Origin of the sequence: Chroococcidiopsis cubana SAG 39.79 (genome assembly GCF_003991895.1) — a bacterium.
Classification (GTDB): Bacteria; Cyanobacteriota; Cyanobacteriia; order Cyanobacteriales; family Chroococcidiopsidaceae; genus Chroococcidiopsis; species Chroococcidiopsis thermalis.
On record NZ_RSCK01000017.1, the window covers coordinates 56,945 to 110,303 of the forward strand.

A 53,359-nucleotide genomic window follows, 5' to 3' on the forward strand; every position below is an offset into this window, starting at 1 on the left:
CGTAGGTGCAAACTTGCGGCTCTTTTTTGTCGGCCGATTTCCTCCGGAATTGTATTGGCGGGTGTGGACGGCGCTGGGACTGATTATCGGTTTAGCAGGGCTTTGTTGGGGTTATATTGTTAGAAATTCTCCCATATTTAGCCGGACAATTTTATTTGTTTTAGGGGTAATGATTGCAGCTATTGTACTGCTACCTTTAGAACTGAGTGCGCGTCTATGGATATTAGCGATCGCCATTATTGCTATAGTTGGCTACGCAGTTGGACGCAAATTACCTGCTAGTATTAGCCCTTGGCTAACACCAGCTTGGGGATTAGTATTTATCGTCAATATTTGGTTAATTGGAGGTGGTTTAGGTTTAGCTTCAGTCCCAACAAATGTATGGTCGGGGCTATTACTAACCCTACTCACAGCAATTTGCGGGATCGTACTGTCGTTTCCCTTTGGCGTTTTACTCGCCCTCGGTCGCCAAAGTCCATTACCTATAGTCCGGATCTTATCGATTCTCTACATTGAAGTCGTGCGCGGGTTGCCATTAATTGGCATTTTATTCTTAGCTCAGGTAATGTTACCGTTATTTCTCCCGCCTAACTTCCGCAATTTAGATCGCGTACTACGGGCGATCGCTGGACTAGTATTATTTAGTGCAGCGTATTTAGCAGAAAATATCCGTGGTGGATTACAAGCTATACCTAGAGGACAATACGAAGCCGCTAAAGCCTTGGGTTTAAGTTCGCCTTTAGTTGTGTTACTGATCGTATTACCCCAGGCACTTAAAGCCGTAATTCCCGCGATCGTCGGTCAATTTATTGGTTTATTTAAAGATACATCTCTACTAGCTCTATTTGGTTTACTAGAATTAACCGGAATCTCTCGCTCGATTTTGGCACAACCCCAATTTCTCGGACGTTATGCCGAAGTTTATTTATTCATTGGCTTACTCTACTGGCTCTTTTGTTATGGAATGTCTACTGCAAGTCGCTATTTAGAACGGAAATTAAATGTTAGTAACTAACAGGTAATGGGTAATGGGTAAAGTCAAAAGTCAAAAGCTAACAGTCAAAAATTACCAACTACCAACTACCAATTACCAACTATCAATTACCAACTACCAATGACAAATGACAATTCACAACCAATGATTATTGCTGAGAACGTCCATAAGTGGTATAGCAGCAATAAATTTTACGTCCTGCGTGGGGTTAGCCTTACCGTGAATCGGGGGGAGGTGGTGGTGGTGATGGGTCCCTCTGGTTCGGGTAAATCTACGTTTATTCGCACGTTTAATGCTTTAGAAGATTACCAACAAGGGCGAATTGAAGTTGATGGAATTGCCCTAACTCACGATTTGCGTAACATAGATGCAATTCGTAAAGAAGTGGGAATGGTGTTTCAGCAATTTAATTTGTTTCCTCACCTTACCGTACTACAAAACGTAACTCTTTCGCCGATTTGGGTACGCCGCTGGAAAAAGCAAAAAGCGGAAGAAGTCGCCATGCAACTGTTGGAAAGGGTAGGAATTTTAGAACAAGCGCAAAAGTACCCAGGACAACTTTCTGGCGGACAACAACAACGGGTAGCGATCGCCCGGGCATTAGCAATGCAGCCTAAAATTATGTTATTTGACGAACCTACATCAGCCCTCGATCCAGAAATGGTACGGGAAGTGTTAGATGTGATGAGGAGTCTGGCGCGATCGGGGATGACAATGGTAGTCGTGACGCACGAAGTTGGGTTTGCCCGCGAAGTTGCCGATCGCATCGTTTTAATGGATAGTGGAATGTTAGTCGAACAAGCCCCACCCCAAGAATTTTTTCAAAACCCCAAAGAAGAACGGACGCGCAAGTTTTTATCGCAAATTTTGTAAGCGTAAATTTTGTAAAAGAGGGAATCGTAGGGGCGGGTTTACCGAAGGGTTGATACTGACAGATATTTCGGATAAACTTGCCCGTACAGGAGTAGGGAGTCGTTATCGGATTCGATTAAACTCGTTGTTTCAATTCAAGATCGGCTGTTTGAAATAAGTTTTTTGTTTCTACTTTGGTAGTCATTGCTGACAACAGAGTGAAGTTATTTAACTGTTGTAAATCCAAAGCGATCGCTAAATTGTTATAGCCTGCTTCAATTAGATTGTCTATGGCTTTTTGAAGCAGTTCTACACTTCCTTCTGCTAAAACAGCTTTGAAGTAGGCACTAGCCTCAGATGGTTCTTTTAAAGACTCAATTAGGTAACTGTGGTAGCTAATATTTTTCGGCATTTTATCTGTTTCCATAGTCCGTCCAATATTGAATAGCTTGGGGGATGTCTTTTTCTTGAGTACTCTTATCTCCTTCACATAAAAGTAGAATCAACGTCGTTCCTACTTGTCCAAAATAAACTCTATAACCAGAACCATAATCTATTTTCAACTCACACACGCCTTTCCCAACTGCTTTATAGTCCCCAAGATTAGCAGTTTCAACGCGATCGAGCCTTGCTTTAATTTTAGCTCTAGCGTTACTGTCTCGTAGAGACTCTAACCATTCTATGAAAGGATATTTCCCATCTGGAGTTGCATAAACTTGAATTTCTCTAGGAGAGGCTTCTGGCATTATTATCTGTAAAAAAGCTATTTTCTTCGATTGAGACGTAATATGAACTCTATTATCGTATTCGGTAGTATCAATATCGATCTAGTTAGTAAAACACCCAGATTACCTTTACCTGGAGAAACTCTGACGGGACATAGTTTTGTCACCGCGCCAGGGGGAAAAGGCGCAAATCAAGCAGTTGCGATCGCCAAATTGGGCGTTCCCTCATACATGATAGGGCGTGTTGGCGGAGATAATTTCGGTCGGGAATTATTAGCAAGTCTGCAAGCGGCGGGAGTACGAACTGAAAATGTATTGGTGGATGAAAGTATCAGTTCTGGAGTCGCTGCGATCGCGGTTGATGACAATGGTGAAAACCAAATTATCATAACTCCTGGTGCAAATGGACGAGTCGATGAGACAGATGTAGAACGTCTCCAGAGTGTATTAAAGATCCTTTCTCGCCCCCCTTCCCAAGGGGAGGGAACAAGTAGCCCCCCTTCCCAAAGGGAGGGAACAAATAGCCCCCCTTCCCAAGGGGAGTTAGAAAAATCTATTAGCCCCCCTTCCCAAGGGGGGTTGGAGGGATCGATCCTACTCCTCCAACTAGAAATTCCCCTCAGCGCCGTTATTGCAGCCGCCCAAGTTGCAAAAGCAGCCGGAATTCAAGTCATTCTCGATCCTGCACCAGCCCAAAATTTACCAGATGAACTTTATCCCTTGGTCGATATCATCACCCCAAACGAAACAGAAGCAGGGCGATTAGTTGGCTTTACTGTAGATGGACGAGAAACTGCAACCGCAGCAGCACGGGCTTTGTTACAAAAAGGTGTGGGTAATGCGATCGTCAAACTTGGTGCTAGGGGTGTCATCTGTGCGACTCAAGCAGAAACATTTTTTACTCCCGCCTTCTCCGTCACGGCTGTAGATACGGTAGCCGCAGGAGATGCCTTCAATGGTGGTTTAGCTGCGGCACTAGTAGAAGGACTACCCTTGAGACAAGCAGTAGTATGGGGTGCAGCGGCGGGCGCTTTAGCTGCAACCAAGCCAGGGGCGCAGTCTGCAATGTGCGATCGCCCTACTTTGGAGGCATTAATGGCAACTGGATCGTAAACGTTGCTCCTTGTCCCACGCCAAGACTGGCAGCGTGAATTGTACCACCATGCAATTCTACGATGTGACGGGCGATCGCCAATCCCAGTCCCAATCCTCCTTGCTTATTAGGACTCTGGGCTTGACGGAAGCGATCGAAGACGTGGGGCAAAAACTCAGGACTGATACCATTGCCCGTATCGATAACTTGAATTTGGGCGTAGTTGGTAGTTGATAATTGGTAATTGGTAGTTGGTAATTGGTGGTTGTGACTACTAGTTAATAACGATAACTGGACTTCGATTTTGCCACCTTCTGGGGTAAATTTAATTGCGTTTGAGAGTAAATTACCCAAGACTTGTTGCAAGCGATCGCGATCGCCAGAGATTGGAATTCGGAATTTAGAATTCGGGATTCGGAATTCTAAATGAATCTGCTTGGCGCTAGCAGCAAGAAAAGTAGTTTCAACCGACTCTTCTACAAGGGAAACTAAATCGAACTGACTCTCTTGGAGTTCTAGTTTGCCGCGAATCATGCGCGACACGTCTAACAGATTTTCGAGCAATTTTGCTTGAGATTGGGCGTTACGCTCGATCGCGTCTAAGGCGCGGGCAGTGGTTTCAGCATTCACCTGACGAGTCCTCAGCAGTTTTGCCCAACCCAGAATCGCATTCAGGGGAGAGCGCAAATCGTGAGATACCATTGCCACAAACTCATCTTTAGCACGGTTAGCGGCTTCAGCTTCTCTCTGTGCTTGTTGAGCTAGTTCCAGCATACGAGCGTTTTCTACTTCCCTGTGTTTGCGATCGGTAATATCTAAATCAACTCCTGTCATACGGACGGCTTTACCCGTTCGATCGTAGAAAATCTGTCCTTTGCTCTGCGCCCAACGAACTGTACCATTAGGAAAAACAACTCGAAATTCGATGTTGTAGTCTGCTCCCGTATTGACGGCGCTGTCAATTGCCTCTAGCACGCGATCGCGATCTTCTGGGTGCAGTCGCGATTCAAACATTTCGTAAGAACCGTCAAACTCCCCTGGAGTTAAGCCAAACATGGCTTCCATGTTGTCAGACCAAGTGATGCTACCAGTTGAAATGTCCCAATCCCAACTTCCCATCTGAGTTGCGGCAAAAGCCAGCCGCAATCGTTCTTCACTGTTGCGCAGGGCAATCTCGGCTCGTTTGCGATCGCTGAGATCTACGATAAAGGCAATATGTTCTTCTACCTCACCTTGCAAGCGCGTAGCACTAATTAAAATTGGTAGGCGCGTCCCATCTTTGCGAATAACTTCTTTCTCTATTGCTTTGATGCTGCCAGTCAATTCTAGCTGCTCCATTGCCTGCCGATCTATCTCGGCATACTCTGGCGGACTCATATCCCGCCAACTCAGTTTAGAATTGCGAAACTCGTCGCGGGTATAACCCAGGATCGACAACAGCGTATCGTTCATCTCTAAAACATCACCATTAGATGAACCAAAGCCAATGCCAATTTGAGATGTTTCTAGCGTGCGTTGGATACGTTCTTGACTGCGACGTAGTTCTATCTCTACCTGCTTGCGTGCGGTAATGTCTTGAGCCGTACCGAGAATTTGCTGAACCGAACCATCGCTGTTTCTGGTAAACACGCTTTCTCGGCTGCACAGCCACCGCCATTCACCGTTAGCGTGCTGCATTCGGTACTCGAATTCCAGAACTTCACGATCTCCAACTCCATCGAATCTTCGTAAGTGTGCGGGCAATAAAGCAAGATCTTCAGGGTGCATCAGGCTTTGCAATCCCACCGTTCCGAGTTGGCAAATTGCTTCTGGCGTATACCCAAGCACTTCAGTAACTTGTCGATTTATATAGACATTTCGCCGCTCTTTTAAATCGTGAATATATAAAATGTCAGGGATAGTCACGGCAATTTGCTCGATCAAATGCCGAGTCTCTCGCAATATCATTTCTGCTTGCTTGCGATCGCTTATGTTGCGTTGAATGGCGACAAAATGAGTGTACTGCCCTGCGGCATCCGCTATGGGTGTAATGCTAATCTCTACCCAAAATTCCGAGCCATCCTTACAATAATTGATCAGTTCTTCTTGTACTGGCTTTTTGGCTTGTAAGGCATCCCGAATACGCTTGAGTGCTGCTTTATCGGTTTTAGCACCTTGGAGAAAACGCGGCGATCTGCCTACAACTTCTTCACAGGTATAGCTAGTTAAGTCAGTGAATGCTTGATTCACATATACGATTCGCGGTCCTGGCTCCTCTAAAGGAGCGATCGCGGTTATGATGACGGCATCGTTAGCATTGACAACGACAGATTCTAGTAATCGCAAACGTTCTTCAGAGCGTTTGCGATCGGTGATATCTCGCCAGGAAGCCACAAAACCATCGCCCAATTTATTTGCTCGGATATCAAAGGCTCTGGTTAAATATTCTTGGTTAAATCTATCTGAGTAAATTAAGTCTTCTTTTGTCAGAGGTGCGCCTGTCTCTACCACCCGACAATATTCATTAAATAATCCAGTCTCTCGATGAAAAGGCAAAATTTCACAGAGATGTTTACCAATTTGTTCTGCTGCTGTCATGCGGTTATTAGTACAAGCTGCCGCATTCACGTACTCGACAATAAAATCTACAATTTTACCCGATTCATCACGCAAGCATTTGTAGATGCCAAAGCAATCGAGCATGTTTTCAATTGAAGTGCGAAATCTGTCTTCGCTTTGTTCTAATTGCTGTTGTAGGCGATCGCGTTCTAAAATATTATGAATTGCTAAACGAAGATTTTCTGACGTAGTTTTTCCTTTTACCAAATAGTCAGATGCACCGCTTTTCATTGCTTGCACGGCAACATCTTCATTTCCTCGTCCCGTCAACATAATTACAGGTAATTGCATTTTACCAAATTGAGTTTTTAACTCGCATAAAAACTCAATACCGTCAATATCAGGGAGGTGAAAGTCTAACAAAATAGCATCTGGCTGTACTAGTTTGCATACTTCTAGTCCATTCTCACCATAATCTGTTTCTAAAAATATGTAATGGTAGCGATCGTCAGTAAGTAAGAAGCGACGGTATGTTTCTCGATCTTCAGGAGAATCATCAACGATGAGAACTGTTCTCTCAAAACTCATCAATACCTCCTCCTATGAGGTAGAATCACGACTTCAAACCAATATTGAATGAGAATTTGAATCGTATGCATTAATTTTTTCACATCCATTGGTTTAATGATGTAGCCATTCACGCCATAGCGATAACAGACCTCCACGTCTTTTGGATTAGAAGATGTTGTAAATACTACAATAGGAATTATTTTTAACTCCTCGTCTTGCTTGATCTGTTCTAGTACTTCCCGTCCATCTGTACCTGGTAGATTTAAATCAAGGACGATAATTGCTGGACGAAGTACTCGCTCTAGATCGGCGTACTCGCCATCATGATATAAATAGTCTAATGCATCGTCACCATCAATACAGCGATGAATAGGATTGATAACGGATAACTGCCGCATTATCCGCCCGAAAGCTTCAAAATCTTCATCGCTATCTTCAATTAACAGCAATGGTTGGGTCGATTTACTAGTCATACGTTCAACTTGAGTTGCTAATTTGAAAGAAGTGACCATTATTTCGTACCATTTTTGTCATTTGTCACTGGAAGCTAATAACTGATAACTGATAACTGAAATACGTAGTATTAACCGTGCAATGTAAAATAAAACGTACTACCTTCTCCATAAGTTGATTCCACCCAAATTTTCCCGCCATGACGCTCTACAATTTTCTTGGCAATGGTTAAACCAGCGCCTGTTCCACCTCCATACCGATTCGGTGCATGTAATCGCTTAAATATGCGAAAAATAGTCTCTAAATGCTTTTCTCTAATTCCAATACCGTTATCTCTAACATAGAAAACAAAGGAATTACTTTGGCTATCGTTAGAGCTATTTTCAGACTCTAAATAGCCGATTTCTACAGATTTATCTTCTTTGTTGTTGTATTTAATTGCATTGCTAATTAAATTGCTAAAAACTTCACTAACTTGGACGCGATCGCATTCAACAATTGGTAAAGTCTGAGAAATGCGAATATTAGCTCTCTCTTCTTTCAAACTAATATTTAGTACATCAACGACGTTACTAACCAATTCATTCAAATTCGTTTTCTGGAACGAAAGTTCTATCCTTCCTAACCGCGAGAAGTGAAGTAGAGATTCAATCAAATCCTCCATTCGCTGCGTCAAACGTACCAAAGTTTGCAGTTTAAATGCGCCGTCTTCATTCAGAATATCTGCATAATCTTCAAGCAGAAAGCTAGAGTAGTTATGAATTCCTCGTAACGGCTCTTTCAAATCGTGGGAAGCAATATATGCAAAGGCATCAAGCTCGCTATTAGTCCGTTCTAACTCACTATTAATTCGTGCTAATTCCGCTGCTTTACGCAGCACAATACCTACAATTGCACTTCTCAGTTCTACTGCTACATCAATTTCGCATTGTTGCCAAGGTAGAGATTTTAATTTTACTGTTTCTTGCCACAATTCAAAAGATTGACGCGGGGATAAGCGTAAACTTCCATCTTGTTGTGTCTCAACTGGTTTATGAGGATTACCACCCCAATTCACAGTTTGAATCACTTCAGGACGAAACCAAAGAATGTAATCATTTTGACTTTTGGAGATAGCCGTTGCTAACAAACCACTCGCACTATCTTTAAATTTTGTCGCTGGTTGATAAACTTTTGGCAGCGAGTCCGTGCAGTATACGTCATTATGAATTTGAGGTTCAAGCCATTGAATTAATTCTTGAATTTCTGTTTCACTGGGTGTTTTACCAACTAGCCATACCTGACTGTCTGCACAAATAGCAGCTCCCTCGCTAGCAGTCAACTCTAATAAATTGATTCGATTTTGGAGTAAACTCTCAACAAAATTTTCGTCTTGAGGAATAATTTCAACAAATTTTGATAAAATTGAATTGAGTTTAATCTTGTAGTCCATGCCTTCATTATCTTCTTTGGTAGCCAGTTCCAAAGACATGACTTGACCCAAAAACTCGCAAGCAGTACGGACTTCACAAGTGAGATAATTAGCTGCGGAATGATGGCAGGCAATCAATCCCCATAATTTTTTATTTTTCACCAAAGAAATAGACATAGAAGCGCCGACCCCCATATTTTTTAAATACTCAATATGGATCGGAGAAACGCTACGTAAAATACTAAGACTCAAATCCAAAGTCTTATTGTTATCTGAATCGGTAGAAATAATTTCTACAGGTTCGTAATTGACATCGGGAACGAGTCGGAGGAGATTCAAGGTATAAAGATGCTTGGCTTGCTTAGGAATATCGGAAGCAGGATAGTTTAAGCCAAGATAAGAAGTCAAATCTTCGCGTTTATCTTCCGCTATAACCGTGCCAGCACCTTCAGAATTAAAACGATAAACCATGACGCGATCAAAGTTCGTCAGTTTTCTGACTTCTTTCACAGCAATTTGGCACATCTCTGCTAAAGTATCTACCTTTTGCATCCGATCGATCGGGTTTTTGACTAAATGATAAAAATCAAAAAAGTCTCTACTTTTATTCGTTCTTCTTGATTCTATTTCTAGAACCAGTAAATTATCTATATTGCGATGAATAATTCCATCAAAAACTAGAGTTTTGTTTTGAGATTTTATGGCTATTTTTAAGGGATTTACACTATCAAGTTCCTGCGATAAACATTGTTTTATCGAATTAATATGCTTTAAATTAAGTAGATTATTTAATGGTTTATCTAGTAATTCTTGAGCTGAAACTTGAATAATATCGGAAACATTCTTACTAACTTGTACAACGATTAAGTCAGGTTCTTGTAGGACAAAAAGTACACCGTGAGGTTGGATAGATCCAGGAATATGAATTGGTTCGCGATCGCAATTCGTCAAATCAACCGTTTCGGCGATCGTCAACTCCTCCGACTGTGAAGCACTGGCGTTGTCTCGATCTAGCGATTGTAATGACCAATCCATACAATTCAACCTGATAGTTAGGCTGCTACAATCCCATACTATAGGATTATTTCTATAAGCATAGAGTAATAGCTCCGCTTATTGTATCATCCTCTATACAATGGTCATTTAGGATACAAAATTAAGATATTCTTAATTCTTTGAACTATAGATAAATCGTTATTGTTCTTGAAGATTGAACGCAATACATAGTCTGTTAGAGTGTGCGATCGATCCACCCTAACAAGAGTGCAATTTTAGTTCGGCAAAGCTACTAATTGAGATTCAATTGTAGTAGAATTGAGACTGCGACCGATAAAAACCAATCGAGTTTGCGGCATTTCTTCAGGTTGCCACAAGCGATCGTAAAATTGGTCAAATCGGGTTCCCACGCCTTGTAAAACCAGACGCATCGGTTTATTTGCAACAGCGACAAAACCTTTAATCCGATAAATATCTTGTTCTTTTGCTAATACTTGCAACTGGTTTTGTAAAGCATTAGGTTCAAATGTGCGATTTAACACAACATGGGTTGAAGTAATTTCTTCTTCGTGTTCGTGGTCTTCTTCCGTGTCGTGATGGCTAGGACGATTGGACAAATCATCTTCAGCCGCAGCTTGAAAACCCAACAAAATTGTAGGATCGATTTGACCGCGATCGCTTGTTACCATTTTTACCTGTCGCGGTAGTTCTTGTTGCACCAACTTTAAAACTTCGGCTTGCGTTGTTGCATCAATCAAGTCAGTTTTATTCAATACAACTAAATCTGCACAAGCCAACTGGTCTTCAAATAATTCCTGTAATGGGGTTTCGTGTTCTAAACTCTCATCTGCCTGTCTTTGTACCTCAATCGCCTGCGGATTGCTAGCAAACGTTCCGGCGGCAACAGCAGCACAATCTACCACCGTCACCACTGCATCCACCGTAGCAGCATTGCGGATCTCGTGCCAGCGAAAAGCTTTCACCAATGGTTTTGGTAAAGCTAACCCAGAAGTTTCGATCGCAATGCAATCTATACTATCTCGGCGTTTTAATAACTCCAGCATTGTCGGCAAGAATTCTTCTTGTACCGTACAGCACAGACAACCATTTGTTAATTCCACAATCTGAGGTAAGCTATCTTCACCTTTCGCCTCTTCTGGACAAACCTGGCAAGATTTCAGTAATTCCCCATCTATCCCCAACTCACCAAACTCATTGACTAAAATAGCAATGCGCCGTCCCTGATTATTTTGCAACAAATGACGGATGAGAGTCGTTTTGCCGCTGCCTAAGAAACCAGTAACGACTGTAACGGGAATTTTTGTAGCCATTGGATTCTAATTGAAATTAGCCTGCGATCGACAAACAGCATTGTCTCACAAGTATTGAGGGAGTGGGGAGCAGTTATCACTGACCAGTGACCAGTGAGCATTCTCAATTAGTATTCAGACCCGCCTCGAACTTAAGTCTGAGGCTAACAGCAAAAGTCTACTTCAGTAGACTAGAAATCAATCGTAGTCGGCTTTATCCGACTTGAGCTATAAGCCAGTGAATTAATTCACTGGCGGCGATTGCCACAGGTGACTACTTAACTTTTAACCCATCACCGAGGAAGTCAAGAACACTACCCCAATTGCACAGATTGCTAAACCAGATAATCTTAACCAAGCAGGACTAGAATTAGCAGATTTCTGCAATGCTAAATTTCCTACTAAAAAGGCAACTAAAGCAACACCATATTGGATTAGAGTAAAACCCAACAAGTAGGCAAATAGAGGAAACATTTGCGCCCCGATAATAGCTTCTCCGTAAGCGTAACCGTGAAACAATCCCGCGATCGCACCCAACCCCAATGTTATCAACCAATGAGGACGATCTCGCCACACCAGCATTGCCCCAAAGATGATAACAGAAACTGCGATCGCGACCTCAGCCGCAGGTAAATCGATTTGGAAGACGTGAATAACTGTCCCCAACATCGCCGCCACGACAAACCCAGCCGGAATTAAAGCACCGCGCCGCTGTCCGACTGCAAGTAATCCAATTGCCACAACAAAAGCGAAATGATCTAAGCCAATAACAGGGTGAGCCAGTCCTGACAAGAAACCTTCAAATAAATTTACTGGAGTCTTGCCACCAATCGCGTGATGGGCATAAGCTGGTTGAGGTAGGGCAAAAAATGCGATCGTCAAAGCGGTTGCAATTAACCCTAAGTAGCGCCAAAATAGTTGCAAAATTTGAGACATCAAAACTTTAGACATCATCCGTACCTCGCGAAGGATGTGAGTTAAACAATTTCTATCGGTGGGTATTCTGACTCATGCGGGAGTCGGGAATCGGGAGTCGGGAAATTCTGAGCAAAAATTACCAACTACCAATTACTAACTACCAACTACCAATTACAGTTGCGGGACAGCGCCGGACTTACACCGAACTTTCCCCATTACCTCTAGCAGCTGCTCCCTGCTAGAACCGATTTGACTGAGGGCTTCATCATACCATCAGATCGCATCCTGAGAGAGAGGCGAAACTGTTCTTAATTTTGCTCAACTAAAAAATTGGGTAGAAAGGCAAAATTATCTAGCTATGACCGAGCGTTGGAAAAAGCTACCAGAAATGGAGATACTATACTGTTGCTATCAGCATAAAACTTGCACTAAACAGCAATTAAATTGAAAGAAATGGAAGACTCTCAATTTATTATTTTTATCGTCTTTGGTTGTATCTGGGTTCTGATGGGAACTGCGGGTGTAATTGCACTGCTAAAATCTGACGGTCAAGAAATTCGTTTTGGTAAATGGGGATTGATAGTTGCTCTACCAATTATTATCCCCATCGTCATTGCACTTGCTTTTGGCGCGTTCTACTACAACTAGTTCCGGTTTACTGCAAAATCTCTTGTAATTGGTGCTGGTTCCACAAATTTTGATATAACCCTGGTTGTTGAACTAGTTCTTCATGCGTGCCAGATTGAACGATCGCACCCCGATCCATTACCAAAATCCGATCGGTAGTAGCCGCAGCTGATAGTTGATGAGAGATAAATATCACAGTTTTGCGATCGGTTCCTGTGGAAAGATTATCTAAAATCGCTGTTGCAGTCTGATTGTCAACGCTAGATAAGGCATCGTCTAAAATTAGTACCGGAGCATCTACAAGCAAAGCTCTAGCAAGCGCTGTACGCTGTCTTTGTCCACCGGAAAGGGTAATCCCTCGTTCGCCCACAATTGTTTCGTATTGCTGTGGAAAATTGAGAATTTCAGGATGAATTTGAGCTTGCTTGGCGCAGTATTCTACATCAGATTGTTCTGCGAGCGGATCGCCATATCGAATATTATTTTTAATTGTGGTACTGAAGAGAAAACTATCTTGTGGTACGTAGGCGATCGCGCGACGTAAATCTTTCAATGTAATTTGAGTAATATCTTGCCCATCTAAAAATAATTGTCCTGGGTCAATTTCTAAGAGATGAGGTAGAGCATTTGCTAAAGTTGATTTTCCCGAACCAATTGGTCCTACAATTGCGACTGTCTCCCCTGGCTGAATAGAAAAGCTGACATTTTGTAATGATGGTGTACCAGAACCAGCATATGTATAGCTCAAATTGCGTGCTGTTAACTTTCCTTTTATTTCTTCTTTTGCTAATGAAATCGCGTCGGGTTTATCGTAAATCTGAGGTTTGACTGCCAGAACAGATTCTACGCGATCGATACTGACTTCTCCTCTTTGATAAGCTGTAATGGTAAACCCAAGTAAAGCGGTGGGAAAAACGAGTCTTTCGACATAAAGTATGAGTGCTATAAAATCACCAACACTTAAACTGTTATTTGCAATTTTTCCCGCTCCAAACCACAATAATAAGAGCAGACTAACGTAAGAAAAACCTCCAACTAGGGGAAACAAAGTATTACGAGTTTTGGCGAGTTTTAAATTTGCCCCTAATAACCTAGAATTATTTTGCCGAAAAGCTAGGCGTTCGTTTGTTTCTTGAGCGTAGATTTTAATTAATGCCATCCCGCTCATATCTTCTTGAATTAATTCGCTAATGTCAGATAGTTCTTCTTGGACTTCTGCTTGTTCGTTACGGAGGCGATCGCTAAATAACTGTACCACCACCAACATCACTGGATAAATTGCTACAGCAGCAAGAGTCAGTTCGACATTAATTTGTAACATGAAAGGTAGCGTCAACGCATAAGCAAAGATCGTGTTGACAATACTCAGTACTGCAAAACCTACCAATCGCCGAATATTTTCGACATCACTTGTAGCGCGGTTGATCAAATCTCCCGCTGTATTTGTGTTGAAATAGGTAGGTTCCAGCTTCAAAAGATGTTGAAATAGCTTTTGTTTCAAGTCAAATTCGACTTGTCGTCCTGCACCAAACAGGGCAATCCGCGATACCATGCGGATTACCCACATGACAGAACTCAAAACAATTATCAATCCGACAAACTGTAAGACTTGGTCGAACCTAAATTCTCCCTGAAGGCGCTCGATAATGTCGCGAATTAATAGTGGAATGTATACTCCGACGGCGTTAACTACAAATAAAGCCACAACCCCTATGAGAACTTGTTTCCAGTGGGGACGCAGGTAATTGAGGAGTTTAGAAAAGCGAGAACGTTGAGCCATGACCGCCGCATGAAGGACTTTGCTGATTCTAGAATTATTGCAGTTATAGTTGTCTTCTGGCTGTTGGGGGAAGTTGGACTAAGCAAGCGGCTTCACAGTGTAAAATCCCTAGAAGCAATCTGTCAGCCAGTATAAAATCATAGTGGAACCTACTGAAGCCCAATATCTCATTCTGAACGCCCTGGAAACGCTAGAGCTACTACAAAGAAGGGTTTACGATCCAGAACAAGGCTTTTGGATAATTGAAACGCCTAATTCCGTGTTACCAATCGCTTTTTTGCTACCAAATGGTGAAATCGTTCCTATTACATGGTTTTTAGAGTCATGAAATCTACAGAAACAGAAAAACAGCAGTACGCACGAGTTAAAGAACTGCTGGACATATCTCATCAGCGTTATTTAGCAGCAGGAGGCGAACCAAAAGGCACTCATAGCGGTCTTCCTGGTGAAGATTTTCTCACGGCAACAGAAAGGGAAGAGTTAGTAAAATTAATGCGACTGCTAGCTGGTACTCGTGTAATTGCTGATGAAGTTCACTGTCAAGGACGGGTTTGGAAAGTACCTGTACTTGAAGCAAAAAATGAAAATCTGCCATGAATAATCAACAGATTGAGCGTTTTTCAGCACTAAGGCGATTTCGATCGCAACCGATATGGGACTTCCTGCCAGAATAGCTTAATTGCGATCGCGCCGCTAATCAACTGAATGCCACCAAATACAGCCAGCGATACTCCAAATCCAAACCGTAACAATTCTCCGAATATTAAGCTGCCAATACCAAATCCCGTAAACAAGACAAATACTTTCAGTCCCATTGTTTGACCTAAACTATTGCTATCTCCCAAGTCAGTCACGATACCCACAAATAAAGGTTGCGTCAGGTCGTACCCTAAAGATAAAACGAGAACCGCGATCGTCGTTCCAATCGGGGGAATCTCAAAAATCATTGCAATTCCCGCTAAGGCTGCCATAATTAATCCTGCTGGAACCAACCAACGCCGTCCCCAACGATCCACGGCTCGACCAATTAGAGAACTCAGCAGCAACCCAGGAATACCATAGCCGAGAATAGTCAGACCAATGCTCAATGCATCCATGTTGTAGCGTTGCGACAAGTACAACCCCAGCCAGGTATACACGCCAGAGTGGTAGATGCCGTTCCATAAAACATAGGCATAAGTCCGTTTGCCGCGAAAACTGCTTAAGATCTGGCTATAGCCTCTAAATATCTGGCGAATCGTCGGTAATTTTTCTACTTTAGCTGTATCGAATAAAGCGCCGTAAAGATGCAGCCGCCAAAGGACGAAAGCAGCGACAACAGCCGTTCCGATAAATAGCGATCGCCACCCAATAAACGGTTCGAGAATCGCGCCACCCGCAGAACCCGCTGCCATTCCCCCTTCCATAGCTGCGAAAACCAGCCCTAATTTGCTACCTCGCTGGTCGAATGGAAACAAATCGCCAATCAAAGCAAACGTGAGTGGAATTACTCCACTAGCTCCCAGTCCTGTCAGCAGTCGCCAAATTACCATTTGCGAAGCTGTTTGAGCTGTTGCAGTCAAAGCCGTGCAGATGACAAAAATGATGAGCGAGATGCGAATCACCGACCATCTGCCAAATCGATCTGACAGCACGCCGTAGAACAATGCCATCAGCGCGTAAGCCAGCATATAGGCTGGAACGATAATGCCAATTTCTTGAACTGGAACGTTAAAGACTTCCGCCAAACGCGGAATCAGGGGAGCGATCGTATATCCTTGCAGAAAAATTAGACCCGCCGCCAGCGAGAGTAAGGCAAATAGGCGGTTATGCTGCTTTAAACGAATCGTGCGATCGACTGCTTCAGCGTGAGGTAAATGCTCAAGATGTTCTTTGCGGTTTGACATGGGTTTTGAGTATTTCAACTCACTGCCCACTCTAAATGTCTAGATGCTAAAAACTTAGTATCTAGCTTGGAGAGCCAAAGCCAAAAATTGGCAGAGCAATGATTGTCACAAAAGTTAAAGTTTCATGACAATTATGTTACCATCACTTGCTTTTCTACCTTGAGAATTTCAGTCTTTAGGTATACCCTCAACGGTTCCACCACCAGCAATAACCTCTCCAATTGCAAACGCTTCGACATCTTGAGAGTCAAACCACCGCAGCGTCTCTTCTACAGCTTGGGGAGGAACGATCGCCACGTAGCCAATCCCCATATTAAAAGTATTGAACATCTCCTTCTGACTGACTCCACCAACTTTCGCCAGCCACTGAAATACTGGGGGAATTGTCCAACTGTTCGCATCCACGCGAATCGATTGTCCCTTATCCAAGCAACGGGGTAAATTTTCCGGTATTCCCCCACCCGTAATATGTGCCATTGCATGAATTTCGATCCCAGATGCGATCGCGCCCAATACGGGCTTGACATAAATCCGCGTTGGTGTTAAGAAAACTTCTCCCAAACTTTGACCGGAAAACTCTTCTGGGCGATCGCTCCAAGCATATCCCCCCACCTCAACAATTTTCCGCACCAAGCTGTAACCGTTACTGTGGACACCTTGACTGGCAAGCGCGATCGCCACATCGCCTATTTGTACCCTAGAACCATCGAGTAACTTGCTCTTGTCCACAATTCCAACACAAAAACCCGCCAGATCGTACTCTCCTACCTGATAAAAACCAGGCATTTCAGCGGTTTCACCTCCCAACAGCGCACACCCCGCCTTTTGACATCCCAAACTGATGCCGCTAACTACCTGTGTCAGTTGCTCCGAGTTGAGCTTTCCCGTTGCTAAATAATCCAAGAAAAACAGCGGTTCTGCCCCAGAAGTCAGTACATCATTCACGCACATCGCCACTAAATCAATTCCTACCGTGTCGTGACGGTTGAGCGCGTGAGAAAGTTTCAATTTTGTGCCGACTCCATCTGTCCCAGAGACTAAAACTGGCTCCGTGTAACCGCTAGGGAGTTGAAAATAACCTCCGAAACCTCCCAATCCCCCAATCACTTCTGGGCGATGGGTGCGATGCACGAGCTGGCGAATGCCTTCAACAAATGCTCTACCAGCTTCAACATTAACCCCTGCTGCTCGATAATCCATGCTGCCAGTTTCCTCAATGCGGCAGATAGCTCCGCTTCACGCATCAGCATTTTATCTTAATTTTGCTGCGCGACAGCATTAGCATTCTACGTGTTGCTTGAGGGCGATCGCCTGTTTAAATATCACTTTATAGCTAAAAAGTTAAGTTTTAAACCAATATTTATTTACTTTTACTCTTTTTTAAGTATATTAAGTAATATTAATTTTATTAAAAAATAATTTATTTGGTTAGAGAGACAGAAAAGCTGATTTTGCCTCTCTGTAAAGGTTTTATGCTTTGCTTTACAAAAACTTTTTATTAAAATTAACAATTTCCCCTTGACATTACCGATCCTCAATGCAAAAACTTCGTGGTAGTCTGTTGCAGTTGAAACTTCAACATAAAAGCGTAATGAGTACGAGTTAGTGGGTCAGTTTGAGACCATTCAGTGGTGTCCCCGCGTAACTCTTGCCGAAATCGAGGAGTGCAATTCACAACGGAAGCATGAAAAAGCAAATTTTATTAACAACCGTTGCTCTGCTTACTACTGCCGTAGGCGTACCCCTGTCATGTTATGCAGAATCGCTGAATGCAGATTCTTCAAGAGATAACAGACAGGAGATCTCCTCAGCAGTGCAGGCTCAACCGCAGAATGTTGAGAAAGTAGGCGAAACCCAGTCCAGAGGCGAATCTAAAGCTAAAGAAGCCACGGTCGCCAGAATCCAACCCCACGAAAGGGGCGATCGCCAAGCAGTGACGCTGTACGTGCGTAACATACCCGTACTGACGTTTTTAGGCGACAAACAAGCAGCAAAAACTACCAAAGTCGGACAAACCCAGAGTGCCGAAAATGCTGCTGACAAAACAACCCAAGTAGCAACAACAGGCAAGTTACCCAGCATCGAACCAACTTCAGCGAATAATGCCCCCATTTGGCAGGCAGCAGCAGTAGCAGCTAGACTCAACCAAATAAGTGCAGATGGTGTCGATGCCAGCAAAATTACAGTCAAATGGAAAGACACTGGCAAATCTAATGCTCAAAAAGCATCAGAACGCTATGAGATTGCCATCGACGGCAGAAAACTAGTAGCAGTTGATGCGGATACCAGACTACCAGAGCAGAATAAGAAAAAACTATCAGACGAGGCATTACAAGCCACTAACCGCTTGCGGCGACTCTTAGGGAATGCTCCGCCCCTCAAAGAAGTGGCAGGAATGCCAGAACCCAAGCGATCGCAGCCACAAAATATTGCTTTCGCACCAGTGCGTGCCGTCCTGAATGGAGTTGCCTCTTGGTACGGTCCTGGTTTCCACGGCAATCGCACGGCTAACGGCGAAACTTACAACCAAAATGCCCTTACTGCTGCCCACAAAAGCTTACCCTTCGGGACGCGGGTACGAGTCACCCACACGGGAACGGGTCGCTCAATTGTAGTCCGCATCAACGATCGCGGTCCCTACATTGGCGGTCGCATTATCGACCTCTCCGCCGCCGCCGCCCGCGTCCTCGGCATGGCTGGTTCGGGTGTTGCCCCCGTGCGAGTTGAAATCTTGGGAAGATAGGAGCGAGGAGGAGCCAGCGCGCTGGCTCCTTCTCACCCCACACCCCTCTTCCGATCTGCTCTACAATAGAGTCGGGTTGAGACTAAAACAGAGGGGGTATTGGTGCGTCTGTTTGCAACAGTTGCAGCATTACGCTGTTACTTAAGCGTGTTGAAAGCAGAAGCTAAGCGAAATCTAGCCGCTTCAGCTGAGATTACCGTCGGTTTAGTTCCGACGATGGGTGCTTTACACGCCGGACATTTAAGCTTGATGCAACGGGCGCGGCAGGAAAATGACATTGTGGCGGTCAGCATTTTTGTCAACCCGCTGCAATTCGGTCCCACAGAAGATTATCAACAATACCCGCGTCAGCTAGAAAGCGATCGCCAACTCTGCGAGCAAGCAGGCGTTGACATTATCTTTGCTCCCACTGCCGAGGATCTGGGGATTGGGGAGAGAGTAAAGGGAGACAAGGGAGAGGGGGGAGACAAGGGAGACAAGGGAGACAAGGGAGTAATTACCACTTACCAACTACCAACTACCAACTACCAACTCACCCAAATTATTCCACCCCCAGAAATGACCTCAGTATTGTGCGGTGAATCGCGTCCAGGGCATTTTCAGGGTGTGGCGACGATCGTGACTAAATTGTTAAATATTGTCCAGCCGAGCCGAGCGTATTTTGGTCAGAAAGACGGACAGCAGTTAGCCATTATTCGGCGGTTAGTGCGAGATTTAAGTTTACCAGTCGAGATTGTCGGCTGTCCTACAGTGCGGGAAGCATCGGGGTTGGCAATGAGTTCTCGCAATCAGTATTTAACCCCAGAACAAAGAGAACGAGCATCATATATATATCGCGGTTTGCAGCACGCTCAAGCAGCTTTTATTGCTGGAAAGCGCGATCGCCAAACTTTATTAACAACTGTAGAGCAAGTACTTGCGCTGGCTAAGGGAGTGGCAGTAGAGTATCTGGAGTTAGTACATCCTGATACGTTACGACCAGTGAACAGAGTAGAGGAAGCAGGCACGATCGCGGTTGCCGCACGAGTAGGAACGACGCGGTTAATCGACAATATAATTTTGCGCGATCGCCAGCCGATTGTCGCCATTGATGGTCCGGCAGGAGTCGGCAAATCAACTGTATCGCGGTCGGTAGCGCGGGAGTTGGGGTTAGTCTACCTCGATACGGGAGCTATGTACCGCGCCTTAACGTGGTTGGTTTTAGAGTCGGGAATTTCAGTTACGGATCGGTGTGCGATCGCGGAATTAGCAAATCGGTGCGAAATTCAACTGGCTGCTAGCCTAGATGCAGCGCAACCCGTAAGAGTTTGGATTAACAATCGCGAAGTGACTTCAGCGATTCGCAGTTTGGAAGTAACGGCAAATGTATCTGCGATCGCGGCAATTCCAGAAGTGCGGCACGTTTTAGTCAAGCAACAGCAGCAGTGGGGACAAAAAGGCGGCTTGGTGGCGGAAGGACGAGACATCGGCACGCAGGTTTTTCCCGATGCCGACCTGAAAATTTTCTTGACGGCTTCCGTGCAAGAAAGAGCTAAACGGCGGCAGCAAGACTTTTTAGCTCAGGGACAGCCACAGGTGAGCTTGGAACAACTAGAACGGGATATTGCCGCGCGAGATTGGCAGGATAGCAATCGCGAGGTTGCGCCATTAAAAAAAGCTGCTGGGGCAGTTGAGATTATTACTGATGGCAAGAGTATTACTCAAGTCATTGCAGAAATTGTCTCGCAGTACGACCAAGTTTTTGCGAGAACCGATCAACGCGGCTGAAATTCCACTACATCTCGCCTAATCGTTACGTCATAATCTTCAAAGAAGTTCTGTCCCAATAGTGGATCTCCTTCAGTAATCGAAACTTTTGGTTCGCGAACTATAGCCTTGCCGACACTCATTGAAGCTACCTGTCCAATGGGGAATTCTACTATATCGCCATTGGCAATTTGTGCTTTGTGCGTACCAATTGGAACGACTCCTAACGCTTGTGCCATCTCCGTCGTGATTGTGGTTTGAGAAGCCCCAGTATCCTAAAAGCATCTCAAATTTTTGCTGACCGTTAAAAGTTACGTCAATAACTGGTATTCCACTTTCACGACGCTTGATTTTTGCTTGAAATTCGCTAGCGTGAGCCGAATTTTTTTTTGGTAGACCGCAAACAGTAGATAAGTCAATTGTCTGTCCGGCAGAGTCAAGCATAAAACATCCATCTGCTTCTTGAGCGATCGCGGTTGTCTGAAATAGAGCTATTCCAGCAAGGGGAAGAAACAGCCTCAGTAATTGTTTCATATATGGTCAAATAGAAATTTTAGATAAAGCTGACAATAAATTTGTCATTGGTCATTTGGTAAAGATGAAGCACAAATGACTGGGTAGCAGCTATTGAACATCACCAAATTTATCCGGTGCGGCTGAATTGTAATTAGCAGTAGCTACTTATAGTTCTAGGAGCGCATCTCTATTTATTAAAATAAGCTTAAAATTTTGGGAATTCTTCCGTGATCCTGCTAGTCGGATTATGAAGATATTACAGATTTATTAAAAGCTGTGGCTTCGGGTTTCACCTATTGAGGCTAAAAGCAGAGGCGATCGCCTCACAGCAACCGCCTCACAGCAACCAGTTATGGGTTACTTCCGACTGCTGCCTGCTGCTTTTAAGCCTATGTCGTGAGAGTGAGAATAAATTAGCCAGAAAGAGAATGAAGAATTAACATCCATAGTTGATAAAATTAAGTATGACGAATTGTCAAACCTGTTTGGAGAAGGTCATGAAACTATTTGCTGCAACTTTGCGGCGCTTGGGTTTAGCTGTTTTAACCATCGTTTTGGTTGCTAGTAGCTTTGCATTCTTTTCTGCCCCTGCCGCTGCTGAAACTTTTCAAGTTAAGTTAGGTACAGATAAAGGGATGCTGGCGTTTGAGCCATCCAAGCTGACTGTAAAGCCAGGGGACACCATTGAGTTTGTAAACAACAAAGTGCCTCCCCACAACGTTGTTTTCGATACAGCTGGCACTCCTAACAAGAGTGCGGATCTGGCAAAATCTCTGTCCCACAAGCAACTACTGATGACCCCAGGTCAATCAGTTTCAACCACTATTCCCGCTGATGCTCCTGCTGGGGACTACACCTTCTACTGCGAACCTCATCGTGGTGCTGGAATGATTGGTAAAGTTACGGTTGCTAGCTAGAAAGATAGCTACATCCTACTGGGAATAACCGAGCCATCTATATATCGTATAACAAGCCAAATGCCTCAGAGAGTCACCACCAATGACTTTCGAGGCATTTAAACTATGAACCGTTCGCAAAATTGTTTAAAGTCGCTCAAAATGAAAAAGAACTTAGCATAAGAACTACAAAAATGACACTGCCACCAGGTCTAAATAGTTCTGGGTTGTTAAGATATTAGCGTACGTATAAGGCGATATTATTTTGACTTTTGACTTTTAACTTTTGACTTTTTCAAAACTGTCTCGACCAATTTTGTCGCCAGCGCTCTACAACAACTTTAGTCTGGGTAAAAAATTCAACTGCATGGTGTCCCTGTCCGTGCAAGTCCCCAAAGAAACTTTCCTTCCAACCGCTAAAGGGAAAAAATGCCATCGGTGCGGCAACACCAATATTAATCCCGATATTACCAACTTCTGCTTCGTAGCGGAATTTTCGTGCGGCTGCACCAGAGGAGGTAAATAGGCAAGCCATGTTACCATACTGACCGCTGTTGATAAACTGAATCGCCGCTTCTATGCTGTCGAGGTGAATCAGTCCTAAAACGGGACCAAAAATTTCAGTACGGGCGATCGCACCTGCTGGATCGATATCTTGTAAAATTGTCGGTTTAATAAAATAACCATCAGGATAATCAGAAATTAGCGATTCTCGACCATCTACTAATGGTTTTGCCCCTGCGGCGATGCCTTGCTCTACTAAGTGCTTAATTCTCGACTGACTTTCAGCTGTAATTACAGGTCCCATCTGCACGCCTGAATCTAAACCATAACCGACAACGCGAGAAGTCGCCGCTTGAGCAATCGCCTCTGTAAATGTTTTTCCTGCTTCTCCTACCGTCACCGCTAACGAAGCCGCCAAGCAACGCTGTCCCGCACAACCGAAAGCACTATCGGCAACAATTCGAGTAGTCATGTCTATGTCTGCATCTGGCAATACGATGACTGGGTTTTTTGCTCCTCCTTGACATTGGGCGCGTTTGCCATTGGCAGTGGCGCGACTGTATACGTATCGAGCCACAGGTGTAGAACCGACAAAACTAATCGCCCGAATCACGGGAGAATCTAAAATCGCATCGACAACTTCTTTTGCACCGTTAACCAAATTGACAACACCCTTTGGTAGTCCCGTTTGTTCTATCAGGTGCATGACTTTTTGCATTGTCAGCGGGACTTTCTCTGAAGGTTTGATAATATATGTATTACCACAGGCGATCGCATAAGGTAAAAACCAAAACGGGATCATTCCCGGGAAATTAAACGGTGCAATAACTGCGGCAACTCCTACAGGTTGGCGGATGACAAATTCGTCAATTCCTTTAGCAATATCTTCCGAGTACTGTCCCTGCATTAAAATTGGGATACCGCAGGCAACCTCCACATTCTCAATTGCTCGGCGCATTTCCCCTTTTGACTCTTCTAGAGTCTTGCCACATTCTTGAGTAATTGTCCGAGCGATGTCTTCAAAATTTTCGTCTAATAGAGCTTTGAGTTTAAATAAATATTGGATTCGCTCCGTGGCTGGAGTGCGTCGCCAACTACTAAAAGCGTTAGCAGCAGCGGTAGCAGCTCGATCTACGTCGGCAGATGTCCCCAAGGGAACTTGAGCGAGTAACTCGGTTGTGGCAGGATTGATGACTTTTAGATATTCAGTTGCACTAGAGTCGCACCATTCACCGTTAATGTAGTTTTGGAGAATTGCGGCGGAACTCATAGTCATCACCTGGTTATTAGCTGCGATCGCTAAATCATATTTTACATAAGTAGGGGCGCACAGCCGTGCGCCCCAATGCTTATTTACGATTTAACGTGTTGTCTTAATTATTCTGAAAATGGCGCTCGCTTATTTAGCACCCATCTCGACAACGGCACTACGCATAAAATTAAGCCGCTGCTCAAATTCAAGCTGTTTGATTTGCTCTACAAACTCATTTGTTTCTGCGGGTGGTTCGTAATCAGATGGTACGCCAATAATTCTACCGTCTTCCATTCCTTGTGCTAAGCGCAACCAAAGATCTAATTTGCCACTAGAAGCCAAAGCACTGTAGGCACGGCTAAGATCTGTGTCAGCACGATTAACAATATCGCGCTGTGCTTGCAGCTGTTCTTCTTGTGAGAGTGCAACAAATTGATCGAATACTGCTGCTGCGGTATCCTGTGTGGAAGTCTCGTTTGCAGGTGTTAGCTTATCTTTAAGATCGAGATACCCAAACCACAACAATCCAAGTTTGGTATCGGCATCATAACGGTTAAACTGCTCTAGCGATCGCTTTGTACTTTCATCAGTCGCGTAAGTCATAAAACTCTCCGATTGCAATAATTGCTGCTTGCTAGCTGGCGAGGTAAACTTTTGTAACCTCTCTTATAGTTTTAGTGCAGCGATCGCCTCACTTAACCTTGCTAGAGACAGATATGGAGATTTCAACTTACGACAGATGAATTTGTTATTTATCATTTGTGAGTAGCTAGCCACCAGCGTTCATCGCCACTCTTCACTACTTACTTAACTTACTTATTATTTAAGGCAGCGATCGCCAATGCACCCCACCCAGCAATAAAAGCTGCTCCTCCTAGTGGAGTAATTGCACCGACGACCTTAATTCCTGTTAAGCTTAAGGCGTACAAACTGCCGGAAAAAATTAGAATTCCAATAATAAAATTCCAGCCAGCGGCTATTAATGCAGGCTGAGCAAATTCTTCGCCACTGGTTCTAATTAATAAAGCCACGAATAGAAGTGCTAGAGCATGATACATTTGATATCTAGCACCAGTTTCAAAAATTTCTAGCGATCGCTCAGTTAATTTTTCTTTTAGAGCATGAGCGCCAAAGGCTCCTACACCAACAGATAAACCACCAAATATAGCAGCGATCGCCAGAAAGAATTGACCCATCAGCCAATAACCTATATTCCAGACTTTCTTATTATTTCATCTCTTAATTCAAGGAATCGCTGGCTTTATAATTAATTCCGATTTGGAAATCATTTTCGAGTTGCTTCTATTAAACGAGAAAAATAGAAGCGAGTCTTTGTCATTGCCTGACGCTGCACGGAAAAACCGTTTTTTTCTAAAATTTTGATGACTGTTGATGCTGGGTGTAAATAAGCACGGGTAGCTTTACTTGCACCAGGAAAGAAACTACCAACTTTTTTCAGCAAACTAAGCGCAAAAGTTTTTGGGGCAAAGCTCAAAATTATGCGCGTCTGTGCTAAAGAACAAAGATGAGAAATCATTTGCTCTACTTGTTCTTGAGGATAATGGATTAAAACATCAAGACAAATCACAGTATGATAGCGATCGCTTAGTGTTTCTAAATCTTGCACGGTCAGAGTCAGATTCTTGACCAAATCTCCCAATTCTGCTCTAGCTTTGTCTTTGGCTTCTGCTACCATCATTTCTGACAGATCGCTAGCGTACACCCTAGCACCTGCCTGCGCCAGAGGAATGCTGAGGCTACCCACTCCACATCCTGCATCGCAAATAGATATTTCTGACAAATTGCCATCTGCTTGCAACCAACCAATAACAGTATCTACAGTTTGTTGGTGTCCGTTGCGAATATCGAGTTGGACTTTGTTAACGTCATTGGTAATACCATAAATCCGTCGCCAGCGATCGAATCCCGTTGTATTGAAATATTCTTTAACAATCGTTTTATCGTCTGTTGCAGTCATATAGATAGGTTATTATTTTGGTTCACAAACCTTAAATTTATCACTATATGTCACTGCAATCTCTTCCACGTCAGTTCTTTGCTGTCTGGTTTTATCTGCCAGCGTAGGAGTTGATGAAAGGGAGTACCGAGTTGAATTGTGGGAAGATCGATCGCCTGTCGCGGTACGGTGGTGGCAAGTGCGATCGCTGTATCTACGTCACAAAGATCCCAGCGAACTAGGTTCTGGACTCCTACGAGTAGTGGTAGAGTCGTACCAGTCAAAGTACCATCGAACAGTCTAGCCGTACCGTTTTTCACGTCTATTTGCCGCGTATCCCAAGGATAAACACCGTCTGAAAGCCCCAGAGGTGCTAAGGCATCGCTGACAAGAAAGATTCCTCGTTCGTAACAGCCAGCGCGAAGTAATACTTGAATCATTGTGGGGCAAATATGTTGTCCGTCAGCAATTAACCCACATTTCACATGAGGATGTACCAAGGCAGCACCTAACAATCCAGGTTCTCTGTGGTGGAGTCCCGGCATGGCATTAAAAGCATGAGTCACCATTGTTGCCCCTAGTTTAAAGGCTTGTTCCGCCTGAGTTGCCGTGGCAAGCGAATGCCCGAGGCTGACTGTTATACCGAGAGAACGCAAATAGGTTATGGCTTCGCCCGTGGGATCTAATTCTGGGGCAAGGGTGATAACTTTGACTATACGAGCGTATTCGCCTAAAAGTTGCTGAATGTATGGAATTGTCAGCGGTAATAAATATTCTGCTGGATGAGCGCCGCGCTTTTGTGGGTTTAAAAATGGTCCTTCAAGGTGGACTCCTAAAACTTGGGCAGTTGGTAGAGATGTGGTTTGCCGCTGCATATAGTTAGCAATAACAGCTAGCGATCGCTGTATATCTTCTCCAGAAGTCGTCACTAATGTGGGTAAATAAGCATCTATGCCTTGTTGCCACAAGTATTCAGAGATTTTTTGCAGTTTATCGATATCGGTCGGTTGCAAATCTGTAAATGCTAAGCCTAGCGCCCCGTTAATCTGCAAATCGACTCCACCCAAAGATATCCAATCTGCTGCTAAATTGATAATTTGCAAATCGGCAGGCGGAATTTTTTTAATAAATCGATCCATTGGTTCAATTGCGGAAATTTGACCGTGTAGATCGATCCGAATTCCCTGCAATTGCGCGTAACCAGGCACGCGAGCGTTGATAATATCTACTGCATGAGTCATCGAGCGGTCACCCTTATCCAAAAAATCTATCTAAATTCCAGTGCCAATTTAGTTTATAACTAACCCTATCTCTCTATTTCTCGCCAGGTCGAACCAATGCATTCCTCACTCCTCATCCCTCACTCCTCACTCCTCTTATGACTCAACCCCAAATTGGCATTATTATGGGTAGCGACTCCGATCTGCCGACAATGCAAGATGCGATCGCAGTTTGCGAAGAATTTGCTTTAGCCGTAGAAGTGGCGATCGTTTCTGCCCACCGTACCCCAGAACGAATGGTAGAGTATGCCCAATCTGCTCATCAACGCGGACTCAAAGTTATTATTGCTGGTGCTGGTGGTGCTGCCCATTTACCAGGTATGGTTGCTGCTCTCACACCCCTACCCGTGATTGGCGTTCCCGTAGCTAGCCGTCACTTACAGGGGCTAGATTCGCTTTATTCAATCGTGCAAATGCCTGCGGGGATTCCTGTAGCTACAGTGGCGATCGGTAATGCGAAAAATGCTGGCTTGTTAGCCGTACAAATTTTGGCAGCTCATCAACCAGAGTTATTGACAAAGGTACAAAAATATCGTCAAAGCTTGGCAAATACTGTGATGGAAAAGCAAGCAAAGTTAGAACAGATAGGTTATCAAAAATACATAGCTAATTTGTAGTTCACGATCTCCGAGTTTGTGCTGAAAGCATGAATAACAGTCATCTCGCCCTGCATACAAACAACAGGTATCAGATAACAGGTATCGAACAACAGGTAATATTTCGTTCAAAGGAAGATCCTTTTTTTGTTCGCTGCTTTACGTTAAGCCAGATAAGCGATAAATTGAATCCGAGTAGCTCTTAGCTCTGTTCAATACTTATGGCGATCGACAAGGGCTAACTATCAATTGAAACCACGGACATTCTAGTTAAGCGCGAGTGATGTCTATGATGCAAAGGTAAGTGCAACTAAAATGCTTGCTTACCTAAATATACTTACCGATATGCAATAAAATATACTGAAATTTAAAGGGTTGGACGGAGATGGAGCGATCTGAAGTCAAGTCACTGAGAGCGCATCAGTTCAAGCACTCAGTTTGACTCAATCCCTTTACTGGCAATACTTTTGCCCTAGTTGCATTGTTTGAATTTTCTGGGCTGTATTTTGCTGTATTTAGATTTGTCAGGAAATCTTGATTTAATGTAACTAATGATACAGAATCAAAAATAGAAAAAATACAAAATCTTAATTCTAATACACAACAAGCTAATGGTTTTCACGGGTAAAAGTGTTAACTTCAATCTGCCCCTACTGGTGTATACATACTTTTTTGTAGATTTAAACCTACAGCAATGAGTAGCGCCAAGTTTTGTGGTAGTTAGCTTACAACTGAAAAAACACCACGAGATCGACAGCATCTGGTTATTGAGTTTAAATATAGCCGCTTCTGAATCGAGAATTGGTAGCTAATCAGCCACTTTATAGAGTTTTTGCCCGCTTGAGGATAGTTACAAGTGATGATGTTAAAACTAAGACCCAAAAATAAACGCAGAATAAATAGAAAGCGGCTACCTGCTGCTGGAATGAAGCGTTTATCTCAGCATACATCTCTATTCACGCAGCTAAAGTTAGCGGTGAAGCGATTGTCTCCTTCTTGGCAGGCTTGCATTCCCCTAACAGTAGTTATTGTGCTGGCGTGGGGTTATGCCGCAGTTGCCCAAGATGCCGCACCTGCAAGTCAAGATAAAGTAGCGGAGGAATTACAAAATCTCAAGGTAGGAATAGATACTCTTTGGGTGTGTATTGCTGCTTTTTTAGTGTTTTTTATGAATGCTGGTTTCGGGATGTTGGAAACTGGCTTTTGCCGTCAGAAAAACGCTGTTAACGTCTTGTCAAAAAACCTAATCGTATTTGCCCTTTCTACCGTGGCGTTTTGGGCAATTGGATTTGGTTTAATGTTCGGCGATGGCAATCCCTTCGTTGGTACGACGGGCTGGTTCTTAGCGGGAGCAGATAACAGTCCGGCAACGGCAGATGCATACAAAGGCGTGTTTGGTGCGCTCAACTGGGCAGGAGTACCCTTGCTTGCCAAGTTCTTGTTCCAACTTGTATTCGCTGGTACTGCTGCTACGATTGTTTCGGGTGCTGTAGCGGAACGGATCAAGTTTGTTGACTTCTTAATCTTTAGCGTATTGTTAGTCGGGGTTGCGTACCCAATTACAGGTCACTGGATTTGGGGTGGCGGTTGGTTGGCAAAAGCTGGATTCTGGGACTTTGCTGGTTCCACTGTAGTCCACTCTGTAGGTGGTTGGGCGGCTTTGATGGGTGCGGCGTTCTTAGGACCCAGGATCGGTAAATACCAAAATGGCACTTCAGTCGCCATGCCCGGGCATAACATGAGTATTGCCACTCTAGGCTGTTTAATTCTGTGGTTGGGCTGGTTTGGTTTCAACCCTGGTTCTACGATGGCAGTCAGCCCCAGTATTGCTCATATTGCAGTCACGACCAACCTAGCTGGTTCTATGGGCGGGATTGCTGCTACTATCGTTGCTTGGCTTTACTTAGGTAAACCTGACTTGTCCATGATTATCAACGGGATTCTGGCGGGTTTGGTAGCAATTACTGCTCCTTGTGCTTTTGTTAGCGTGCCTTGGTCGGCGGTAATTGGTCTAATTGCTGGTATCATCGTTGTTTTCTCCGTTACCTTCTTCGACAAAATCAAAATTGATGACCCTGTAGGTGCAACCTCCGTTCACCTTGTCTGCGGTATATTCGGGACTCTGTGCGTAGGTTTATTTGCTGAAGGTCCAGGTGGAGCGCTGAACTTGTATGAAGACGGATTGGGACCTGCGAGAGGATTGCTGCTCGGTGGTGGTTTCTCACAACTATGGGCGCAGTTCATCGGTATCATCACCGTTGGTGGTATGACTGTCCTGTTATCTACTATCTTTTGGCTAGCGCTGAAAGCAACTTTGGGAATTCGCGTGACTGCCGAAGAGGAATTTGAAGGCTTGGATATTGGCGAACATGGTATGGAAGCATACAGTGGCTTTCTCAAAGAAACTGATGTGACTGGGTTTGCTGATACTAGTGCTACTAATATGGGTAAGCGGGCTGGCGATGTATCCAGCAATCCTTACTAGGCTTTTTAACTAAACTTTTTCTAGTTCGTAGCTAGTTAAGTAAAAATAACCTGCTGTCAGTTTCAATCCAATTGAAACTGCTAGCAGGTTTTTTATCGCTCTATCGCAAGGGGGATGACAGCAGGTAAAATGTATTTCTGAACACAGAATCGTGGCTTAGATATTGATGGAATGGTATCCACGCGGCATAGATGAAATTGTTTTACAACTGTTGGAAGTCTAAGGAAAAATCAGTGTTGCAAAAAGTTTCGCTCGCGATCGCCATTGTCTTGGGGCTAATATTCTCACTTGCGGGACAAGCAGTTGCTGCACCAAGTGACGCAACTGCTGCGATCGCCAACGCGCAAACCGCAGCAGATACGGCATTTATGCTGATGTCGGCTGCTTTAGTCTGCTTCTATGCCGTTACTTTTAAAGCAAAGTTGCAATTTGACGATTCCCTCGATACTTTTCCCGTACATGGTGTGGGCGGAACAGTGGGCGCAATTCTCACGGGTATCTTCGCTACTACGGAAGTTAATTCAGCTGGTAAAGATGGTTTGTTACGGGGAAATTTCAACCAGTTTATCGTTCAAATTGTTGTAGTTTTAATTGCTTACGCGATCGCCGCGATCGGGACTTTTATCTTAATGAAAATTTTGGATATTACTGTAGGACTGCGACTCAAACCAGAAGCAGAACTTCAAGGTATGGATATTAGCGAACACGGTGAAGAAGGCTACAATGAAGAGTTTGGCGAACGACTGTCATTTACCGAGCCAAAGTGACAAATTATTCAGAGCGCAGATTGAATCTTTCTCGTGTTTCGATTGAGTTAGCATCACAGTTCAGTCTAGCTTTGCCTGAGCTACTAATAGGGATTTAGTCATGCCATATCCCTGTTTTTTGCTGTACAAAATCTGCACGAACTCAATGAATTGTGCGTTGAAGGGCTGGGAAAATCTTGACAAATCAGATAGCTACCATATTTATACTGATTTTATTAGTAACTACTCTATCGGTTTTAGGGAAATTTACTGTTATCGATCTAAATTAGCGTGAAGTAGTCTGAAGAAGTGGACCAGGTTATAAGTTGCCTGAGCCAAAAAGCTCAGGCGATTTCTTCTCGGTTTCTCGCGTAGAAAGATATGTATAATCAAGTTTTCCTGAGAGCCATTCTTGCTATTTCATCGCGCAAACAGTAAGCTGTTCTCTCTGTGAAAACTTTTACTCATTTTAGCCGATCCATATACTGCTTGATATATAAAATTTCAAACTTTACAGAAACATTGAAATTCTATAGCGTTTTCCATGCAGGTGTAATACATGCGTAGGGGCGCACAGCTAGCTGTGCGCCCCTACAGATCTATGTACCTCATCCCCTGTCTGACCCAAAAGCGAAATTTCAGCAGGTAGACAGGTATGTTACAATGCTTTGAGGTTGAGTTCGTCTAATGACTCAAAACGATCGCGGGATGTAGCGCAGCTTGGTAGCGCACTTCGTTCGGGACGAAGGGGCCGCTGGTTCGAATCCAGTCATCCCGATTTTATCAATGCTGGTGCGATCGCTAGAATTATTCTGAGATGGTTCAGTTCAACTATTGAATTAACTGCGGATAAATCTGTCGCCAAGCTAATACGGTAAAAACGCTCAACCACAAGAGTAACCACACAACCTGTAAATACCAGAATTGAGGCAAACCCAGCGACCAACGCAGCAGGTCAACTAGTGCTGATAAGGGTAAGATATTAGCAACATAACCCAACACTGGTGGGAGAGTATTGCGCGGGAAGTATGTCCCACAAATGGTAAACATGGGGACAACAAATAAGAAGATCGGCACGTTAATTTGATCGACAGTCCGCACCGTACCCGCAGTAAACAGCCCTAGCGCACCAAATAGCATACTACCCAAGATAATTAAAGGTAGAGATCCTAGCAAATGCCAACCCGAGTATAGCCCTAAACTCATTGCAACTAGACCGGTCAGTATTCCTGCAATCGAGCCTTTCGTCGTTGCCCACAACCAATCGCCTAAGAAGACTTCAGTAAAACTCAGAGGTGCGGTGAGTAGTGCTTGCCATGTTTTTTGGTAACTCAAACGGATGAAACTACCGAAAGAACCTTCAAAAAAAGATTGAAAGAGTACTCCTACTGCAATCATGCCGGGGGCAATAAATTGTAAGTAGCTAACGGTTTGCCCTTGATAAGTTACATCGCCAATCAGAGGGGTTAAACCGTAGCCGAAGGCAATTAAATAGATTAAAGGCTCGGATAATGGTGGCAAACTGTTAACTAACCAAGTTTTTTGATACACCTTGGCATGACGACGCCAGACAGAATATATACCCCAAGCCGTAACTGAAATCCGTTTCATGCCAGTGCTGTTCCTGTCAGTCGTAAGAAAACATCTTCGAGATTAGTGGGACGACGAATGGGCGGAGTTGGTGTTATGGTATGGAGCTGCTGCCAAAATTGGGGATCTGCTGGTAGCCCAAGTAAATAGCTATTGCCAAATGGGTGATACCAAGTACCTGCTTGTTGGGCAAGCTGTTGAATCGTAGATTCAGGAATCCCGATAATTTCCGCCACTTCTAAACCTACTGTACGTTCGATTAACTCTGCGGGCGTGCCGCGATCGAGAATTTTGCCCTGCTGGAGTAACAACAAGCGATCGCACAGCCGTTGCGCTTCATCCATATAATGAGTTGTCAACAGTACCCCACAACCGTTTTGTTTTAATTGCAGTACCAAACGCCAAAAATCTTGTCGTGCATTTGGGTCGAGTCCTGTTGTCGGCTCGTCGAGAAATACGACTTGAGGATGGTTAATCAAAGCGCGTGCTAGCACCAACCGCCGCTTCATCCCACCTGAAAGTTCGTCAACCAGGGAACTGCCACGGTCGTCTAATCCTACCAGAGCCAACAATTCCCCGGCACGTTGACGTGCTGCCGCTCCAGTAATTCTATAGTGGTGGGCGAAATAAGTTAAATTTTCCCAAACTGTAAAGTCAGGGTCGAGATTGTCTTCTTGGGTGACAATTCCCATTTTTGCTCTAGCTGCTCGTCCCTGCAACTGAATTTTATTTTGCCCTAACTGGACGAAGCCGCGATCGGGTCTGACAGAACCATAAAGCATTCTCACAATCGTCGTTTTTCCCGCACCGTTGGGACCGAGCAAGCCTAAAATCTCTCCTGGATTGAGCGTGAAGTTGACTCCCTGTACGACTGGGCGATCGCGATAGGATTTCCACAGGTCGTAGGCTGCGAGCGCTACCGCTTCAGTTTGTGACGATCTAGCAATGCTAGTCATAGATTGTGGTGCTGACTTAGGGCTGTTGTTGGCAGATAGCTCGAACAAATCGTGCTAACTCCTTTGTAATACATTGTAGTATAGCAGGGGATTGTTGTATGTCTAGCAGGGAAGATGATTCTAACTAATGGTAGAATTTTCTGTCAGTTGTCAGCAAACAGGAATCAGGAGTCAGGAGTCAAGAGTCAGGAGTCAGAAGTCGGAATTAGGAATTAAATTCTCCCTCTGCTCGTGCGCTCGTGCGCTCGTGCGCTCCCTGGTAAAATTAGATGGCAAAAAAAGAGAACGTTAGAATCAAAATTCTCGCTACGGGACTTGCGATCGGTTCGTGTATTGTCCCCCTACAAGCACAAGCAAAAACTCCTTTCAGTCAGATCGTCGTGTTTGGCGATAGTCTTTCCGATACGGGGAATACATTTCAAGCTACAGCTACAGGCATTCCTCCCAGTCCGCCGTACTCTGAAGGACGTTTCTCTAACGGTTCGATCTGGATAGATTATCTAGTAGACAATTTAGGGTTAAGTCGCGATCGCCTTACGAATTACGCTTTTGGCGGAGCCACGACTGGCAAGAATAATACTACTGCCCCACTACCTCCCAACACGCCTCCTTTACCAGGATTACAGCAGCAGCTAGAGAATTTTAAAGCTCGGCATCCCAAAGCCGATCGCAGAGCGCTTTATGTTATATGGGTGGGAGCAAATGACTATTTAGGAGGTGGAGTCACCGATCCGTTCGTACCAGTTAACAATATTACATCAGCAGTAAGTACTCTCGCAGAGCGCGGGGCAAGACATATTTTAGTAGTAAATTTACCAGATTTGGGGCGCATTCCCGCTACTAGAAATAATCAAGAAATTGCTAACACCCTGAATGCTTTGACTCAATTCCACAACACTGGCTTGGCAGCAACTTTGCAAGTCTTGGATAAGAGAACCAATACTAATATTGTCTCAGTGGACGTGAATTCTCTATTCAGACGTGCGATCGCCAATCCATCTGAGTTTGGGCTTACCAATGTCACCGATACTTGCTTGACTCGAACAAGCGTATGCAGCAATCCTAACGAATATCTCTTCTGGGACAATTTGCACCCCACAACTGGAGTCCATGCATTAGTAGGAGAATTAGCTTTATCTAGCCTCAAATCTGCATCTACTGCTAAATCATCTTCTGAATCATCAACTGCTGGATTAAACGCATTCATGTTGGCTACCCTTGGTACTGCGGCAGGGACTACGGTATCGCTATACAAGAACAAGAGATGAGGAACAATTATCGAAGATCGATGGAGTTAATCGCTCAGCCCTTGTTACTGTAGAGGCATTGCAGACAACATCTCTACACCTCATTCTCATTCATTCTTCGTGTCTAACTACGATCGCCTATTTACCACTATCGAAGAATTAGTCATGCATCACTCTCCCAGTGGAGTCGAGGCAGAGATTAATCAATTCTTGCTCGATCGCTTCTCTGCCTTGGGGGTAGAAGTGTGGCTAGATCGTGCTGACAATATTATTGCCAAAATTCCTGGGCGAGATCCTCAAGGTGCGATCGCGATTACTGCCCACAAAGATGAAATTGGCGCAATTGTCAAGCATGTAGGCGATGATGGGTGCGTAGAAGTTAGAAAACTAGGCGGTGCTTTCCCTTGGGTATATGGCGAAGGAGTCGTGGATCTGCTGGGAGACAACGAAACTATTAGCGGCATTCTCAGCTTTGGTTCTCGCCACGTTTCCCACGAGTCGCCCCAAAAAGTGCAGCAGGAAGATACGCCTGTAAGATGGGAAGATGCCTGGATTGAAACTATGCGTACTCCTGAAGAACTCGCAGCTGCGGGAGTTCGTGCGGGTACGCGGATGGTAATTGGCAAGCATCGCAAGCGTCCGATCGGATTAAAAGACCATATTGCCAGCTACACTTTAGATAACAAAGCTTCCGTTGCGATCTTGCTGGCTTTAGCTGAGAGAATTAAACAACCAGCAGTAGATATCTATTTGGTAGCTTCTGCAAAAGAAGAAGTGGGAGCAATTGGGGCGCTATATTTCACGCAGCAGCAACGCTTGGATGGATTAATCGCCTTAGAAATCTGCCCTCTCTCTTCAGAGTATCCAATTCAGTCTGGGGAAGCGCCCGTAATTTTGTCTCAAGATGGTTATGGAATTTACGATGAAGGTTTGAACCAACAACTGCGTCATGCAGCAGAAGCAAAGAATGTTCCCTTGCAGTTAGCAACCCTCAGCGGGTTTGGCAGCGACGCTTCAATCGCCATGAAATTCGGACACGTTGCGCGTGCTGCGTGTTTGGCATTTCCAACCCAAAACACTCACGGATATGAAATTGCTCATTTAGGAGCGATCGCTAACTGTATTGAAATTCTCCAATGTTTTTGTGAAACACAATTTGATAGTTAGTCATTTGTCATTTGTGAGTCGTTAGTAACCTTTTACTCCAATACATTTCAGTTAAAAGCGATCGATCCTCGAAGATCCCCCCAGCCCCCCTTAACAAGGGGGAAACAAAGCCCCCCTTGTTAAGGGGGGTTGGGGGGATCGAGTCCGATCTGAACTGTATTGCCTTTTACTCCCGACTCTCGACTCCCGTACGGGCGGGTTTCCAAACCCGCCCGTACCGACTCCCGAATTACTTATTCAACCATTTTTCCGCCTTCTGACTGTCTACAGGTTGAGAAAATAAATATCCTTGCCCTAAATCGCAGCCAAGCTGTTGTAGTTTTTCTAACTGCAATTGGGTTTCTATGCCTTCTGCTACTGCATCTATGCCCAAACTGCGTGCTAGTGTAACGATTGTCTGGACGATTTCAGTGTGACGACTAGATTCGAGATGGTTGACAAAAGAGCGATCGATTTTCAGCGTATCAATGGGTAGATCGTGCAGGCGACTTAGAGAAGAATAACCCGTACCGAAATCATCGATACACAGTTGAACTCCTAAAGCTTGAAGACGTTCTAGTAACTGTGGGGCTAAGTCTGCTGTTTCTAACAAGCAGCTTTCGGTAATTTCAAGTTTCAAACATTCTCCTGGCAGTTGAGTTGTCTGTAAAATTTGCTCGATCCGTTCGGCTGCATCTGCTTGTTTGAGTTGTTGCACTGACAAATTAACGTTGACTGCAAGGCTATGATATTTAGGAAATCGTTCGCGCCAAGTTTGTAATTGCAGACAGGCTTGCTGCAATACCCACCAACCCAAAGAATCGATCAATCCAGTTTCTTCTGCAACTGGAATGAATTCTGTTGGTGCGATCCAACCTTGCTGGGGATGATACCAGCGGATCAAAGCTTCAAATCCAGTCAGACAGCCGCTAGAAAGTTGAATAATTGGTTGGTAATGTAAAGATAATTCTTGTTGGGCGATCGCCCGTCGCAAATCGCTTTCTAATTGCAAACGGGCGATCGCGCGGGCTTGCATTGCGGGGGCAAAGATTTGATATCGTCCTTTATGTTGCTCTTTTGCATGATACATGGCTGCATCCGCATCTCTGAGAACATCGCTTGCTCGTTCGTAATTCATCGTGCTGAACGTGATGCCAATACTCGCGCTGGTAAAAACTTCATATTCCAGCAGTCGATACGGTTGTTTTAAGCGTGCTTGAATTCTGTCTGCTACCACAGTTGCTTCTTCGAGATCGCGAATGTTTTCTAGTAGAATTACAAATTCATCGCCTCCGAGTCGCGCTACTGTATCTGAGGCACGTAAAGTAAGTTTTAACCTACTAGCAACACTTTTAATTAACTCATCTCCTACCAAATGCCCTAAACTATCATTCACAACTTTAAAACGGTCTAGGTCGATAAACAGTAAAGCATAGAGATAATCTGGATAGCATTTGTGCATTTCGATCGCTTGTTCTAAACGCTCGATCAACCAAGCACGATTGGGTAAATCGGTGAGGGGATCGTGAAAGGCATCATGCAGTAGTTGTTCTTGAACTTGTACGAGACGATCTTGAGCGATTTGCAGTTCTTTTAATGATTTTTCTAATTGACTAGCTTTTTCTCGTTCTTTCAGTTCCGATCGCTGTAAGTCTTGGTACAGTTGGGCATTTTTTAAGGAAATTGCCGCTTGAGAACAGAGCAATCGCAAAATTTCTAAGCGATCGCTCGTAAATGCACCTGTGGCAAGATTATTTTCTAAATAGAAAATGCCTACGAGTTGATTTTGATTCAAAATAGGGGCGCACAATACTGATTTGGGTTTATGCGATTGAACGTAAGGATCGCGGGCAAAATTGTAACTATCAATAGTGTTTTGTAGCACGACATCAAGTTTATGCTCGGCTACATAGTTAATTAAAGAAATTGGTAGCAGATCGCTTGTCACTGCCATAGGAAATGAGAGCGTTTGCTCAGATGATGCGATAGATATAGCTGCTTCTATAACTAGCTTTTGATCTCGAATCAATAATAAAAAGCCTAACTCCGCGCCTGCATTCTCGATTGCAGTTTGCATTATTTTATGAATTAAGTCCTGAAAAACAATTTCGCCAGAAACGATCTGTGCGGCTTTAATAAATGTATTTAAATCGAGTAAGCGATCGGATGTATGAATATTAATGTTATGGCTTGCAGTGAATTTATGAGACTGATTTGCCAAGGTAAATAATAATCGAGCATATTTGGTATCTAAAGCCTTTACTTTAGCTATTGCACCCCAGACTAGATAACAAGATCTAGCATTTAAAAGATGAATGCGAGCAATCGTGTCTTTACCTAATTCTAAATAGAATTTAGCTGCTAGTTCGTTTGCTAATGCTTCTTCTTGTAAGTATGCATTTTTTTGAGCTAAAGTAATGGCGCGATCGTAGTTATCTATTGCTTGGTTACAATTGCCAAGAACTCGATTTCTCTCAGCTTCAACTAAATAATACTTATGCAAATAATTCATTGGTGCAGAATTTGCCCATTTTTGCATTTGCCTTTGATTCATCTTGACAAGTTTTAAAATACGCTTTTTTTGCCAAATTGAAGTAGAGCTATATGTGGATATTAAAGTTAAAGAATGATAAAAATTAAAAATAGGTAAAGATAGAGAAGCAATAACACCATCTGTATATTTTTTTGCTTGCAATGCATTTTCAGCAGCGCACTCGTATGCCTCGAATAGATAATTGAGTACAAGTTTCTGACAATATAAGTGAAATAAAGCAGTTTTATGATTCACTGCTAATAGTAATGACAGCATCTTTTTTTCGTCGTAGTACTTGCCTCTAAAAAAACACGGATTTTCTGTTGTCTCCAACAAGTTTGCGACAGATTGTCTATAAAGTTGTAGTAAATTCAAGGCTGTCTCTTGTTTGAGGCGATCGCTTGCTTGTAAATATGTTTCCATTTCTTGGGCGAGTGCTGTCAATTCCTTGCCGACAAAATAGGAATGATAGCAGTAAATAAACCCGCAATAGGCAGCAAATTCAATGTCGCCAGTATCTAATCCACTTTGATAAGCTTCTATGAGGGATGGTAAGCCTTCTCTAACATGTTCCTTCCAGTGTCGAATAAAATTATTAAACACCATGAAGGTTCTAGCTTTTAATTCCTTTGCCTGAAACTTTTCTAATAGGTCTAAAGCAAGTTTACCAAATTGATAGCCAGCATCAATATTCCCCAATATGCCACATAACATCACACCGTAACTGGCATAACCATAAGCAGACATTGCTGTATTACCATATTTTAGTGATAGATTGACTCCAGCAAATGCTAATAAGGGAGCGAATTGTGGCGCAGCATTGTATGTAGGCGAACCAGCAATTCCCATAATTTTCATCGCTGCTAATGTATGGGGATTGCTCATAGATGGTAGATTAATTAGTGCCTCAATGTGTTTATGACATAAGCTAAATTTGGTGGCGATCGCCGCTAGTAAAATCTTAAATTTACTCGCTCGGTGAGGTAAATTAACTCCTAAAAGCCGCAAGGCGTATATTGCTATGCTGACAGCTGCAAGTGGTTTTCCTTGGGCAACATGAGCGAGAATTTTAATTTCATAGACTTTAACTTTATCTAATAAATTTTTTGCTTGTTGTAGTACGATATCTGTATAATTTTCTGTTGAGGTAAATTTGCCACACAAATATGCTGCTGCCGCTGCTTCTAAAAATAAAGCAAGTGAAAGCTCGTATTGTCGTTGCCAGCTTTTTTCCTCAATAAGTTTGATACCCAAACTTGCGTAACTTAATGCTGACTCATAGGCAATGGATTCTTTAGCTTTTTTGGCAGCAGTTAAGTTTAGTGCTGCTAATTCATCTTTTTCAGTTTGGTTCTGTAACAAAGAGATACTAAAATTCAGATGATTGACAATATCAAAAATTTTTTCTTCTTGCTTGTCTGCTAGAGTATTTTGTAGTAGGGTTCGACCAACTATTTGATGTAAAGTTTGTTTTGTACCTTCTGGAATCGACGAGTAGGCGGCTTGTTGAATGCGATCGTGAGCGAATTTATATCTTACTGTTAATATTCGTGTTAGAGAAATACCTAACTCAATTGCCGTGCGATCGTTGCCAATAGGGATAATTAAACTAGCAGCGATCGCTGGTTGTAGAAGTGCCACTATGACTTCAGCAGGTTTTGTCATACAGCCAACTAAAGTAGATAACTCAAACGAACTACCAATACATGCTGCTAGTTTTAAAATTTGTTGTGTATTGTTATCGAGCTTTTGAATTTTCTTAACGAGAAGCTCGGTAAGATTATTATGAGTTGCTTGAGCTAGTTGAATTTCTGTTAAATTCCAGTACCAAATTTGTCTCGCTCGTTCAAATTTTAATAAGTCTTCTGCTTCTAAATAAGCGATAAACTCACTAATAAAAAATGGATTACCGCGAGTTGTCTCTAAAATCAGTTTTGCTAAAGGTTCTGTCACCTCGCGATCGCACTTAAGAGTTTCCAAAAGTAGCTGATTAATCTGAGATATATTAAGAGGTGTTAAAGAGATATAATGAATTGTGACTCCAAATTTGGTTAACTCTTCTAAACTCAAGCTGAGAGGATGAAAAACATTAACTTCATTGTCTCGATATGCCCCAATCAAAAATAAATACTGCTTTCCTTCCGCGACTAAAATCTGAATTAATTGTAGAGTAGCTCTATCTACCCATTGAAGATCGTCTAAAAAAATTATGAGTGGATGTTCTGCCTGGGCAAATACTTGAATCAACTTCTGAAATACTAATTTAAACCGATGCTCTGCTGTTGTTGAATTTAAAGTTGCGATCGCTGAGTGTTGACCTAAAAGCAATGATAAATCGGGAACAACATCGATCAGAACGCCGATATTCTCTCCGCAAGTAGTGAGAATGCAATCTCGCCACTTTGCTAATCGATCTGAGTCTTCTAATAAGAGTTGTCGAACTAATTCTTGCAGTGCTTTAATTAAGCCAAAATAAGGAATATGCCGTTGATATTGCTCGTATTTTCCTTGAACAAAATATCCTTTTTTTTGAGTAACTAGTTTAAAAGTTTCCTGTACGAGAGATGATTTGCCAATTCCAGCATATCCACGAACTAAGACTAATTCGGGTTTGAATTGGTAATTGGTAATTGGTATCTCTTGTCCTCCTTGTCTTCTTTGTCCTTCTTCACAGACTCTCCCAAAAGCCGCTAATAGAATCTTAATCTCTCGTTCTCTACCGTAAAGCTTTTGGGGAATTTGTAGTTTGTCGGAAACATCTTCTTTGCCTAATTCAAATTCTGTAATAGTATGATTATTCTCTAATTGCTGCCAACATTTTTTTAAGTCTGCTCTGATTCCCCAGGCACTTTGGTAACGCGCTTCAGCGGTTTTTGCCAATAGTTTTATAATAATTTGTGAAAGAGCTAGAGGGATACTAGGATCGATTTGGTGGGGCGGAATTGGCTGCTTAGCAAGGTGACAATGAATGAGTTCTAAAGGATCGTCAGTATCAAATGGTAGTTGGTGGGTGAGTAATTGATAGAAAGTTGCTCCTAAAGAATAAAAATCTGTTCGATAATCAACATTGCGGTTCATTCTGCCAGTTTGTTCTGGAGATATGTAATTCAGAGTTCCTTCTAAAATACTAGGATGACTAAAATTAGGAGTTTCTTTAGATAAAACAGTAGCAACTCCAAAGTCAGTAATTTTGAGTTGCTTGGTAGCAGAATTAAAAACTATATTAGCCGGACTAATATCTTTATGAATTATATTTGCCGCATGAACTTGGCATAAACTCTCTACTATGAGAATAGCAATTTCAAGAAAATTTTTAAGACCGATCTTTTTAGCTTTACTGAGAATTTCTAAAGACTCACCGCCAACATCTTCTAAAGTAATTAATACAGTGTTTTGGAAATTTTCTAAACTGTAAGCTTTTACGACTCTAGATAAATTTAAAGAATGGGTAATCTCATATTCTTGCTTGTACCGAATCAGCTCTTCTAAACTAGGTTGCTCTGCTTTTAAAATTTTCAGAATAATTGGTTGACGATCGCGGATTCGCCACGCTCGATAAACTACCGAGCGATCGCTTTCGTAAATTTTATTAATAATCTCATAGCTAGAAATAGCGATCGTACTCACTTTTGGTTAACCAAGTGTATTTTCAATAACATAGAAAAAAATTGCTATGGGCAATTTTTTGAAGTAAGTTCATAATGAACTTCAAACAAGTTTGCACTAATTAACATTTTGTGCATAAGATTTGGTGGCTAGCAATAGTTGACACCAAACCGATTATATTTTGGCGTGCGAAAGCGCTCGGTGTCAGCGATCGCTACAATGTTTTTATTTCATCAGCAAATAGCAAGACGAGGAATAGGCAATGATTCCAGGTGAAACGATCGTCCAGTCAGGGGAAATTGAATTAAATGCAGGTCGTCCCACAACTGTTTTACGAGTAGCAAATACAGGCGATCGCCCGATCCAAGTTGGTTCTCATTATCATTTTTTTGAAGTCAATCCTGCCTTAGAATTCGATCGAGAACGGGCAAAAGGGATGCGCTTAGATATTCCCGCAGGTACGGCTGTCCGGTTTGAACCAGGAGACGAACGGGAAGTTACCATTATCCCCTTAGCTGGAACTAGACATGTCTATGGCTTCAACAGTAGTGTCAATGGAGCGCTAGACGGATAGTTTTCGTGAAATTTGTGAAACCTATATAAAATTTTTCTCGATATTTTCTGTATCTGTATGGTTCAATCTCCTATAGACTCTGACAAGGAATATCTATGAGCTATCGCATGGATCGCCGTGCCTACGCCGAAACCTTCGGTCCCACAACAGGCGATCGCATCCGTCTCGCCGATACAGAATTATTTATCGAAGTCGAACGAGACTTTACCACCTACGGTGATGAAGTCAAGTTTGGTGGTGGTAAAGTCATCCGCGATGGGATGGGACAATCTCCCATTGCTAATGCTGATGGTGCTGTCGATTTAGTCATTACCAACGCTCTAATCCTCGATTGGTGGGGGATTGTCAAAGCCGATATCGGAATTAAAGACGGTAAGATTTACAAAATTGGCAAAGCTGGCAATCCTTACATTCAAGACAACGTAGATATTATCATCGGTCCTGGTACGGAAGTCTTAGCAGGAGAAGGCGCAATCGTCACGGCTGGTGGGATCGACAGTCACATTCACTTTATCTGTCCCCAGCAAATTGAAACGGCGATCGCCTCTGGTGTGACAACTATGATTGGTGGAGGTACGGGACCCACTACAGGTACGAATGCCACAACCTGTACCCCTGGACCTTGGAACATTTACCGGATGTTGCAAGCCGCCGATGCCTTTCCCGTCAATTTAGGTTTTCTCGGTAAGGGTAACAGCAGTCAACCTCAAGGCTTAGTCGAACAGATTGCAGCTGGGGCAATGGGTTTGAAATTGCATGAAGATTGGGGAACGACTCCCGCCGCGATCGATACTTGTTTGGATGTCGCCGACCGACATGATGTCCAAGTCGCGATTCACACCGATACCCTCAACGAAGCTGGGTTTGTTGAAACTACCATCGGTGCTTTTAAAGGACGGGCGATTCATACATACCATACAGAAGGGGCTGGCGGCGGTCACGCCCCAGATATTATTAAAGTTTGCGGTGAAGCCAACGTTTTACCATCTTCTACCAATCCTACGCGCCCTTATACGCTCAATACCCTGGATGAACACTTAGATATGTTGGTGGTGTGCCATCACCTCGATCCAAGTATTGCCGAAGATGTCGCCTTTGCCGAGTCGCGCATTCGTCGAGAAACGATCGCCGCAGAAGATATTTTGCACGATTTAGGGGCATTCAGCATGATTTCCTCCGACTCTCAAGCGATGGGAAGAGTAGGGGAAGTGATTATCCGTACTTGGCAGACGGCACATAAAATGAAAGTGCAAAGGGGGCATTTATCTTCTCCCGATGGGGGATCTATAGAAAATGACAATTTCCGCGCCAAAAGGTACGTTGCCAAGTACACGATCAACCCCGCTATTACCCACGGTATTGCTAATTATGTCGGTTCTGTGGAAGTGGGGAAACTTGCCGATTTGTGTCTCTGGCGACCGGCATTTTTTGGCGTGAAACCGGAAATTGTGCTGAAAGGCGGATTAATTGCTTGGTCGCAAATGGGTGATGCTAACGCTAGTATTCCCACTCCCCAACCAGTTCACATGCGTCCCATGTTTGCTAGTTTTGGCGGTGCGATCGCGGCAACATCCTTGACTTTTGTTTCTCAAATTGCCCTAGAACAAGAAATTCCTTCTCGGTTAGGTTTACAAAAACCTGCTGTGGCTGTCTCACAAACCCGTCAAATCGGTAAGCAGGATTTAAAATTAAACGATGCCCTACCTCGCATCGAAGTCGATCCTGAAACCTACGAAGTTAGGGCAGATGGAGAGCTTCTCACTTGCGAACCAGCTACAATCTTACCAATGGCACAAAGATATTTTTTGTTTTAAATGGTTGTTAGCTGTTGGTTATAGACGCTGGTACTATCGCTGATGCTGACTATTTCAGATTGTTATCTATCTGCCGAAGCGAACTTTTTGCCTCAATTGCTCGCTCGGCAGGTGAATTTGCTACCGCGATCGAACATTGCCAAAAAATGTAACGATCTGTAGTTGGAGAAACATTCTCTCTTGGGTAAGAGGTTAATTTTGGAACGACAAGGAAGAATGATACCAACGAATAGATATTTAGAAAATATTAAAATCTTAATTTATTGAGCAGCGTGCGGATTTCATGACTATCCCATCCTCCAAAGCCGACCGAATTCTCGTGGTTGACGACTCTCCCGATAATGTGTTCCTAATTCAAACGATTTTGGAGGAAGAAGGATACACCATTACTACGGCAGAAGACGGTCCCACTGCAATAGCAGAAGTTGAAAAATCACCGCCTCATCTCGTTCTGCTTGATGTGATGATGCCAGGAATGGATGGGTTTGAGGTGACTCAGCGCCTCCGGCAAAATGCCAAACTACCTTTCATTCCAATTTTACTGATTACTGCTTACGACCAACCTAGTGTGGCTAAAGGTTTGGATACGGGTGCAGACGATTTTATCCGCAAGCCTGTCGAAGTCGAAGAACTTTTGGCAAGAGTGCGATCGCTACTACGGTTGAAGCACAGCGTAGACGAACGGGATGAAATTGCCCGTCAAAGAGAAGATTTTGTCTCTCGTTTAACGCACGACCTTCGGACTCCCCTTGTTGCTGCCGACCGAATGCTCGTACTTCTCGCGCAAGGGGCGTTAGGAGAACTATCGCCACCGATCCATGAAGCGATCGCAACGATGATTCGCAGCAATCAGAATCTGCTGCAAATGGTCAATACGCTGTTGGAAGTCTATCGTTTTGAGGCTGGGCGCAAGACCTTGGCATTCTTTCCAGTAGACTTGCAAAATTTGCTAGAAGATATCGTAAAAGAACTATCTCCTCTGGCACAAGATAAAGGTGTATCGCTCCAGTTACAACAACAGCAGCCAATTCCATCTGTGCAAGTTTCTGGCGATCGCTTGGAATTGCATCGTCTCTTTACTAATCTGGTGGGCAACGCCCTTAAATTTACCGATAAAGGTTCCGTTACCGTTTGCGTGTCTACCAATCCTGACTCTTATTTACAAGTAGACGTGATCGATACGGGTTCCGGTATTTCCTTTGAAGATAGAGAGACTTTGTTTCAACGATTCCGTCAAGGTAGCCATAGGCGTTCCGGTAGCGGCTTAGGACTGTATTTATCACGCCGCATTGTCGAAGCCCATCAAGGTACGCTACAAGTTGATTCCGAACTTGGAAAAGGTAGTACTTTTAGGGTGAGCCTACCTGTGATGAAGTAGATTCGCTTGTTGTTTGTCATTCGTCATTTGTCATTTGCAAGGGCGATCGCTCACATTGAGCTAGACTTTTCTGCAATTGATTTTATGAGAAGCGATCGCTGTTGCGACTTGTTTTAAAAACCTAATTGTAGTAAAGTAGTTTAGTTCAATAATGGAAATATAAACGCAATTTAAAAAAGCAATTATATTCCCATTGTGAAGTAAATTATATCAATATTGTATGTGCTATTGCAAGCACTTCACTATCAAAGTGTAGTGAAATAATTAAAAAAGATGAATTACTCCGAGCTGCTACGCCAACAAAGAGAATTTTTTCAAACTGGTAAAACGCGATCGATAGACTTTCGGCTTGCCCAGCTAAAAATCCTCAAACAGGCGATAGTTGAGTACGAAATTGCTATTAACGAGGCATTACAAGCAGATCTCCATAAACCAGTTGTTGAAATATACTTAACAGAAATTACCGTAGTCAAGAAAGAGATCGACTATGCCATTAAACATCTAAAAAGTTGGATAAAACCCCATAAAGCTGCCGTTCCGCTTGAACAACTACCTGGTGCTGGCAAAATCTATCCAGAACCGCTAGGAATTGTTTTAATTATTAGTCCGTGGAATTATCCATTGCAGTTAGCTATTACTCCACTCGTGGGGGCGATCGCAGCGGGCAACTGTACGATTATTAAACCATCAGAAATCGCTACTCACGCTGCTGCGGTCTTAGCTAAAATGTTACAAAAATATTTTGATTCCACATATATTTCAGTGGTGGAAGGCGGAGTCGAAACTAGTCAAAAACTCTTAACAGAAAAATTCGATCTGATCTTTTTTACGGGGAGTACGAATATAGGTAAAATTGTGATGGCAGCGGCAGCCAAGCACTTAACTCCAGTTGTCTTAGAACTAGGTGGTAAAAGTCCTTGTATTGTCGATACTGACATCAATCTTGAGTATGCTGCCAAGCGAATTACTTGGGGAAAATTTATTAATGCTGGACAAAGTTGTATTGCCCCCGACTATCTTTTAGTCCCGGAAGCAATTAAACAACAATTTATCGAGAAAATTCAAAAATGCATCGCTGAATTTTACGGCGCGCAACCCGCGAATAGCCCCGATTATGGCAGAATTATCGATCGCAAACAATTCGATCGCTTAGTTGCCTTGCTAGCGGATGGCAAGATAGTTTTTGGGGGAGAAACAGATGCCGAGTCACGCTATATTGCACCCACTGTCATTGAGTTAGCTTCCCTAGACGTGCCAGCAATGCAGTCAGAAATTTTTGGTCCCATTTTACCAGTCGTGACTTACCAAGATATATCTGAGGCGATCGCGATCGTTAATCAAGGATCGAAACCGTTGGCTTTATACCTCTTTTCTCGTGACAGAAACCTGCAAAAGCGCGTTCTAGCAGAAACTTCCTCTGGTAGCGCCTGCATCAACGACACCGTATTGCAATTTGTCGTTCCCACATTACCCTTTGGTGGAGTGGGTAGTAGTGGCATGGGAAAATATCACGGCAAGGCTAGTTTTGACATATTTTCGCACTACAAGAGCGTACTGTATCGTTCCCTGGCGATCGAGATTAATTTACGCTATCCTCCCTATCGCGGCAAGTTACCCTTACTTAAGCGCATTTTAGGTTAGCTGTGAAACGATCGAACTTTACACAGACTTAATACACCTGTTGCGTTAAGATGGCAAATTTCCTACTAGAATTTTTACAAACCGACTTGTTTGAGATAGGCTAAAATACACACCGTCTATCTAGCTTTTAATCGCTGAGGGGATAGCACCCACACAATAATTGTAAATAGTGGTAAAACGGCGGCGATCGCCGATTGACATAGCTACACTCAAAGCAAACTTACTCAATATCAGCAACTCCAAGGAGGAACTGCCTTTGTCTCGTCGCTACCTATTTTCCTCAGAATCAGTCACTGAAGGTCATCCTGATAAGATCTGCGATCAAATTTCCGACACTATCTTAGATGCACTACTGGCGCAAGACCCCACCAGCCGAGTCGCAGCAGAAGTAGTCGTTAACACTGGATTAGTCTTAATTACTGGTGAAATTACTAGCAAAGCTCAAGTTAATTATGTCAATTTAGCTAGACAAAAAATTGCTGAAATTGGCTACACCGATGCTGTCAATGGCTTTTGTTCCAATAGCTGTTCCGTACTAGTTGCCCTAGACGAACAATCGGCTGATATTGCTCAAGGCGTTGATACAGCGCACGAAACTCGCGAAAAATCTAGTGAAGAAATATTTGATTCTACGGGTGCGGGCGACCAGGGGATCATGTTTGGTTTCGCTTGTAACGAAACCCCCGAATTGATGCCTTTGCCTATCAGCCTTGCCCATCGAATTTCTCGCCGTCTAGCCGCAGTACGGAAAACTGGTCAACTGGCGTACTTGCGTCCTGATGGCAAAACTCAAGTTACAATTGCCTATGAAGACGGACGACCTGTAGGAATTGATACGATTTTAATCTCGACTCAGCACGCACCGACGATTGGCGACATCACCGACGAGAAAGCAGTGCAAGCCAAGATTAGAGAAGACCTCTGGTCAGCGGTTGTAGAGCCAGTCTTTGCCGATATTGAGGTCAAACCAGATGCACAAACTCGCTTTTTAGTCAACCCCACAGGCAAGTTTGTCATTGGCGGTCCCCAAGGTGATTCCGGCTTAACTGGACGTAAAATTATTGTCGATACCTACGGTGGATACTCACGGCATGGTGGCGGTGCTTTTTCCGGTAAAGACCCCACTAAAGTAGACCGCAGTGCGGCTTATGCTTGCCGCTACGTGGCAAAAAATATTGTTGCTGCTGGGTTAGCTGACAAGTGCGAAGTGCAACTGAGTTATGCGATCGGTGTAGCGCGACCTGTTAGCATTTTAGTAGAAACATTCGGCACTGGCAAAATTGACGAAGACCGTTTGCTGGAGTTAGTCCAACAGAATTTTGAACTCCGTCCAGCTGGTATTATCCACGCCTTCAACTTGCGTAACCTACCAGCTGAAAGAGGTGGTCGCTTCTATCAAGATGTTGCTGCCTACGGTCATTTGGGACGAAATGACTTAGACTTGCCTTGGGAAAAAACCGACAAAGCAGACATCTTAAAGCAAGCATTAAATCAACCTGTTTCAGCGACAGTTTAACCAAACATAGGTAGTTCTTCAAGTAGAGACATTGATTTAATGTCTCTACTTTTTTTGTACCTACACATATCAGTAGGAGCGCACATCTGTGCGCTCCTACCTGGGGATATTGCATTATTTCCCCCTTTCTAAGGGGGTTAGGGGGATCTAATATTGAGGCACAGAAGGATCGACTTCCTGACTCCAGGCAGTAATTCCACCCTTCACGTTCGTTCCTTCAATCCCAGCTTGCTTCAAAATACCCAAAGCCTTAGCCGATCGCATTCCTGCTTTACAATGAGCAATTAACCGATGACCGTTGAGTATCTCTTTTACCTTCTCCACACCTTCCCCATTCTCAATATCTGGCAAAGGCACTAATACCGAACCGGGAATTTTCGCAATTTCATACTCGTGCGGGTTACGCACATCTAGCAGCACGAAATCATCAGCACCACTATCGAGTAACTGCTTCAATTCCTGTACCGTCATTTCTTGAATATTCATCTGCTGTTTTGCCTCCTCTGCTTTCGCTTGGGGAATCCCACAGAATTGTTCGTAATCTACTAACTTTTCAATTACCGGACGCACGGGATTGGGACGCAACTTCAACTCGCGGAACTTCATATCGAGGGCATTGTATAACAACAAACGCCCGCTCAAAGTCGTTCCTTTACCCAAAATGATTTTGACAGTTTCTGTTGCTTGAATTGTGCCAATGATGCCACACAGCACTCCCAGTACCCCACCTTCAGCGCAGGAAGGAACCATCCCAGGTGGTGGGGGTTCGGGATATAAATCGCGGTAGTTAGGACCACCCTGATAGTTAAATACAGTCGCTTGTCCTTCAAATCGGAAAATAGAACCGTAAACATTCGGTTTATCTAACAACACGCAAGCATCGTTTACCAAATACCGCGTAGGGAAATTGTCAGTTCCATCAGCGACGATATCGTATGGTTTGAGGATTTCCAGCGCATTTTCCGAACTCAAGCGCGTTTCATAAAGGTCAACCTGGCAATGAGGATTAATCTCTAGAATTCGCTCTTTAGCAGATTCAATCTTCGGTTTCCCAACCCAAGATGTGCCGTGAATCACCTGACGTTGTAAATTGGAGCGATCGACGATATCAAAATCGACAATCCCGATGCGTCCGATCCCAGCTGCCGCTAAGTATAACAACAGGGGCGCACCTAAACCTCCCGTACCGATACACAGTACGCTGGCGGCTTTCAAACGCTTTTGTCCTTCCAGTCCGACTTCTGGCAAAATCAGGTGACGGGAAAAACGTTCGTATTCTTCTTGTGAGAGTTGGATTTCATCCAAATTGGGATTGAGCATAACAGTTTGATGGAAAGGAGCGGATTAACATCGTCTCCGGTTGATTACCATCATGAGGGGGTGATGGGGAGATGGAATCTATCTTGAATACAGACAGACCCTACATCGTATCTTAAATGGAAAAACACTAGATACGATCGCGATACAATTCTTAAATTTTGGTGCTTAAATTTGCGATCGCTAAATTAATCTTTCTACGACAATCTCTTCTGGTTGGAACTGATGGTTATCGTCAAGGCTCCAACTCAATACGTCTCTAGCCTTGCCTTGGAGAACTGAAACAATGATATACGAATAGGCTTGCCACCCACAGAGGCGATCGAATTCTGATGGAATTGCGGGATGGTCGGGGTGGGAATGATAAATCCCAATAATATCAAGTTGGCGATCGCGTGCCTCTTTTTGCACATTCAACATCACTTCTGGGGCGATCGTGTAGTAAGTATTCTTCTGCGTGCCTAAATTCAGATTTGGATCGATCGCTTGAAAATCTGCGGCAGCTGTTGGATTCCAATCATTTTCAGTTGCGATCGCCTCTACTAAAATTTTGTCATCCTGACTCAACTTACCCAGCAATAAGCCACAGCACTCATGTGGATAAGTACTTTCTGCGTGGCTGCAAATCAGCCGCAAATGTTCGACTGTTAACCTAATACTCACAAGCTTTAAATTGACTTAAACTTTCTCTTGCAGTGCATCCAACACGGCATCATATATATCGCTACTACTAGCAATAATGCCCCGATTATTGAGCATCTTAGCATTAGCAGCAAACTCCAAAGGCTTACCGTACATATCTGAAACACGACCGCCAGCCTCTTCTAAAACGATTGCTCCTGCGGCATGATCCCAAATATTTTCGCGGTAATCGGGATATTCTGCCCAAGGCAGTCGTAAATAAAGAGCAGCTTCACCCCTAGCAACTACGGCATATTTCGCCATGCTATCGATCGAGAGTGGCTCGGGAGTCATGCCAACTGCTTGCGCGATCGCTCGTTGTAAAGGCAAATTACCATGTCTTGACTCTACACTCTCCGTCGAACGGAAATTGTGTTTGTTCGCAGTTCTCGCCCCTAAAATTGGCTGAGAAACCCCACTTTTTAAAGCGATTTGAGTTGTTCCCTGTCCCCTCACAGCTACAAATAGAACTCCTCGTTCGCCTTGTGGCTGATTCAAGTCTAGTGGTAATGCTGGACAACCCATTACCCCTAGCTTGACTTCTCCATCCTCAATCAAAGCGAGAGCGATCGCATATTGATCGCCGCGTAAAAATCCTTTTGTCCCGTCAATCGGATCTAAAGTCCAAAAGCGACCGCCTACTTGACCATTACCGCGATCGATCCACTCCAAGACAGTCTCAGCAGATGTTTCTGGAATATGTACCCGCACGTAAGATGCGATTTGTTCCAGTTGCTCAGACATATGCGGTTGGCGCAGCAACTTTGCATCTTCTTCCCCTACAACTGCATCTTGAGGAAAATCTGCCGCGATCGCTTGACAGATAATTGCCTGAGCGCCTAAATCTGCAATTGTGACTGGACTAAAATCTGGTTTTTCTATTGCAGCAACCAGGCAATCGTTTTGAATTTGCGTGCAGAGTTTGATTGCTCCGATTACAGATGCGATCGCCACCTGTTTTTCTAATTCGTATGCCATCAGCTACTTCCTCAGACATAGCATCCAGGCTGGATTATGACACATAGCTAGAAAGAGTGGTAGAGGCGCACGGCTGTGAACCCTTACGACAAACTCGTTAACTTAACTCTTTACAATCGGTTGCGAGTCTATATGAAATTTGACAATCTTCCACTGACAAAAGAGATGTGCGACGATCGAATCCACTGCCAACAAATTCTCAAAAGGACGGATTACTGGTGAAGGGTAAGCGTCAAGCTTGGTTTATGACTTTATTCAGTCTATGTATGGCGATCGTCTTGCTACTACACCTACCGCTACAAGTAGCATCTCAGCCTCACCCTGTAGAAACTGAAGTGCGGGGAGTGTGGTTGACCAATGTTGACAGCGATGTTTTGTTTTCCCGCACTCGCTTGAGCAAAGCTTTACAACGATTGGCAAAATTAAACTTCAACACGGTTTATCCTACCGTTTGGAATCGCGGCTATACTCTCTATCCCAGCTCTGTAGCAGAACGTACAATTGGGAGGTCGCTCGATCCCAATCCGAAGTTGAAAGGAAGAGATGTTTTAGCCGAAATTGTCCAACAGAGTCACCAGCAAGGACTGAGCGTTATTCCCTGGTTTGAATTTGGGTTAAAAGCACCCGCCAATTCCGACCTCATCCGCCGTCATCCAGACTGGATTACCTATCGCCGCAACTCCCGCCGAATTTCTAAAGGAAATAAATATAACCAAGTTTGGCTTAATCCCTTTCATCCAATGGTGCAACGATTTATCGTCAACTTAGTTGCCGAGATTGTCTTGAAGTACGACATAGACGGTATCCAAATCGACGATCACTTCAGTTTGCCTATTGACTTAGGCTATGACACGTTTACTACCCGACTCTACCAGCGGGAAAATGGCGGTAAGAAGCCGCCTGCCAATCCTCGTCATCCGCAGTGGATGCGCTGGCGTGCTAACAAAATTACGCAGTTAATGACCCAAATTTATCAAGCGGTCAAAACTCGCAGACCTGACTGTCTCGTGACTCTAGCGCCAAATGCTCACGAATACGCTTATAACACGTCTCTACAAGATTGGCGTACTTGGGAAAAAAAGGGTTTGGTAGAGGAAGTCGTCTTACAAGTCTATCGAGATGATTTGAAAACTTTCGTTAAAGAAATAGAGCATCCAGAAATCAAAGCAGTCCGTAGCCGTATTCCTGTCAGTATAGGTATATTGGCAGGTTTGAAAAAGCGTCCTATTCCTATGAAGCGGATTGAACAGCAGGTTCAAGCAGTCCGTAATCGAGGATTTGCAGGAGTATCTTTCTTCTTCTACGAAAGTTTGGGCGATCGCGATTCTGCTTTCCGGTCCATGTTTCCTAACACTGTAGCGCGACCGCAAATCTCCCACGGTTGGGCAGGGACTACTCAGGGAGTCAAGCAGTAATGTTTAAGAATTCTTCAAACCGGTGTGGGGAGGGAATTGGGGGGAAAGTCAAAATTTTTTTCACCAAAAGGGTTGACACATTTGGTGGAGATT

General features: G+C 43.7%; 42 protein-coding genes, 1 tRNA gene and 1 riboswitch (1 of these 44 only partly in view). Of the genes, 21 read left to right on the plus strand and 22 right to left on the minus strand.

All coding sequences use genetic code 11. The annotated features are described in order from the left end of the window. Together DSM107010_RS13220 and DSM107010_RS13225 are read left to right on the plus strand one after the other, a co-directional pair. Nucleotides 1-1,015: the 3' portion of an amino acid ABC transporter permease gene (locus DSM107010_RS13220; protein ID WP_181246372.1), read on the plus strand. 176 nt of this gene lie to the left of the window's left edge; the window shows 1,015 of its 1,191 coding nt (coding positions 177-1,191); the start codon falls outside the window, past its left edge; its stop codon occupies nucleotides 1,013-1,015. A gap of 99 nt (nucleotides 1,016-1,114) precedes the next feature. Continuing rightward, nucleotides 1,115-1,867: an amino acid ABC transporter ATP-binding protein gene (locus DSM107010_RS13225; RefSeq protein WP_106167937.1), complete on the plus strand. Its 753-nt coding sequence runs from the start codon at nucleotides 1,115-1,117 to the stop codon at nucleotides 1,865-1,867. Nucleotides 1,868-1,982: 115 nt separating this feature from the next. Here DSM107010_RS13225 and DSM107010_RS13230 read toward each other — a convergent pair whose 3' ends face one another. Continuing rightward, entirely contained in the window at nucleotides 1,983-2,273 is a 291-nt protein-coding gene (locus DSM107010_RS13230; RefSeq protein WP_106167938.1) for a transcriptional regulator, read from the minus strand. Next, nucleotides 2,260-2,592 carry a type II toxin-antitoxin system RelE/ParE family toxin gene (locus DSM107010_RS13235; RefSeq protein ID WP_015157430.1) on the minus strand — a complete coding sequence of 111 codons (333 nt, stop codon included), beginning with the start codon at nucleotides 2,590-2,592 and terminating at the stop codon, nucleotides 2,260-2,262. The genes DSM107010_RS13230 and DSM107010_RS13235 overlap by 14 nt, the downstream gene beginning before the upstream one ends. Before the next feature lie 42 nt (nucleotides 2,593-2,634). Between DSM107010_RS13235 and DSM107010_RS13240 the strand changes: the two genes are divergently transcribed. Beyond that, entirely contained in the window at nucleotides 2,635-3,684 is a 1,050-nt protein-coding gene (locus DSM107010_RS13240; RefSeq protein ID WP_106167939.1) for a ribokinase, read from the plus strand. Here DSM107010_RS13240 and DSM107010_RS13245 read toward each other — a convergent pair. From DSM107010_RS13245 to DSM107010_RS13265, 5 genes are all read right to left on the minus strand, one after another. After that, complete coding sequence (locus tag DSM107010_RS13245; protein WP_106167940.1) at nucleotides 3,650-6,790, minus strand: PAS domain S-box protein; 3,141 nt, start codon at nucleotides 6,788-6,790, stop codon at nucleotides 3,650-3,652. The genes DSM107010_RS13240 and DSM107010_RS13245 overlap by 35 nt on opposite strands. Then, on the minus strand, nucleotides 6,790-7,245 hold the full coding sequence (locus DSM107010_RS13250) for a response regulator (protein ID WP_106167942.1): 456 nt from the start codon (nucleotides 7,243-7,245) through the stop codon (nucleotides 6,790-6,792). Before DSM107010_RS13250 ends, DSM107010_RS13245 begins: the two co-directional genes overlap by 1 nt. Before the next feature lie 110 nt (nucleotides 7,246-7,355). Beyond that, nucleotides 7,356-9,671, minus strand: a complete 2,316-nt coding sequence (locus DSM107010_RS13255; protein WP_127023126.1) for an ATP-binding protein — start codon at nucleotides 9,669-9,671, stop codon at nucleotides 7,356-7,358. 236 nt (nucleotides 9,672-9,907) lie between these two features. Next, complete coding sequence (gene cobW, locus DSM107010_RS13260; RefSeq protein ID WP_106166512.1) at nucleotides 9,908-10,963, minus strand: cobalamin biosynthesis protein CobW; 1,056 nt, start codon at nucleotides 10,961-10,963, stop codon at nucleotides 9,908-9,910. A 264-nt stretch (nucleotides 10,964-11,227) separates the two neighbouring features. Beyond that, the gene (locus DSM107010_RS13265) at nucleotides 11,228-11,896 is read right to left on the minus strand and encodes a HupE/UreJ family protein (RefSeq protein ID WP_241994206.1); all 669 of its coding nucleotides are present in this window, start codon (nucleotides 11,894-11,896) and stop codon (nucleotides 11,228-11,230) included. Nucleotides 11,897-11,918: 22 nt separating this feature from the next. After that, nucleotides 11,919-12,124, minus strand: a riboswitch (cobalamin riboswitch). 189 nt (nucleotides 12,125-12,313) lie between these two features. Between DSM107010_RS13265 and DSM107010_RS13270 the strand changes: the two genes are divergently transcribed. Beyond that, a complete protein-coding gene (locus DSM107010_RS13270; protein WP_106166514.1) occupies nucleotides 12,314-12,508 on the plus strand; it encodes a hypothetical protein in 195 nt (64 codons plus the stop codon). A gap of 7 nt (nucleotides 12,509-12,515) precedes the next feature. Here the strand turns inward: DSM107010_RS13270 and DSM107010_RS13275 are convergent, their stop codons facing one another. Next, complete coding sequence (locus tag DSM107010_RS13275; RefSeq protein WP_106166515.1) at nucleotides 12,516-14,267, minus strand: ABC transporter ATP-binding protein; 1,752 nt, start codon at nucleotides 14,265-14,267, stop codon at nucleotides 12,516-12,518. A 142-nt stretch (nucleotides 14,268-14,409) separates the two neighbouring features. Between DSM107010_RS13275 and DSM107010_RS13280 the strand changes: the two genes are divergently transcribed. Both DSM107010_RS13280 and DSM107010_RS13285 read left to right on the plus strand, forming a co-directional pair. Beyond that, nucleotides 14,410-14,595 (plus strand): hypothetical protein, encoded by a 186-nt coding sequence (locus tag DSM107010_RS13280; protein ID WP_015157418.1) that lies wholly within the window; start codon nucleotides 14,410-14,412, stop codon nucleotides 14,593-14,595. Beyond that, on the plus strand, nucleotides 14,592-14,864 hold the full coding sequence (locus DSM107010_RS13285; RefSeq protein WP_015157417.1) for a hypothetical protein: 273 nt from the start codon (nucleotides 14,592-14,594) through the stop codon (nucleotides 14,862-14,864). The genes DSM107010_RS13280 and DSM107010_RS13285 overlap by 4 nt, the downstream gene beginning before the upstream one ends. Nucleotides 14,865-14,893: 29 nt before the next feature. On the opposite strand, the gene DSM107010_RS13290 is transcribed toward DSM107010_RS13285, so the two are convergent. Then, a complete protein-coding gene (locus tag DSM107010_RS13290) occupies nucleotides 14,894-16,153 on the minus strand; it encodes an MFS transporter (protein ID WP_106166516.1) in 1,260 nt (419 codons plus the stop codon). A 168-nt stretch (nucleotides 16,154-16,321) separates the two neighbouring features. Then, the gene (gene purM, locus DSM107010_RS13295) at nucleotides 16,322-17,353 is read right to left on the minus strand and encodes a phosphoribosylformylglycinamidine cyclo-ligase (RefSeq protein WP_106166517.1); all 1,032 of its coding nucleotides are present in this window, start codon (nucleotides 17,351-17,353) and stop codon (nucleotides 16,322-16,324) included. Between the two features lie 484 nt (nucleotides 17,354-17,837). Here purM and DSM107010_RS13300 point away from each other — a divergent pair, with 484 nt between their 5' ends. Both DSM107010_RS13300 and DSM107010_RS13305 read left to right on the plus strand, forming a co-directional pair. After that, complete coding sequence (locus DSM107010_RS13300; RefSeq protein WP_106166518.1) at nucleotides 17,838-18,896, plus strand: septal ring lytic transglycosylase RlpA family protein; 1,059 nt, start codon at nucleotides 17,838-17,840, stop codon at nucleotides 18,894-18,896. Between the two features lie 102 nt (nucleotides 18,897-18,998). Next, on the plus strand, nucleotides 18,999-20,663 hold the full coding sequence (locus tag DSM107010_RS13305; protein WP_106166519.1) for a bifunctional pantoate--beta-alanine ligase/(d)CMP kinase: 1,665 nt from the start codon (nucleotides 18,999-19,001) through the stop codon (nucleotides 20,661-20,663). Here DSM107010_RS13305 and DSM107010_RS42930 read toward each other — a convergent pair. Further along, nucleotides 20,651-20,881 (minus strand): pepsin/retropepsin-like aspartic protease family protein, encoded by a 231-nt coding sequence (locus DSM107010_RS42930; RefSeq protein WP_106166520.1) that lies wholly within the window; start codon nucleotides 20,879-20,881, stop codon nucleotides 20,651-20,653. The genes DSM107010_RS13305 and DSM107010_RS42930 overlap by 13 nt on opposite strands. A gap of 774 nt (nucleotides 20,882-21,655) precedes the next feature. Here DSM107010_RS42930 and petE point away from each other — a divergent pair. Further along, nucleotides 21,656-22,075: a plastocyanin gene (gene petE, locus DSM107010_RS13315; protein WP_015157412.1), complete on the plus strand. Its 420-nt coding sequence runs from the start codon at nucleotides 21,656-21,658 to the stop codon at nucleotides 22,073-22,075. Between the two features lie 274 nt (nucleotides 22,076-22,349). Here the strand turns inward: petE and DSM107010_RS13320 are convergent, their stop codons facing one another. The 5 genes from DSM107010_RS13320 to nagA form a co-directional block, all read right to left on the minus strand. Next, nucleotides 22,350-23,828 (minus strand): CoA-acylating methylmalonate-semialdehyde dehydrogenase, encoded by a 1,479-nt coding sequence (locus DSM107010_RS13320; protein ID WP_106166521.1) that lies wholly within the window; start codon nucleotides 23,826-23,828, stop codon nucleotides 22,350-22,352. Nucleotides 23,829-23,957: 129 nt separating this feature from the next. Next, on the minus strand, nucleotides 23,958-24,413 hold the full coding sequence (locus tag DSM107010_RS13325; RefSeq protein ID WP_015157410.1) for an orange carotenoid protein N-terminal domain-containing protein: 456 nt from the start codon (nucleotides 24,411-24,413) through the stop codon (nucleotides 23,958-23,960). Nucleotides 24,414-24,622: 209 nt separating this feature from the next. Further along, nucleotides 24,623-25,006, minus strand: coding sequence for a DUF423 domain-containing protein (locus tag DSM107010_RS13330; RefSeq protein WP_106166522.1), 384 nt, complete (start codon nucleotides 25,004-25,006; stop codon nucleotides 24,623-24,625). An 89-nt stretch (nucleotides 25,007-25,095) separates the two neighbouring features. Then, complete coding sequence (bchM, locus tag DSM107010_RS13335) at nucleotides 25,096-25,788, minus strand: magnesium protoporphyrin IX methyltransferase (protein WP_015157408.1); 693 nt, start codon at nucleotides 25,786-25,788, stop codon at nucleotides 25,096-25,098. A 50-nt stretch (nucleotides 25,789-25,838) separates the two neighbouring features. Then, entirely contained in the window at nucleotides 25,839-27,008 is a 1,170-nt protein-coding gene (gene nagA / locus DSM107010_RS13340; protein ID WP_106166523.1) for an N-acetylglucosamine-6-phosphate deacetylase, read from the minus strand. Between the two features lie 137 nt (nucleotides 27,009-27,145). Between nagA and purE the strand changes: the two genes are divergently transcribed. The 4 genes from purE (at nucleotide 27,146) to DSM107010_RS13360 (ending at nucleotide 31,652) form a co-directional block, all read left to right on the plus strand. Beyond that, nucleotides 27,146-27,664, plus strand: a complete 519-nt coding sequence (gene purE, locus DSM107010_RS13345; protein WP_015157406.1) for a 5-(carboxyamino)imidazole ribonucleotide mutase — start codon at nucleotides 27,146-27,148, stop codon at nucleotides 27,662-27,664. 904 nt (nucleotides 27,665-28,568) lie between these two features. Beyond that, nucleotides 28,569-30,128, plus strand: coding sequence for an ammonium transporter (locus DSM107010_RS13350; protein WP_051033315.1), 1,560 nt, complete (start codon nucleotides 28,569-28,571; stop codon nucleotides 30,126-30,128). Between the two features lie 233 nt (nucleotides 30,129-30,361). Further along, nucleotides 30,362-30,895 (plus strand): ammonium transporter, encoded by a 534-nt coding sequence (locus DSM107010_RS13355; protein WP_199755533.1) that lies wholly within the window; start codon nucleotides 30,362-30,364, stop codon nucleotides 30,893-30,895. 683 nt (nucleotides 30,896-31,578) lie between these two features. Then, a tRNA-Pro gene (locus DSM107010_RS13360) sits at nucleotides 31,579-31,652 on the plus strand. A 53-nt stretch (nucleotides 31,653-31,705) separates the two neighbouring features. Here the strand turns inward: DSM107010_RS13360 and DSM107010_RS13365 are convergent. Both DSM107010_RS13365 and DSM107010_RS13370 read right to left on the minus strand, forming a co-directional pair. Continuing rightward, entirely contained in the window at nucleotides 31,706-32,485 is a 780-nt protein-coding gene (locus DSM107010_RS13365; RefSeq protein WP_106168361.1) for an ABC transporter permease, read from the minus strand. Further along, nucleotides 32,482-33,420, minus strand: coding sequence for an ABC transporter ATP-binding protein (locus DSM107010_RS13370; protein ID WP_106168362.1), 939 nt, complete (start codon nucleotides 33,418-33,420; stop codon nucleotides 32,482-32,484). Before DSM107010_RS13370 ends, DSM107010_RS13365 begins: the two co-directional genes overlap by 4 nt. 269 nt (nucleotides 33,421-33,689) lie before the next feature. Here DSM107010_RS13370 and DSM107010_RS13375 point away from each other — a divergent pair, with 269 nt between their 5' ends. Continuing rightward, nucleotides 33,690-34,688, plus strand: coding sequence for an SGNH/GDSL hydrolase family protein (locus DSM107010_RS13375; protein ID WP_106168363.1), 999 nt, complete (start codon nucleotides 33,690-33,692; stop codon nucleotides 34,686-34,688). A gap of 99 nt (nucleotides 34,689-34,787) precedes the next feature. Further along, the gene (locus DSM107010_RS13380; RefSeq protein WP_106168364.1) at nucleotides 34,788-35,834 is read left to right on the plus strand and encodes a M42 family metallopeptidase; all 1,047 of its coding nucleotides are present in this window, start codon (nucleotides 34,788-34,790) and stop codon (nucleotides 35,832-35,834) included. Between the two features lie 229 nt (nucleotides 35,835-36,063). Here DSM107010_RS13380 and DSM107010_RS13385 read toward each other — a convergent pair whose 3' ends face one another. Further along, nucleotides 36,064-41,973, minus strand: coding sequence for an EAL domain-containing protein (locus tag DSM107010_RS13385; protein ID WP_127023132.1), 5,910 nt, complete (start codon nucleotides 41,971-41,973; stop codon nucleotides 36,064-36,066). A 241-nt stretch (nucleotides 41,974-42,214) separates the two neighbouring features. Here DSM107010_RS13385 and DSM107010_RS13390 point away from each other — a divergent pair, with 241 nt between their 5' ends. The 5 genes from DSM107010_RS13390 (at nucleotide 42,215) to metK (ending at nucleotide 48,875) form a co-directional block, all read left to right on the plus strand. After that, nucleotides 42,215-42,526 (plus strand): urease subunit beta, encoded by a 312-nt coding sequence (locus DSM107010_RS13390; protein ID WP_015157399.1) that lies wholly within the window; start codon nucleotides 42,215-42,217, stop codon nucleotides 42,524-42,526. A 95-nt stretch (nucleotides 42,527-42,621) separates the two neighbouring features. Next, nucleotides 42,622-44,340, plus strand: a complete 1,719-nt coding sequence (gene ureC, locus DSM107010_RS13395; protein WP_181246460.1) for an urease subunit alpha — start codon at nucleotides 42,622-42,624, stop codon at nucleotides 44,338-44,340. A 283-nt stretch (nucleotides 44,341-44,623) separates the two neighbouring features. Then, on the plus strand, nucleotides 44,624-45,718 hold the full coding sequence (locus tag DSM107010_RS13400) for an ATP-binding response regulator (protein WP_015157397.1): 1,095 nt from the start codon (nucleotides 44,624-44,626) through the stop codon (nucleotides 45,716-45,718). A 273-nt stretch (nucleotides 45,719-45,991) separates the two neighbouring features. Beyond that, on the plus strand, nucleotides 45,992-47,359 hold the full coding sequence (locus DSM107010_RS13405; protein ID WP_106169100.1) for an aldehyde dehydrogenase family protein: 1,368 nt from the start codon (nucleotides 45,992-45,994) through the stop codon (nucleotides 47,357-47,359). Nucleotides 47,360-47,615: 256 nt separating this feature from the next. Beyond that, on the plus strand, nucleotides 47,616-48,875 hold the full coding sequence (gene metK / locus DSM107010_RS13410) for a methionine adenosyltransferase (RefSeq protein WP_015157395.1): 1,260 nt from the start codon (nucleotides 47,616-47,618) through the stop codon (nucleotides 48,873-48,875). Between the two features lie 147 nt (nucleotides 48,876-49,022). Here the strand turns inward: metK and moeB are convergent, their stop codons facing one another. The 3 genes from moeB to DSM107010_RS13425 form a co-directional block, all read right to left on the minus strand. Beyond that, nucleotides 49,023-50,195 (minus strand): molybdopterin-synthase adenylyltransferase MoeB, encoded by a 1,173-nt coding sequence (gene moeB, locus DSM107010_RS13415; protein WP_015157394.1) that lies wholly within the window; start codon nucleotides 50,193-50,195, stop codon nucleotides 49,023-49,025. 180 nt (nucleotides 50,196-50,375) lie between these two features. Continuing rightward, nucleotides 50,376-50,855 (minus strand): M67 family metallopeptidase, encoded by a 480-nt coding sequence (locus tag DSM107010_RS13420; protein WP_106170816.1) that lies wholly within the window; start codon nucleotides 50,853-50,855, stop codon nucleotides 50,376-50,378. 15 nt (nucleotides 50,856-50,870) lie between these two features. Further along, entirely contained in the window at nucleotides 50,871-51,851 is a 981-nt protein-coding gene (locus DSM107010_RS13425) for a 3'(2'),5'-bisphosphate nucleotidase (protein ID WP_106218041.1), read from the minus strand. A gap of 167 nt (nucleotides 51,852-52,018) precedes the next feature. On the opposite strand from DSM107010_RS13425, the gene DSM107010_RS13430 reads away from it, so the two are divergent. Then, nucleotides 52,019-53,266 carry a glycoside hydrolase family 10-like protein gene (locus DSM107010_RS13430; RefSeq protein WP_241994208.1) on the plus strand — a complete coding sequence of 416 codons (1,248 nt, stop codon included), beginning with the start codon at nucleotides 52,019-52,021 and terminating at the stop codon, nucleotides 53,264-53,266. Nucleotides 53,267-53,359: the final 93 nt, after the last annotated feature.

What these genes read in the sequence shown, in the direction of transcription:
- DSM107010_RS13225 (WP_106167937.1), top strand. Translation starts at nt 1,115, where the DNA reads ATGACAAATGACAATTCACAACCAATGATTATTGCTGAGAACGTCCAT.
- DSM107010_RS13230 (WP_106167938.1), bottom strand. Translation starts at nt 2,273, where the DNA reads ATGGAAACAGATAAAATGCCGAAAAATATTAGCTACCACAGTTACCTA.
- DSM107010_RS13235 (WP_015157430.1), bottom strand. Translation starts at nt 2,592, where the DNA reads ATGCCAGAAGCCTCTCCTAGAGAAATTCAAGTTTATGCAACTCCAGAT.
- DSM107010_RS13240 (WP_106167939.1), top strand. Translation starts at nt 2,635, where the DNA reads ATGAACTCTATTATCGTATTCGGTAGTATCAATATCGATCTAGTTAGT.
- DSM107010_RS13245 (WP_106167940.1), bottom strand. Translation starts at nt 6,790, where the DNA reads ATGAGTTTTGAGAGAACAGTTCTCATCGTTGATGATTCTCCTGAAGAT.
- DSM107010_RS13250 (WP_106167942.1), bottom strand. Translation starts at nt 7,245, where the DNA reads ATGACTAGTAAATCGACCCAACCATTGCTGTTAATTGAAGATAGCGAT.
- DSM107010_RS13255 (WP_127023126.1), bottom strand. Translation starts at nt 9,671, where the DNA reads ATGGATTGGTCATTACAATCGCTAGATCGAGACAACGCCAGTGCTTCA.
- cobW (WP_106166512.1), bottom strand. Translation starts at nt 10,963, where the DNA reads ATGGCTACAAAAATTCCCGTTACAGTCGTTACTGGTTTCTTAGGCAGC.
- DSM107010_RS13265 (WP_241994206.1), bottom strand. Translation starts at nt 11,896, where the DNA reads ATGATGTCTAAAGTTTTGATGTCTCAAATTTTGCAACTATTTTGGCGC.
- DSM107010_RS13270 (WP_106166514.1), top strand. Translation starts at nt 12,314, where the DNA reads ATGGAAGACTCTCAATTTATTATTTTTATCGTCTTTGGTTGTATCTGG.
- DSM107010_RS13275 (WP_106166515.1), bottom strand. Translation starts at nt 14,267, where the DNA reads ATGGCTCAACGTTCTCGCTTTTCTAAACTCCTCAATTACCTGCGTCCC.
- DSM107010_RS13285 (WP_015157417.1), top strand. Translation starts at nt 14,592, where the DNA reads ATGAAATCTACAGAAACAGAAAAACAGCAGTACGCACGAGTTAAAGAA.
- DSM107010_RS13290 (WP_106166516.1), bottom strand. Translation starts at nt 16,153, where the DNA reads ATGTCAAACCGCAAAGAACATCTTGAGCATTTACCTCACGCTGAAGCA.
- purM (WP_106166517.1), bottom strand. Translation starts at nt 17,353, where the DNA reads ATGGATTATCGAGCAGCAGGGGTTAATGTTGAAGCTGGTAGAGCATTT.
- DSM107010_RS13300 (WP_106166518.1), top strand. Translation starts at nt 17,838, where the DNA reads ATGAAAAAGCAAATTTTATTAACAACCGTTGCTCTGCTTACTACTGCC.
- DSM107010_RS42930 (WP_106166520.1), bottom strand. Translation starts at nt 20,881, where the DNA reads ATGGCACAAGCGTTAGGAGTCGTTCCAATTGGTACGCACAAAGCACAA.
- petE (WP_015157412.1), top strand. Translation starts at nt 21,656, where the DNA reads ATGAAACTATTTGCTGCAACTTTGCGGCGCTTGGGTTTAGCTGTTTTA.
- DSM107010_RS13320 (WP_106166521.1), bottom strand. Translation starts at nt 23,828, where the DNA reads ATGAGTTCCGCCGCAATTCTCCAAAACTACATTAACGGTGAATGGTGC.
- DSM107010_RS13325 (WP_015157410.1), bottom strand. Translation starts at nt 24,413, where the DNA reads ATGACTTACGCGACTGATGAAAGTACAAAGCGATCGCTAGAGCAGTTT.
- DSM107010_RS13330 (WP_106166522.1), bottom strand. Translation starts at nt 25,006, where the DNA reads ATGGGTCAATTCTTTCTGGCGATCGCTGCTATATTTGGTGGTTTATCT.
- bchM (WP_015157408.1), bottom strand. Translation starts at nt 25,788, where the DNA reads ATGACTGCAACAGACGATAAAACGATTGTTAAAGAATATTTCAATACA.
- nagA (WP_106166523.1), bottom strand. Translation starts at nt 27,008, where the DNA reads ATGACTCATGCAGTAGATATTATCAACGCTCGCGTGCCTGGTTACGCG.
- purE (WP_015157406.1), top strand. Translation starts at nt 27,146, where the DNA reads ATGACTCAACCCCAAATTGGCATTATTATGGGTAGCGACTCCGATCTG.
- DSM107010_RS13350 (WP_051033315.1), top strand. Translation starts at nt 28,569, where the DNA reads ATGAAGCGTTTATCTCAGCATACATCTCTATTCACGCAGCTAAAGTTA.
- DSM107010_RS13365 (WP_106168361.1), bottom strand. Translation starts at nt 32,485, where the DNA reads ATGAAACGGATTTCAGTTACGGCTTGGGGTATATATTCTGTCTGGCGT.
- DSM107010_RS13370 (WP_106168362.1), bottom strand. Translation starts at nt 33,420, where the DNA reads ATGACTAGCATTGCTAGATCGTCACAAACTGAAGCGGTAGCGCTCGCA.
- DSM107010_RS13375 (WP_106168363.1), top strand. Translation starts at nt 33,690, where the DNA reads ATGGCAAAAAAAGAGAACGTTAGAATCAAAATTCTCGCTACGGGACTT.
- DSM107010_RS13390 (WP_015157399.1), top strand. Translation starts at nt 42,215, where the DNA reads ATGATTCCAGGTGAAACGATCGTCCAGTCAGGGGAAATTGAATTAAAT.
- ureC (WP_181246460.1), top strand. Translation starts at nt 42,622, where the DNA reads ATGAGCTATCGCATGGATCGCCGTGCCTACGCCGAAACCTTCGGTCCC.
- DSM107010_RS13400 (WP_015157397.1), top strand. Translation starts at nt 44,624, where the DNA reads ATGACTATCCCATCCTCCAAAGCCGACCGAATTCTCGTGGTTGACGAC.
- DSM107010_RS13405 (WP_106169100.1), top strand. Translation starts at nt 45,992, where the DNA reads ATGAATTACTCCGAGCTGCTACGCCAACAAAGAGAATTTTTTCAAACT.
- moeB (WP_015157394.1), bottom strand. Translation starts at nt 50,195, where the DNA reads ATGCTCAATCCCAATTTGGATGAAATCCAACTCTCACAAGAAGAATAC.
- DSM107010_RS13425 (WP_106218041.1), bottom strand. Translation starts at nt 51,851, where the DNA reads ATGGCATACGAATTAGAAAAACAGGTGGCGATCGCATCTGTAATCGGA.